The organism is Pseudoalteromonas sp. SWXJZ94C, assembly GCF_015864385.1.
Classification (GTDB): domain Bacteria; phylum Pseudomonadota; class Gammaproteobacteria; order Enterobacterales; family Alteromonadaceae; genus Pseudoalteromonas.
This window is the reverse complement of the sequence record NZ_JADYXF010000009.1, coordinates 1-56,846: the sequence shown is the minus strand read 5'-3', so window position 1 is coordinate 56,846 and position 56,846 is coordinate 1. Positions and strand designations below refer to the sequence as shown.

The window sequence follows — 56,846 nt, the reverse complement described above, 5'->3', positions numbered from 1 at the left end:
TTTGCTAATGAAAAAGTAATGACTCAATACTTAGGTGCGTTGTTATGTGACGATGAGCCCGAAGATAACCTTGAACCGGTTGCTAAATTACTCGAACAAGTGCCGGAGGCCGCTCAGCAAGAGCGAGTTAATTTAAAGCCTAAAGAGCAGGCAGAAAAAGTTGTTCAACAAGATTTAAAAATAACTGAAGTAGAGCCTTTAATTACTGAAAGTGATGATGTAGTTGCCGATACCGTTGTTGATGTTATTGACGATACTGCAATGCACTTATCTGAAGAGCCTGAGCAATTACTTAAAACACAAAACCAAGAAGATTATTTTGAAGATGAATTTCAAGCGTTATTTTTTGAAGTTGCAGGGCTAACGCTTGCTGTACCTTTAAAAGCACTTGGCGGGATTCATCATTTAGGTGAGGTAAATCATTTGTTTGGGAAGCCTAAGTGGTTTAAAGGCGTTATGCTTAACAGAGATGAAAAGCTAAACGTGGTTGATACTGCACGGTGGGTTATGCCTGAAAAGTATAATGAAGAGCTCGAAGCATCACTTAACTATCAATATTTAATTACTTTAGGTGACAGTCAATGGGGACTTCAAGCCGAAAAGTTGATAAATAACATTACATTAAGAAAAGAAGATGTAAAATGGCGTACAAACAAAAGTAAGCGCCCATGGCTTGCTGGCGTAATTAAAGAAAAAATGTGTGCTTTAATAGATGTAGATAATTTAAATGTATTATTGGAGAAAGGCTTAGATAGTCGTCAATAATAATGATCATTACGGGGTAACAGCATGAATCAAGAAAAATTACTGTCAGCGAACAAAAATGCAGATAACGATGAAATATTACAATGGGTTACGTTTAAGCTAGAAGAAGAAACTTATGGCGTAAACGTAATGCAAGTACAAGAAATATTACGTTACACCGAAATTGCGGCTGTGCCGGGCGCGCCGTCTTACGTGATTGGCATTATTAACTTACGTGGCAACGTAGTAACCGTTATTGATACACGTGCGCGTTTTGGTTTAGATGCTACTGACGCTACTGATAATTCTCGTATTCTAATAATTGAGGCTGAAGAGCAAGTTATTGGTATTTTAGCAGACAGTGTATCTGAAGTTGTTTATTTACGTAGTTCGGAAATAGACAGTGCACCAAACGTTGGTACTGAAGAAAGTGCTAAGTTTATTCAAGGTGTTTGTAATCGCGAGAATGAGTTGCTTATTTTAGTCGATTTAAACAAGTTACTCAGCGATGATGAATGGGATGAGTTAAGCGATTTATAAGCTTAATTATTAAAAATTATGCTGTTACTTAGTATCGCAATAGCAGCGTTAGCTGTCGGGTTTATATCGCTGGCGCTAATTGTTGCATTAAAAAACAAACAAGCTAATGAGCTTGCCTCTGTCATGCAGCAACTTAAAGACACTTCAGAGCAAACACATATTTTGAGAAGTGAGATTTCAGAGTTACGCACAGGCCTTTTAAGTATAGGCAAACGCGTACTTGAAGTTGAACAACAAAACCAAGACCTAGTTCAACAACAAGCGGCTCAAAAGTACGATGACCCTGACGCTAAAATTTATTCTCGAGCTGTAAAAATGGTAGGGTTAGGCGCTGATTTAGATGAAGTGATTCGTGAGTGTGAATTACCTAGAGCAGAAGCCGAATTACTGTTTTCATTACATAAACAAAAAGGCGCTTAGCGCCTTTTTAGTTATAAATTTATAACTAAACTCATGCTTTAATATTTAACTTTCCTTGGAAGTCCTTCCAACCAGGTGGAAATTGACCTCTTAATACATACGAAAACGCAATAAGTTCTGCAATTACATAATAAAGTTCTTTTGGAATTTCTTCCCCTAACTCTAAATGCGATAACGTTTTAGCAAGCGCTGCATCTTCGTGGATCATAATGCCTTTTTTCTTGGCCGCAGCTATTATTTCGTCAGCTAATTCACCAAAACCTTTCACACTTACAGTGGGGGTGTTACCTGCTTCATATAAAAGTCCAATGGCTGATTTATTTGTTGATATATCACTCATAGCTAAACCTTAATATTAATAATTGCGTGTGATTTATAAAATGCCTGATTGCCTGCATCGCCTCGTTTTAAATTAAGCTCGCCAACTTGTAAGCCATGTTTAGCTAGTTTTGATCTTAAGTTATCTAGGTGAGGGTGAGCAATTGCACTTACCTCTTGGCTTGATGCTAATAGCTGACAATCAAGTGCTTTATCCATTAATTCAGCAGTGATTTGGAGTTGACCTAGTTCAGCATAATCGAAGTTTAACCTTACAAACCACACATTTTTATCTTCTAATTTATCTACACTTTGCTTTTTATATTGCCCTAAAGTTATTTCTGTTTGGGCTGCTTCTGGTGGCAATTTCATTGGTAGTAAAAATTGTACTAAAGGATTTGAATCAGGCTGTTGATTAGGTGTTGTAATTTGGATTTGAGTTAATGTGCTTTTAACTTGAATTAGTTCGCCTGCAAGTGCTTGAATTTGAGGTTGTTGTAACTGTTCAAGTAGCTTTGCTGTTGTATTTCCTGTTTTAAATGTGGGCATTAAGACTTGAAGTAATGCATCTACACCAGTGTGATTATTTAAGCTAATAGGGGAGATCGATTGATTAATAATTGGTGCAGCTAAAATACTTACAGCAATCTGCTCTAAGCCTTTAGTAAAACTACTTTGTAAGGTGTCATTAGTCAGTTGTGAGGGCTGTATTGCAGCAAGTATTTCACGCTGCATGGTAGTAGGGTGTGTATTACTACTTGATACCATACGATTAAATGCCTGATTAATGAGGCGCGTTAAATCGGGTGTATCCTTTACTGCTTTATTTGTTATGTCGGTTATTTGACTACTCAAAAGTGACTTGTTATTAATGATCGTTTGGGTAGACGTTACTGCACTAAATTGCTTTAACAGAGGTGAAAGTAACTTTTCTTCTATTGGTAGTGGTATTTGATTGCGAGAAATATTTTCAGGTACTGTTTGCCATGCATTAGCACTAGCCTTTATAAGTTGAGTTAGCTGTACCAAAGGAGGGAGTTGAGTTAAGTCTTTAGAAAAGCCATTTAATAAGTTAGATGGTTTACTTTCAGTGTCGGTAATTATCGTATTTATATTTTGAGTAATATTTACTTTTTGATTAATTGCTTGTTGTTTTAACTCTGTTGCAAAAGGCTTATTTTCAAAATACTTAACAGCATCATTAATTCTGGTTTTAAAATCACTAAAGCTATTTTGAATCCACGACTTTATTGGGCTATCAGACGTAAGCAGTGGGCTTGCTTTGATAGTGGACGCAGAAAAAGGTATTTCAGGGGCACTGCTTTTTTGAGCTAAAAGTAACTCGTTAAACGGTTTAGAAAATGAGTTATTAAGCGTCACTTTTATATTATCAGTATCGGTTTTAATTAATAGCTTATCTGCCTGATTCACTAAGTTTACTTTAATAGGTGTATTAGGTAGTTCAGTAACCTGTTGATTAGTAATCGGCGTTGTAAACGAACCTGACTTTTGTGCATGAGTTAAAATAGCCAGTTTAGGGGTTGCTTGTAGTTGTGCGTTTGGTAATAAAGCCACAAGCAATTTAGTAAGTTTAGTTTGACTAAGTGGTTGTGTATGAACCGTATCAGCAAAACGATTGATTACATTAAGCTGTGTGCCTTTGTTAGTAGTGCTAACAACTACTTTTAAAGGCTGCTCGGTTACAAGCAGTTGGGCTACCTCTTTGTTTATCGCAATACTGGCGTTGAGTTTATCAATGACTAATTTTGGGGTAGGGGACATAACCACTTGTACATCCATTGGTTTACTTTGTACCTCAGTACCCGTGTTAACATAATTTAGTAAACGCTGTAATTGAGCCGGCTTGTTTAAAGTAATAGTTGTACTGTTTGGCGTAATATTGAGTTGTTTGCCATCTGGGTTGAGCTGTATGTTAGCGCTGGCTATTTTTTGTAAGTTTTGAGGGGCGTTTGTAGTGCCAAGCCTTAATGTTTGCCAATGCTTATCAATAAATACATCAAGCGTAACTGAGTCTTTCGAAAATTGAATGTTTTTAGCCGCAAGCACCTCATTAGGTAATTGCGATAACTCATTGGTTTGAGGGTTAGTCGATTGATTGATAACCAATGAATTAGATAATGTTATTTGCGTTGGCGTATTCATTATTTTAAATCAAGTTTTCTCTATTTTAAGTGAATCGATTTTAAAGCAATATTCGTATTACCCTATCATTATGGTAGACTAACGCCTAATTTTTGGCAGAGAGAATCGTCATCTTGTTACACATTAAGTCCGTCACCTGCATCAAGCAAGATCGTTGTTTGTTTGCGGATCTTAATTTTAGCCTTAATAGCGGTCAAATCATGCAATTAGCGGGTCCTAATGGGGCTGGTAAAACATCGCTGTTGCGTATTATCGCTGGCTTTTCTGTGCCTGATGAAGGGGCTGTTTTATTTCAAGAGCAACCCATATCTAAGTACTATGAAGAGTATGCCAGAGAGCTGCTTTTTATAGGTCATAAAACAGGTGTAAATACTCAGCTAAGCGCAGTTGAGAATGTTCGCCATTGGTTACACATAAATGGCTACATAAACGAGCCTGATTTATACCCTATTTTAGCTCAAATTGGTCTTGTTGGACTTGAAGATGTACCCGTTAGAATGTTGTCTGCTGGACAACAACGACGTGTAGCTTTGGTAAGGCTTTGGTTAAGTGATGCTAAATTATGGGTACTTGATGAGCCATTTACTGCGCTTGATAAAAGCGGTGTTGCCTTTTTACAGCAGCGATTTACCGAGCATTTATTAAACGGTGGAGCTATTTTGTTAACGACCCACCAAGATTTAACGACCCACTTTAGTAACTTACAAACGGTTACATTGGAGTATCGCCACTAATGACTCGTCAACACTCTTATTGGTTGCTATTTAGTGCGGTATTTACCAAAGATGTAAAGCTTGCGTTTCGTCAGCGCGCCGAAATTGTAAACCCTATTTTATTCTTCTTAATTGTAATTTCATTATTTCCGTTAGCAATTGGACCTGAGCCCGGTCTACTGGCGAGAATGGCGCCGGGAATTATTTGGGTTGCCGCATTACTCTCTACCATGTTGGGTTTAGATAAGCTGTTCAGAGATGACTTTAACGATGGCTCATTAGAGCAGTTAATTGCGTCGTCTTACCCGTTATCGTTAACTGTACTCGCTAAAGTGGCTGCTCACTGGGTAGTAACAGGTTTACCGCTTGTATTAATGACTCCGTTATTTGCGTTGTTATTAAACCTAGAAAGTACGGCACTAACAGCGACCGTTTTAACATTATTATTAGGCACACCACTATTGAGCTTTATTGGCGCAATTGGTGCTGGGCTTACTGTGGGGCTACAAAAAGGGGGTATTTTGATGAGTTTACTCGTACTGCCTTTGTATATTCCTGTTTTGATTTTTGCAACGTCGGCTATCGATACCAGTACAATGTCGCTGGATTATAGTGGGCAGCTTGCCATCCTTGGTGCAATGTTACTTCTTGCTATTATTAGCGCACCAATTGCCATATCGTCAGCTTTAAAAGTGAGTGTAAGTTAATGTGGAAGTGGTTACATCCCTATGCTAAAGCAGAGCGTGCATACCAGTTATGCAATACGTTACTGCCTTATTTTGCCGTAGTTACCGTAGTTAGTATGATTGTTGGATGGGTATGGGGGCTTGGTTTTGCACCTGCTGATTACCAACAAAAAGACAGCTACCGTATCATTTTTATTCATGTTCCTTCCGCCATTTTATCTATGGGCGCTTACTCCTCAATGGCAATTGCCGCCATTGTTGCACTTGTATGGCAACTGCGAAATGCCGAACTTGCCGTTATTGCTATTGCGCCTGTTGGTGCATGTATTACGGCTATAGCGCTAATTACTGGCGCTGCTTGGGGTAAACCTATGTGGGGTGCTTGGTGGGTATGGGATGCGCGTTTAACGTCTGAACTTATTTTACTATTTTTATATCTTGGCGTGCTTTCGCTTTACCATGCATTTGAAGATAAGAAGTCAGCAGGGCGTGCGGCTTCTATTTTAGCGATTGTGGGCGTAATCAACTTACCTATTATTCATTACTCAGTTGAGTGGTGGAATACGCTACACCAAGGTGCAAGCATTACAAAACTAGACACCAAAGCAATAGACCCAAGTATGTTTTGGCCTCTTATGGTTAATATTTTAGCCTTTGCTGCTTTTGTAGGAACAGTGACTTTAATTCGTCTTAAAAATGAAATTTTGCAACGCGAAAAGCACCGACCGTGGGTGCGTTTGTTGTTAAATAAGGGGTAATTATGCAGTTCGACTCTTTTTCTGATTTTATTGCAATGGGAGGCTACGGGTTTTATATCTGGCTTTCTTTTGGTACATGCGCACTTATTTTACTCGGTATTTTAGTAAGTTCTTTAAGAGATACTAAACGTATTATGGCTTCAGTAGAGCAACAAATAATACGTGAAGCGCGAATTAAAAAAGCTAAACAGGAACAAGTATCATGAATCCAAGACGTAAAAAGCGCCTATTGGTAATTATTGCCGTACTGTTTGGTATTGGTGGTTCAATTGGTTTAGTGCTTTATGCACTCCAAGAAAATATTAACCTTTTTTATACGCCAAGCGAGCTTATTGATGGCAAAGGTCCAAATAAAGAAAAACCATTTATTGGGCAAAAGCTACGTATTGGCGGCATGGTTGTACCAGGCACCGTTAAGCGTAATGAACAAAGCTTACAAGTAAGCTTTAAGCTAATTGATACAGGTCCATTAGTGACCGTGCGTTATCAAGGTATATTGCCAGATTTATTTCGTGAGGGGCAGGGTATTGTAGCGCAAGGCGTATTAATAGAACCTAATGTAATTGAAGCCTTTGAAGTCCTTGCAAAGCATGACGAAGAATATATGCCAGCAGAAGTTGCCGAGGCAGTTAAAGGTATTAAGCACGAAAAACCAAAATACAACTTAGATAGTGGTAATTAGCTATGATCCCAGAAATTGGTTATTTTTCTTTAACGCTTGCCATGGTGCTAAGCGTTTTACTGTGTATTTTTCCTCTTTGGGGAGCGCATACCGGTAATCTTCGATTAATGCGTGCGGCTCCATCTTTAGCAATAGGGCAATTTGCTTTTGTATTAATCTCTTTTGCAGCACTTATTTATGCCAGTGTAACGGATGATTTTACCGTGTCGTACGTGGCGTATCACTCAAGTAGTACGTTGCCTTGGTATTATAAAATCACCTCTACGTGGGGCGGTCATGAGGGAGCCATTTTATTATGGTTAGTAATGCAAGCCGGTTGGACTGCAGTTGTAGCTGCGCGTTCTAAATCATTGCCTTGGGTGTTACGTGCTCGCGTGTTAGGTGTGCTTGGCTTTTTAGGTGTGGGTTTTATGATGTACACCTTGCTACTTTCAAGCCCGTTTGAGCGCCTACTTCCTTATTTTCCGGTAGAAGGGCGTGATTTAAATCCGTTACTTCAAGATCCGGGTATGATTATTCACCCGCCATTACTGTACATGGGTTATGTAGGGCTATCAGTTGCTTTCTCTTTTGCTATTGCTGCGTTGTTAACCGGCAAGCTTGATAACACATGGGCTAAATGGTCACGTCCGTGGACAATGACTGCATGGGGCTTTTTAACTCTTGGAATAACAATAGGTAGTTGGTGGGCGTATTCAGAGCTTGGCTGGGGCGGCTGGTGGTTTTGGGATCCAGTAGAAAACGCATCATTAATGCCATGGCTTGTGGCAACCGCATTACTGCACTCATTAAGCGTAACTGAAAAGCGCGGTGTATTTAAATCGTGGACTGTATTATTAGCGATAGCAGCGTTTTCGTTAAGCTTATTAGGCACCTTTATTGTGCGCTCAGGTATTATTGTATCGGTGCATGCTTTTGCTACAGACCCTGATCGTGGCTTATTTATACTCGCCTTTTTAGGTATTGTTGTTGGTGGTGGTTTGACGTTATACGCGCTGCGCGTATCGCAAGTACATAGTGAAGGTCGATACAAATTTGTATCACGCGAAGTGGCATTATGGCTCAATAATATATTTTTAGTGGTTGCTACATTAATTGTATTACTTGGTACGTTATTACCTATGGTTCATAAAGAAATGGGCTTGGGCAGTATTTCTATTGGCGAACCGTTTTTTAATAAGATGTTTGCAATAATTTTAGTCCCGTTTGCTATTTTGATGGGAATAGGACCATTTTTACGCTGGAAGCAAAATAAGTGGGCTTTTTTACAAAACAAAATATTAATGGGCGTATTAGCCAGTGTTGTTATTACCTGTGCTTGGTTGTTTTCAAGTTACGACTTAGTAAAACCACTTACGCTATTAGCTACAACGCTTGCAGTTTGGATTGCAATATCAACAGGGATTGATATTTACACTAAATCAGCTGTACACGGCACCTTAAAAGAAGGTTTAAAACGCTTAGGTGTAAGTTACTGGGCTATGGTGCTTGGGCATATTGGTATTTCGTTTGTTATTGCGGGTGTAACGCTTACATCGGCGTATTCAGTTGAGCGTGACGTATCGATGAAGCAAGGCGACACAGTTCAGCTTAACGAGTATGAATACCGCTTTGATGGTGTTAAAACTATTCGCGGACCAAACTACAGTGGTCATGCTGGTGTTGTATCGGTACTTAAAAACAATGAGCTAGTAACACGCTTACACGCCGAAAAACGTAAGTATGATATCGGTATGCAATTTATGACCGAGGCGGCAATAGATGCAGGCTTTACACGTGATTTATACTTAGCGTTAGGTGAACAGTTGAGTCAAGGTGCGTGGTCACTTCGCATTTATCATAAACCGTTTGTTCGTTGGATGTGGATTGGCGGTGTGCTTATTTCCCTCGCTGGATTTATGATTTTATTTGATAAACGCTACCGTACATCAGCTAAAACAGATCGTAAAGCTGCGTCGGAGAGTGTTTTATGAACCGTAAAATTTTAGCTATTGCGCCGCTTTTAGTGTTTGCTTTTGTATGTGTATTTTTATACCAAGGCCTTTTTGCTAATCCTCGTGAAATTCAAACGGGGCGGTTAGGCCAAGAAATGCCAGCATTTAATCTACCCGATTTAATGCAAGACAATAAACAGTGGACTAACGAGTCGTTAAAAGGTGAGGTTTACTTACTAAATGTGTGGGGTACTTGGTGCCCAACATGTTTAGTTGAGCTTGGCTATTTAACTAAGTTGCGTGAGCAAGGCGTTAAAATTATTGGGCTTTATTACGTACAAGGTTACGACGCTGACTTTGATGGTCCATTTAATATGCAATCACTTCGCACAGAAGTGACCGATATGCTGCAACGTGCAGGTGACCCATATCAATTTAATATATTAGATTTACACCGTACTTTGTCGTTGGATTTAGGTGTTTCGGGTGCGCCTGAAACATTTTTAGTCGATAAAAACGGCACTATTTTGTTGCATCACACGGGTGATATAAACCCGCGAGTATGGCGAGCTAAATTTGCGCCAATTATGCAGGAGCTTAAATAATGAAGTGGTTACTACTTACTCTTAGTCTTTTTGTAAGCATAGGTGCATTTGCAGAACAAGATCGCTATCAATTTGATAATAACGAACAAGCAATACTGTTTGAAGAGCTAACTAAAGAGTTGCGTTGCCCTAAGTGTCAAAATCAAAACATTGCTGACTCCGACGCTGTTGTTGCCAAAGATTTACGCGATAAAGTACTCGTATTGGTTAAAGAGGGTAAGAGCAAAGACGAAGTGATTGACTACATGATTGACCGCTTTGGCTATTTTGTTCATTACGATCCACCGGTTACACCTGCAACTTTAGTACTTTGGGTGTTGCCTGTGCTAATTGTAATAGTCGGCTTTGGCTTTATTGTTATTCGCCAGCGAAAAGCATCAGTAAAGCAAACGTGGAGCAGCGACGACGAGATGCTGCTAGCCAAGTTAATTGAACAAAATAAACGTCAGGAGCAAAGTTAAATGATTTTAATGTGGGCATGTTTTGCTTTACTCACACTTGTTGCTCTTGGTTTTGTTATGTTGCCTTTTTTAAAAAAAGAGCACGTTAAAACAATCACTCATAATGCCAATGCGGAGCTAATTAGTATTTATGAGCAGCGTTTAGTTGATTTACAAACTGATTTAGATAATCAGCGTATTGATACCGTAAATCATGCAGAATCAATTATTGAATTAAAACGCCGTTTATTGAACGAGCTATCACCAGAAAAGTCACTTAATAGCAAAGGTAATAACCGTATTTTTGCTTTGACAGGTGGCGCGTTTGTTCTTGCTTTAACTGGTGTTTTTTATGGCTTAACGGGTAGTCAACAGCAAATTTCAGCTTGGCATGATGCCATGGATAATTTAGCTGATTATGGCGAGCGTGCTGTAATGCAAAAAGGCGAGCCGCTTAGCCAAAATGAACTGCAGGCTTTTGCACTGGCGCTTCGTACAAAACTTAGCCGCTCAGGCGATGATGAAGTTGCTTGGATGCTACTGGGTCGAGTTGCTATGTCGCTTAATGAATTTGACATGGCGCAGCAGTCATTTGATAAAGCACTGCGTATGAACCCTGATAATATGCAGGTACTTATTAGTTATAGCCAAGTTTTATTACTAGAAGGCAGCGAAGCTAATATGACCCGTGCGGCAGGTATGCTTTCAAAAGTATTAAAAGTTGAGCCTACCAATTTAGATGCAATTTCGTTATTAGCACTAATTGCTTATGAACGTAAAGATTGGCCTCAAGCCAAAGCTGCATTTGAAGTTTTACTTGCGAGTATGGAAAAAAGTGATTCTCGTTATAGCATGATCTCCGAGCGTATTACTGATATTGAGCAGCAAATGCAAACGGAAGGCTCTGTTATGCCAGTTACAAATAATACGGGTGCTATTGCAGTTACAGTCGACATTGCAAAAGAGCTTATTGATAAACAACCAAAAGACGGTATTTTGTTTATATTTGCAAAAGCAGCAAGTGGTTCACCAATGCCGTTGGCTGCAGTTAAGTTAGCTAAATATTCATTTCCCATTACTGTCGAATTAAGTGATAGTAGTGCAATGGTTGCAGGGCTTAACTTATCTAGTGCAGAAAATATTGTTATATCGGCGCGTATTTCTATAGATGATTCTGTTATGCCAAGTTCTGGTGAGCTAGAAGGTCATTCAAAATCATTAAAACGTGAAAGTGTAAGTGACTACAAACTTCAAATTGATACATTAATACCTTAAGGACTTTATATGTTAAAACATAGTTTTACTTTTTTATGCTTATTGGTGCTAGCCGGTTGTGCTCAAGTACCTCAAAGCAAAGTAGACGAAAGGGATCCACTGCAAAGTATTAATCGTCCGTTATACGACTTTAATATGGATGTATTGGATGCATATATACTACGTCCAGCCGCAGTCGGTTATATAACAGTAACTCCAGCACCTGTTCGACGAAGTGTTGTACATTTTACCGATAATATTACTGCTCCAGTAGATATGATAAATGCGGGTTTACAAGGTAAAGCAGGTAATGCAAGTGTTAGCCTTGCCCGCTTTTTAGTTAACTCTACTGTTGGTATTTTTGGTCTTTTTGATGTTGCAAGTTCATTAGGTCTTGAAGTTGTAGATGAAGACTTTGGACAAACGTTAGGTGTATGGGGCGTGGGGGACGGCGCTTATTTGATGCTCCCAGCCATGGGACCAAGTACAGCACGTAACTTAACCGGCGATGTAGTTGATGGATTTGTACTGCCTGATATAGCGCTTACTACACCACAAACTATTTTAGTATTTGTTTTAAAAGCGGTAGAAGCTCGTGCATCATTAATACCTCAAGAAGGGCTATTAAATGATTCACTTGACCCATATTTATTTGTAAAAGATATCTACTTTCAGCGTCAAATATACGAGCTGTATGATGGTAACCCGCCAATTAAAGAAGAGCCTGCAGATTTTGATGAAGACTTTTTAGAAAGTTTATAATTAAATTTAGCAAAAAAAAATGCCAGCAACTGCTGGCATTTTTCATTTTTAGTCGTTTATTCTCTAACCATTAACTGCATTTGCTCATTAACCCAGCCTAGAGCTTCATGATAAGCATCAGGTACTTTATCCCCTAGGTTAAGCTCTTTGGTTATTTCGTTTGCAGCAGACCAGTTTGCTTGTTCGTAGTATTTAACTAAATTTAAATATTTAGCGAGTAAGCCTTCATCTTTAAGTAGTGCCATTTTTATTTCGCTAGAGAGCGGTAGCTTTTTCATTACGCTTTCCATGCTTTCATCTAAAATAGCATCCATTAGCGACATCATGCCGGTTAAAAACGCCATGCCAGTATCTTTAAATTTACCATGCGATATAGCGAGTAATTCACCAAAACGAGCACGAGTAAGTGATAATCTGATGAGCTCTACTGGCTTATCTGCAGATACTTGTGCTGCAAATAACAAAGAGAGTAATTTTTTAATTTCATTCTCACCAAGTACAATAAGCGCTTGCTTAATAGTACTAATTTCAGCACGTCGAGCAAATGCAGCTGAGTTTGAGTAACGCAATAGTTTGTATGATAAATTTACATCGCGCTCGAATACATCTGTGATCTTTTTCAGATCTATTTCAACGCTTGAAGTTTCATAAAGTAATTCAGCTAATGCCATTTCTGATGGCGGTAATGCCTTACTTTGCACCATTTCTGGCTTTGAAAAGAAAAAACCTTGGAAATAATCAAAACCGAGATCTAATGCCAAGCTATACATTTCATACGTTTCTACTTTTTCAGCAAGTAATTTAATATGCGGATGCGCTTTTAAATCATTAATAACACTTTTAATAGTATCGGTGTCACATGCTAAAAAATCGATTTTAATAATATCTACGAACGGGTAAAAGTGACGCCAAACTGGCTGATGAATGTAATCATCTAAAGCTATCGTATAACCTTTATCTTTTAAGTCTTTAACAATAGCTAACAGACGCTTACCTGGTTGAATTGTTTCAAGTATTTCAACAACAATGGTGTCTTTACCCAACAAAGTTGGGTAACCCTTTAGTAGGGTCTCTAAAGTGAAGTTTATATACGCAGGTTTATTATCTGTTAAATCTTCTAGTCCAAAATTAAACTGGCTACCTTCAATTAAACGCGTTGTTGCTTCGTCTCCGTCTATATCGGGGAACACGTTATCTACGCCATCACGAAACAAAAGTTCATAACCAATTAGTTCTTTATCGCGATTTAAAATTGGTTGGCGTGCGGCATAAAAATACATAAACAATTCCGTATGGTTAAAATCAGTAACAATTGTAATAATATATTGGAAAACATTCAAAATAGCATTATGTATATTGATACTTTCAATAAATAATCATTACAAATTAAAGGGTTTATTTATTTTTTTAGTTTTTCTTACCATTTTGTTCTAAAAACATTCAAGATGGGTGTTTTTGAATCAAGAAAAAGTAACAAGTTGGAGATTTCCATATTAAGCATGATATAGTCTTCGAGAATGGTTTTTATCCTAATAGTGTCTTTATTATAATATTTTAAGAGTCAATATTCGGATCAAGAGCCTGTTATTAATAATTATGCGGAGGCTAATTTGGAAACAGGAATGATTATTTCACTGGCGTTATACTTTGTAGTGATGCTTGGTATAGGACTATATGCATATAAGCAATCTACAAGTGACGTCTCAGGTTATATGTTAGGTGGGCGAAACTTATCACCAAGTGTAGCAGCTCTTTCAGCTGGTGCATCAGACATGAGTGGTTGGATTCTAATGGGCTTGCCAGGTGCAATGTTTGTTACCGGTTTTAGTAGTGTATGGATAGCAATTGGTTTAGTGATTGGTGCTTGGTTAAATTATCTATTAGTTGCACCTAGATTACGTGTCTATACTGAAAAAGCGAATGACTCTATAACAATCCCAGATTATTTCTCAAATCGCTTCAATGATAAGTCAAACTTATTACGTGTTGTATCTGCTGTTGTGATTATAGTTTTCTTTACTCTTTATACGTCATCAGGTGTTGTAGCCGGCGGAAAATTGTTTGAAAGCTCATTTGGTCTAAGTTATGAACTGGGTTTATACATTACAACAGGTGTAGTTGTTTTATATACTTTGTTTGGTGGTTTTTTAGCGGTTAGCTTAACTGACTTCGTGCAAGGTTGTATTATGTTTATTGCACTAATTCTAGTGCCTACCGTTGCATACTCTTTGCTTGAGCAACCCCTGGAATCTACTCTACATAGTGTAAATCCAGATATGCTCAACTGGATTGGAGCAGGCTCTGCATTAGGTATTATTTCTGCAATGGCATGGGGCTTAGGTTATTTTGGGCAACCACATATCATTGTTCGTTTTATGTCGGTACGTAGTGTTAAGGATATGCCTAAAGCTCGCCGTATTGGTATGACATGGATGATTGTTGCTGCACTTGGTGCTGTTGGTACTGGTATATTTGGTGCTGCTTATACTTATGAAAACAATATTGTAGTTGAAGATCCTGAAACGATTTTCTTAATTCTTTCTGAATTATTGTTTCACCCACTTATTGCTGGCTTTTTATTAGCTGCAATTTTGGCTGCTATTATGAGTACTATCTCATCGCAATTGCTAGTAAGTTCAAGTTCATTGACTGAAGATCTATATAAAACATTTTTACGTAAAGATGCTAGCGACTTTGAATTAGTTACTGTTGGTCGAATTAGCGTTGCATTTGTTGCCCTGTTTGCAATTTATTTAGCGTACGATAGAAATAGCTCTATCTTAGACCTAGTAAGTAATGCATGGGCAGGCTTTGGTGCTGCATTCGGTCCATTGGTGCTGTTTAGCCTTTATTGGAAACGTATGAATTTTGCTGGCGCCTTATCTGGTATGTTAGTAGGTGCGTTTACAGTACTTATTTGGATTTATGGTCCGTTTACTATTAACGGTGAAAGCTTAAGTAGCTTTATGTATGAAATAGTACCAGGCTTTATTTTATCAAGTATTGCAATTGTAGCCGTTAGTTTAGCGACAAAAGCACCTGAGGAAAATATTACCACTTTATTTGATGAAGTAGAAAAAGAGCTTTAAGTAGCGCGTTATGACTTTTCTTTTTGATGAGTTATAAGCAATAAAAAAGGGAGCAACTTAGTTGCTCCCTTTTTTATTAATATTTTAATACACGGTTTAGCTTACTTTTTTCTCATCGTTATCTTGGGCAGCTGAAACGTTGTCTGCTTTTTTATTTTTAGCTGGGGCTTTGGTAACAACCGGATCTTTGCCACCTTTCAATATAGTCATAAAGTCTTCTTTACTCTTAGCTATTTCTAAAGCAAGTGACTCTATTTGTTGCTCGCTTAATGGCACATCTACTTTTTCTAACATTAGCTCAAGTGACTCAGCAATATCGAGCATTTTGTCATAGGCATCAGCTTCTTTTTTAGTAGTAAACGTCATGCGCTCGACTCCGTTTCGTTCTACAACATATTTAACAACAACAGCCATTATTTCTCCTGCAAGCTTGCGTGGCAATGTGGTTTATGAAAACCATTAGATTACTGTTTTTATGTACAGTAATGGTTTGTGGTGTAATTTGCAAGTCTCTCTTATTAATTTTTAGGTGTCTTAAATTTGACAAAAAACACTAACTTTACTTTAGTTAAGCAATCACTTGCTGTACCCGCTGCATTTTTACCATTTCGGAAATTAGTGATAATGCGTTTAGGTACACTTTAAGTGATGAGTTTGTAGCTCCTTATTTATTGAATGTCTCCTGAGCAAAATAATGAACGTTCGATAAGAACAATAAGGAAACCACAATGAAGATTTTTAAAAGCTTATTATTTGTTAGTTTGTTATGTTTATTTCCTGCAACAGTCACGTTTGCACAGTCATCAGAAGTTCTCCAAGAAATGCCTCAATTTGAACCTGTAAGTATTAATAACGCAGATTTAAATATGCTGGCTAAGCTTCCAGGTATCGGTAAAAAAAAGGCGCAAGCAATTATTGATTACAGAGAAGAAAATGGTGAATTTACCAATGTAGGTGATTTAGCTCAAGTGAAGGGGGTTGGTAAAAAACTAATGACTAAGCTTGAAGGAAAAATAAAATTGTAGATGAGTAGGGGCGCTAAGCGCCCTGTTCAAATTGTTTTAATGCTTCAGCCAGGTTTTTTTTAGCAAAGTTAATTTCAATTGGTGTTGTTAATAGTGGATAACATAACCCACCCAGTATTAAAAATGGGATAACTATCCAGCCTTTAAATAAGGTAAATATTAGAAATAGCGGACTTAATAATACAAGCTTTATTATACGTAATAACACGCGCTCGGTAGGAGATATCATGCTTAGTGACAGCGCAATAACGGCTTGTCTTTCGCGTATTTTTAAATGCTTTAGCTCATCTAGTTGGCTAGAAAAAAAAGTAAACATATCAAATCGACTTCTTCGTAATTAAACGGTTAATAATGAGTAGGGCTAATACAACTGAAAATAAAGCAAATATAATCTCCATCCATGCAGGCATGCTTAAACCTACAAACTGCCAATCAATATTCGCACAATCACCCGTCGCTTGAAAAAAGCTAGGGATCCATTCGTGTAATGGCATAAAAGAAGGAAAGTTTGGTTCAAATTCACAACTGAACGCAAAAGGATCTGTTGTTGTTTGCATATCAATATGTTCTCGTGAGATTAAGTACCCCCAACCACTTGATATTCCCCATACTAAATAAGCGATCACTCTTGCTATTTTACTCTGTGGTTTAGCTGAGCCAATAACACCTGCACCAAGTAAACCAAGTACAGCTGTACGTTGATAGATACACATAATGCATGGAGCAAGCCCCATTTTATATTGAAAAAAGAGTGCCGTTACTTCAAGCAAAAATACGATAGCAGTAAATAAAAGCCAAGGAGTACGTTGCGTAGGTAGTTGTGCAAGCCAGTTCATAAAAAATCCGCAGTCAAATAAGAGGTTAGATTATGACTTAGGATAAAGTAAGCCACAAGGGAAACGAAAAAAAAGCGACTTTAGTCGTTTTTTAAGTAGGAATAATGATTATTAATCATTATCTCAGAAGTGACAGAGTGATACTTTAAATAGCACTTATATATATAAATCGGGCTTGTTAAATAAACCCAGCTTGAGTGAAGTGAAAGGAAAAAGGTCAATGGTAACAATGTACCCAATGTGAATGTGTCTATCGGATATAATTTAAAGGTGTGATTTAATTTAAATTATTAATTCATTGTAAATAGTGGTTCATTTGCTTTAACTAATATACCTTACTTTAACTTGTTAGTTATGCATCGTCTGGTACAATCAGTCAGTTATTCGTGTAAACAATGAGTTGTAGATTAATTCGAGTGGGAATTGAATGAGAATTTTTAAAGCGAAAAGCCCAGCAGGATTTGCTGAAGAATATATAGTTGAATCTATTTGGAACGGCGATTTTCCACCAGGTTCAATTCTACCGGCAGAACGGGAACTCTCGGAGTTAATTGGTGTAACAAGAACAACTTTACGTGAAGTATTACAACGTTTAGCGCGTGATGGCTGGCTGACTATTCAACACGGTAAACCAACTAAAGTTAATAACTTTTGGGAAACGTCAGGCTTAAATATTCTTGAAACGTTAGCACGTCTTGATGAAGATAAAATGCCAGAGCTGACAGATCAGTTATTATCAGCAAGAACAAATATCAGTGCTATTTATACTCGTGCTGCAATTAAGTTGAATCCAGAGCGTGTAATTGAAATTTTATCGCAAAGCCATGAGCTAGAAGATACCGCTCAAGCGTTTTCTGATTACGACTATAAAGTACATCATGAACTAGCTGTTGCCGGTAATAACCGTATATATGTATTAATTTTAAATGGTTTTAGAGGCTTTTATTCTAAAATCGGATGCCATTATTTCTCAGATGCAGGTACTCGCGAACTTGCACGTCAGTTTTATAAAGATTTAACCGTATTAGCTGAAAATAAAGAGCACGATGGTGCTATTTCTATGATGCGTAAATATGGTCATCAAACCGGTGAAATCTGGCAGAAAATTAGAGGTGACATGCCCTCTGATATTATGGATTAAACCTATATTTAAAAGCCTGCGAATGCAGGTTTTTTTATAACCTAAATTCGTTATTTATAAGCGTTCGGTATTTTCGATTAGTCACATCGCTAAATACGATTGTCCTTTTCTAGTTAATAACTCTAGAATGCCAATTAATTATATGTCGGTGCTATTGGTTTTCAACTTTTAGCGCCCATATAACTATCAGCATTGCGAAAGCAATTGATATCAAACTCAAAATATTTGGAGAATAAAATGGGTGTATTAGTAGGCCGCCAGGCACCAGACTTTACCGCTGCAGCTGTTCTTGGTAACGGTGAAATTGTAGATAGCTATAACCTTCATGAAACAATTAAAGGTAAAAAAGCAGTTATCTTCTTTTACCCACTAGATTTCACGTTTGTATGTCCTTCTGAACTTATTGCATTTGATAAGCGTTTTGAAGATTTTAAAAAGCGTGGCGTAGAAGTAATTGGTGTTTCTATCGATTCACAATTCTCACATAACGCATGGCGTAATACTGCTATAGCAGATGGCGGTATTGGTAAAGTTCAATACGCACTAGTTGCAGATGTTAAACACGAAATTTGTAAAGCATACGACGTTGAACACCCTGAAGCTGGTGTTGCATTTCGTGGTTCTTTCTTAATTGACGAAGAAGGTAACGTACGTCACCAAGTAGTGAACGATTTACCACTTGGTCGTAACATTGATGAAATGCTACGTATGGTTGATGCACTAGCGTTCCACACTGAGAACGGTGAAGTTTGTCCTGCTGGTTGGACTGAAGGTAAAAAAGGTATGGATGCAAGCCCAGAAGGCGTTGCTAAATTCTTATCTGAAAACGAAGGCGACCTATAATTTAGGTTCTTTGTTTAAATAAAAACCGCCAATTGGCGGTTTTTTATATTTAATTTAAAATGTAAATCTTACTTTTGTATACAGGTAACGTCCACGAGGGTTATGTACACCAGACACATAACCGTATAAATCGCTATCACCATCACCAATTGCAAATGGTGGCTCTTCATCAAATAAGTTATTAACACCTAACGATAATTTAATAGATTCAGTAATTCGATAAGACGTTTGTAAATCGACTAGTGTTTGTGAGTCAACCATACGCGATGTATTACTATCAAAATCTAAAGTACCGTCAAAGTTGATATCAGGTGTGTCTTCAAATTCACCTACATAACTAATGTTTAAGTTTGTATTAAACTCACCAACTTCCCAGTTGGTAGAGAAAATAAAGCGATGTTCAGGGTAGCCATATTCGCCAGTGTAATCACGACCATCTTTTTCAAACTTGTCTTGATAAGCCCATTCTAAATTAAACTTAAGTAAACCTAAGTCATCAAGAGAGTGATTATAGTTTGCAGAAATATCAACGCCGGAGACTTCCTGCGACGATAAGTTTTTAAATGTGCTGTGTACTTTTTGTATTGTGCCTAGGCTTAAACCACCTGTTGTTGGTAGACGAACGCAAACTGTACTATTTTGATTGCCGCATTCTGCAGCATAAATAGGACCAAACTCTTCTTGATCAATTTTATTATCTTGAGTAATACTCCACACATCAACACTTACACCGAATTCGGCTGCTGGTGCCCAGATAACCCCTACATTCCATGATTCAGATTCTTCTGCTTTTAAGTCAGGATTACCTGAAAACTCAATATTGTAATCAAGGGCTTGGCAATCTAATCCTGTTTGTTCACAGCGCTCTGTATCCACAAAAAATTGACTTTTTTGTGATGGACCTAAACCTATTTGTGCTAATGACGGTGCTCTAAAGCCTTGAGCCCACGAACCACGTACAGTAATTTCTTCAGTGGGTGCCCAGCGCAGAGCTACTTTTGGATTAGTTGTAGTACCAAAGTCACTGTAATCATCGTAACGACCCGCTAATTGTAGTTCAAGGTTATCAGCAAGTGGAATCGAAAACTCAACATAGGCAGCATACTGCTCACGATCAGCAGAGGCTGATACAGACTCAGTGCCAAAAATTAAGCCTCGTTGAAATTGATCATCAGGAATATCGCTTACATCTTCTTCTCGGTATTCAATACCTGCCGCCATCATGATCACATCATCACCAAAACTAAATGCTTCGCCGGTAATGTTTGCATCAAATGATGTCATGTGTGATTCGCCGCGTCGCACTAAACTGGTTGTTATTCTATCGATAACGGCCGCATCGTTATAAGTGCCGCCAAACGGGTTGTAATTTCCAGCATCAATTTCTTGTTGTAAAAAGTCAGTGCGTACCCAACCTTGGGTTCTATCGCCAGTTTGCAGAGATTTACTTCGACCTTTTTGTACCGCTGTTTCCCAGCTCCAATCGTTAATTTCGCCTTTTAAACCAGCAACAAAACGAAGGGTATCCGATTCAATATCCCATTGTCGTGCACCGGCATCTACAGTACGGTAACGACCAATTTGAATATCTTCACCATATGGATTATTAGGATGGCTTGCAGGTACTGTTAATCCCGCATCTTCATCAAGGGGGGTGGGTGCACCTGCCGCTATAGAACTATTATGCTGTACTGCTATTTCTAAAAAACCAGTTATACCAGCATCAAAACGATATTCAAATTGTGAAATTGCACCTACACGCTCCGACGCAGGAGCAATGTAGCCATAAGAGCCGTAATCAAATAAACAACTCCCCCCTGAAGTTGCATTTTCAGCAGGGCATGAAGGGTCAATTGTTTTTACGCCATCGACATAAAAGTATCCAGGGAAACCACGAGAAGAGCGGAAATCTTCACCGCCATAAGGTTCTTGGTTTGCAGTGCCTAAACGACCCATTTCATCAGAAGAAAGAGAGGTGTTTTTAAAGTAATCAATAATAACTGATGCACTACTTTTTTCGCTTGTAGTACCCCAAACAAGGCTAGCTGTTGTTTCTTCATAATTGGGACCATCTGTACCGCCGTAGCCTAAATTAATCTCAACACCATCAATATCTTTCTTTAAAATAACGTTAACTACACCCGCTACAGCATCTGAGCCATAAATAGCTGATGCGCCATCTTTTAGTATATCAATTCTCTCAATAGCAGATATTGGAATGCTGTTTATATCTACAAATGAATTAGTAATACCTTCAGCAAAGGCACTAATTGATACACGACGACCATTAATTAGTACAAGTGTAGCGTCGGCTCCTAAGCCACGTAAACTAACGGCAGCAGATCCATTTGCTGTTGAGTCTTGGTTATTACCACGGGTAGAAAAAGTACCATTACCTGCAACAGGCATTCTTTCAAGAAGTTGCTGTAAATTGTCGTAACCCATGTTTTCAATATCAACTCGACCTATAGATTGCACCGGAGAGGGACCTTCTATATCTGATCGCTTGATGCGTGAACCTGTTACTTCAATGCGTTCTACTTTCTTTACTTCATCTGCAGCATATGAAGTTGTTGTAAAGCCAGCTGATAGTGCGAGTGTTGCACCCACAATAATACTGGGTGTAAATACGGTTGATTGCTTCATCCTTAAATCCTTGTTGATATGTTATTAATATTGTTTTTTAAAACAGGTACATTAATATCATGTAACTTAAGTGTTATCAATTGCGCTTTTTTGTGATTTTAGTATGGGTTTTGGAATGGTTTTGTTGATATTTTAATCTGAAAAAATTATTTGATACGAATAAGCTTAACGTTTTTGGGAGTTGTATCTAATTATATTTGCTCGAGAGTTGAGTTAAATAGATAGTAATTAGGTTTTAATATTTTTTGTAATAATTTATTTTACTTGCGATAAATTGAATCGAGTAAATAAAAACGCCTAACAGAGTTAGGCGTTGAGGTTATACTTTGTGTTTCATTAAGCGTTCTTTTTCGCGAGACCAATCTTTATTTTTCCCGTCGTCGCGCTTGTCATGCAGCTTTTTACCTTTTGCTAAATAAAACTCCAGTTTTACCCAGCATTTTTTCCAGTACATCGCAGTGGCTATTAATGAATAACCATCACGTTCGGTAGCACCGAGTAAGCGGTCTAGCTCACGTCTGCTTAATAATAGTTTGCGATAACGCATTGGATCGCAAATAACATGGGTAGATGCACTATTAAGAGGCTGAATTTGCGCGCCAAGTAAAAATGCTTCGCCATTTTTAAGGTGAATATAAGTTTCGGTGATGTTTACTTTACCAGCTCGGATACTTTTTACTTCCCAGCCTTGTAGTTCCACACCTGCTTCAAACTTATCGTGTAAAAAATACTCATGTCGCGCTTTTTTGTTTAGCGCGATGGTATTACTGTTCGATTTTGATGAATTTTTCTTAGCCATAGTGCCCTATAATATACGTAATGTGAGATGTTTTACATCGATTTTTTTAATAATGCTTTTAAAAAGTTAAGGTTTAATTTAAGCAGTATGAAAATTTGGGGAAACGCACAAAGCTTGCTAAAATTCGCCCACACAGTTGGGAGTGAGTATGCCACAAATAGAAAAAAGTGCGCTGGTTATGTACAGCACTAAAGAAATGTTTGATCTAGTTAATGACGTAGAAGCTTATTCGCAGTTTTTACCAAATTGCTCAAACTCAAAAATTGTTTCACAACACGATAATAACATGACCGCGAGTTTAGAAATATCCAAGGCGGGTATAAAAAAGTGGTTTACCACCGAAAACACCTTTATTAATGAGGATACAGTGCTGCTGCGCCTTGTTGATGGTCCGTTTAAAATGTTAAAAGGTCGCTGGCATTTCCAAGAACTTGATGCCAAAGCATGTAAAGTACAGCTAGAACTAGAGTTTGAGTTTTCGAGTAAACTAGTTGAGCTTGCTTTTGGTAAAATTTTTAATGATGTAGCAAAAAATATGGTAAGTGCGTTTACTAAGCGTGCTAAGCAAGTTTATGGAGATCGAGTATGATTAATGTTGAAGTCGTATTTGCTTTACCAACTACAGCAACCACTTTATCTATTGAAGTATTAGAAGGTACAACAGTAGAGCAGGCGGTGATTCAATCAGGAATTATCGAAAAGTGCCCAGAAATAGATGCTCAAGCATTAACTTTAGGTGTATGGAATAGAACAGTAAAGCCAACTCTAGAGCTTAAAAATGGCGACAGAATTGAGATTTATCGGCCGTTAATTGCAGACCCTAAAGATGCCCGTAGAAAACGTGCTGAAAAAGCAAAAGATGAAGGTCGAGCAAATAAAATAACGGGTGGAAGACCAATAGAGCGGTAATTATTTACTGATGAATACTAAAAAGGTGAGCATTGCTCACCTTTTTGTTAACGCTAAATAGAGTATTATTGCTCTAGAGGCGTGTTAAAGTTTTCTGGTTGATCGTAGTCACCTGAAATCGATACTAATTTTTCGTTTTCGAATTTAATAACTAATGATTTATGCTGCTCGTTGCTACGACCTTTATTAAAGCTGTAAACATAACGCCATGTGTTGTTATCAAAGGCATCTTCGGCAACAGGTCTACCTAATACATAAATAACTTGCTCTCGAGTCATACTAACGCGAAGTTTTTCAACATCTGATTGCTCTAAAAAGTTACCTTGAGGAATGTTGATTCTGTATACCCAGCTAGAACAACCTGCTGCGGTGCTTAATGTTAGCGCAACGATAAGCCAAAGAGAAAAAGTTTTTAACGACTGCATTGTTAGTTGTGATCCTTATTTTTTATAATCTGCATGATACCGATTAGTCACTGAAGGTAAAACCCTTTTAGCAATTGTTTTTTGTTAAGGGCGTTAAGGTAATGTTTTGACCATTAATAATGAAAAAAGTTTACATCACATTGAAGAGAATAACTTAAAAAGTACGTCTACTTGGTACTTATATATTGTACAAACACGATTTGGCCATTGGTATACAGGTATTACAACAAACGTAGAAAAGCGATTTTCCACACATCAAGCAGGTAAAGGCGCTAAAAACCTTAAAGGAAAAGGGCCATTATTACTTATTCACCAGCAAGAGGTGGGGAATAAAAGTGAAGCGAGTAAGCTAGAGTACCGATTAAAAAAATTATCAAAAGCGAAAAAAGAAGCGTACGTTGCTTCATTTAAAAATATTTAAATTTAATGGATTAGCTAACTGATTTGTTAAATTATAAATCAATAACCAGTTAAACCTCTGAGCAAAGTTACTTTTAAATATTATGTAATTTTGCCCAGAGAAGTATGCGGTTTTATAGCGGTTTAACGACCTTTTTCAAAAGTTGCAACCAAAGTGTCAAGAGTTTGAGCGCTGTTAGCTAAATCGCTGATGGCTTGTTCAGTATTTATTTGCTCACTCATTGCTTTATCACTAATTTCACTTATTTGCTCAATGCTACGCCCTACATCAGCAACTACATTACTTTGTTGCTCTGTTGCTGTTGCAATTAGGGTTGCCATATCATTTATTTGATTTGCGGTCTCTGTAATTGCATCAAGTAATTCAACAGAGCTTTGCATTGCACCTACACTTTCCTGTGCTTTATTTTTAGATTGGCTAATATCATTAACTACATCGTCAGAAATTTTTGTGAGTTCTTCAATCATCGATTGAATTTCGGTTGTTGATTGTGAAGTGCGATTTGCCAATGCACGTACTTCATCAGCTACAACAGCAAAGCCACGACCATGCTCGCCTGCGCGAGCAGATTCAATTGCCGCATTTAAAGCGAGTAAATTGGTCTGCTCCGAAATACCTCTTATGGAATCTACAATACTTGCTATATCCACAGTCTTTTTAGATAGGAGAGTTACTTGCTCTGTTATGCCATCTATATCACTGGCAAGAGCCGAAATAGTAGCCTGACTTTGCAGAACTTGTTTGTGGCTCTGAATCGTGTTTTCACGGCTACTATCTGTTAATTTTGCTGTGTTTGCGGCGCTTTGTGCAATTTCTTGAACAGTTGCACCCATTTCATTTATAGCAGCAGCAACCGAAATAGTTTGCTCTTTTTGACTGTCAATTGCTTGTGAGTTTCGTTTAGATTGCTCAAATACATGATCAGAACTTTTTCTAATATCGTGGCTTTCGCTGGCAACTTGAGTAATTGCGGTTTCTATTTTATTAATAAACTGGTTAAAACCATTACTTAGGTTATTAAGCTCTGGTTGGCTTGATTCTGGTAGGCGGTACGCTAAATTAGCGTCACCAGAGCCCAAGCGTGAAAACAGTTCTGCCATTTTAGTTAATGGAGAAGAAAGAGAGCGTGCTAGTAAGTAACTAATTAAACTGGCAACTAAAGCAATAATTAACGTAAAGGTTAGTATCTGCCATTGTAGGGTGTTTACGCTCGCAAATACCTCGTTTTTTGGCACCTGAGCAACAACGTACAAGTCGGTATTTTTAATAGGTGTTGCAGCAACAAGCGTAGGCTGACCATTAAAATTTATTTCTTCTAGCGCAAAACCATTACTGTTTAATAGCTTACTGTGGATATTATGAGCATATAAATCATCAATATTTGTTTTAGCTACTTTGCTTGCGTCTTTATGGAGTTGAATTAACCCACTCTTATCTGCGATAAATACAAAGCCTGTTTGCTCAATTTTAAATTGTTGTAATAAACTTTGCATATCAGTAATGCTTTTAGCAAGACCCGCTAATCCAGTGCCGTTAGGTTGCTGGTGATTAATAAACATTTTTACATCGTTAGCCGACTCTTGGTAAATACTAATAGAGTAAGGTTGTTTTGATTGTTTAAAAGCAAAAAACCAACCATCCGCTGCATCGTTTTTTAATACGCGTAAAAAGCCATCTTGATTCCAATATTGAGCTGTATTTCTGTTTGCCCAAGATGCTGTCGCTAAATCGTATTGATCAACCAGATTATTTAATTCTTTGAGTAACAAAGTATCGTTTTTATTATCAGACTGTGCCCACTGTAAAATAAACTCGTTTGATGATAGTTGCTCTGCAGCTCCAATGAGTACATTTATATCGCCACCAATATGATTACTTATTGTTTGCAACTTACTGGGTAGCTCAGATTCAATCATACGTTGTTCAATAATATCTTCTGAACTGTATAAAGAGGTCAAGCCAATAAGTGCAGCAACACAAATAGCGATGCCACTGCCTAAAGCCGTGATTTTTTGAGTAATAGAAAGCTTTTGTAACGTCATGATAATAATTTATTTTACAACTAAGTAGAGAAACATATTAGCACATTATTTATTTGGGAACTAAATATTGGTCGAGCAGAATAGGTAAAGATATACCTTGATTGGTTAAAGTTTTATTAACAGACATAAAAAAGCTCACATGCAAAAAGCATATGAGCTTGGTTTCTAACAAGCGAAACTTTTATTGTTTAGGGTTAAACAATTTTTTTCATTGCTGACATGTAACCACGTAACTTAGCACCTACTTTTTCAACAGGGTGTTCACGCAGAGCAGCATTGATTTGAATTAATGTTTGGTTATCAACTTGGTTGCTGTGCTCGCCAAGACCTTTACCAATAATGTCTGTATCAACGTTTTTCATAAAGTCAGCAAGTAATGGTAAACATGCATGGTTATATAAATAACAGCCGTATTCAGCAGTATCAGAAATAGTACGGTTCATTTCAAAAAGCTTTTTACGCGCAATAGTATTGGCGATTAATGGCGTTTCGTGTAATGACTCGTAGTAAGCTGACTCTTCGATAATGCCTGCTGCTGTCATGGTTTCAAATGCAAGTTCAACACCTGCTTTAACCATTGCTACCATTAAAATACCGTTATCAAAAAATTCTTGTTCTGAGATTTCTACATCGCCAGCAGGGGTCTTTTCAAAGTTAGTTTCTGCTGTTTCTGCGCGCCATTTAAGTAAGTTTACGTCATCGTTATTCCAGTCTTCCATCATAGTGCGTGAGAAAGTGCCGTCGATGATGTCATCTTGATGCTTATTATAAAGCGGACGCATAATTAGTTTTAGCTCTTCACTTAGTTCAAACGCTTTTACTTTTGCAGGGTTTGAAAGGCGGTCAAGCATGTTAGTAACGCCGCCGTACTTAAGTGCTTCGGTAATTACTTCCCAACCGTATTGAATTAGTTTTGATGCGTAACCAGCATCAATGCCTTTTTCTATCATTTTATCAAAACATAAAATAGAGCCAGTTTGTAACATGCCACATAAAATGGTTTGTTCGCCCATCAGGTCAGACTTAACCTCAGCAATAAATGATGATTTAAGTACACCTGCGCGATGTCCGCCCGTACCCGCTGCATACGCTTTAGCTTGTGCTAAACCAAGACCTTGAGGGTCATTTTCTGGGTGAACCGCGATCAGAGTTGGCACACCAAAACCGCGTTTGTATTCTTCACGTACTTCAGAACCAGGACACTTAGGTGCAACCATGATGACAGTAATGTCTTCACGTACTTGCATGCCTTCTTCAACAATATTAAAGCCATGAGAGTAGGCAAGGGTAGAGTCTTTTTTCATAAGCGGCATAATCGCACTTACTACAGCGGTATGTTGTTTATCTGGCGTTAAATTAAGTACTACGTCAGCGGTAGGAATTAATTCTTCATAAGTACCAACAGTAAAGCCGTTTTCAGACGCATTTAAAAATGATTGGCGACGCTCAGAAATAGCTGATGCGCGTAATGTGTAAGAAACATCTAAGCCAGAGTCACGTAAGTTTAAGCCTTGGTTTAAACCTTGTGCGCCACAGCCTACAATAACTAGTTTTTTACCTTTAAGTGCGTCAACGCCATCAGCAAATTCGCCTGCGTCCATAAATTCACATTGCGCTAATTGCGCTAATTGCTCGCGTAAAGGTAAGGTATTGAAATAATTCGCCATTGTTAGTGTCCTATAAAGTCATGTTTGTTAGATGCGCAATGTTTATTGCGCTTACAAACACCATATGTAAAATCGTTGCTTGCGTAAAATGATATATTTGAATTAAAGTGTTTCATAATATGAAATACTGGGTTTGGCATGGATCATAAACATTTAAACTACTTTTTAGCACTGGCTAAAACACTTCACTTTGGGCGTGCAAGCGAGCTTTGTCATATAAGCGCGCCTACTTTGAGCCGTAATATAAAGTACTTAGAGGAGGAGGTAGGTGTTGCGTTGTTTATCCGCGATAACCGCAGTGTTAAATTAACGCGTGAGGGTGAGTCGTTTATTGATTACGCCACAGCAACGCTCGCTAATTGGCAGCGCTTTAAAGCGAATGTAAAAGATCCACAGCAACATATTTACGGCAAAGTAAGTATTTATTGCTCGGTTACTGCGTCTTATAGTTTTTTACATCAAATATTAGAGCAACTTCGCGCACAGCATCAGTACATAGAAATAACATTAAATACAGGCGACCCTGCACTTGCTATAAATCGTGTATTAGATGGGCACGAGCTAATGGCTATTGCTGCTAAGCCAAGTAAATTACCTTCACAAATTGCCTTTGTAGATATAGGGCACTCTCCGCTTTTATTAATTGGACCAAAAATTCAATGTCCGATCACAGAAAAATTAACACAAAATAGTGATGACATTAATTGGTCTGATTTAGAATTTATAGTGCCAGAACAAGGTTTTTCTCGCCAAAGGTTAGAGCATTGGTGGCGCAAAAATAATATTCACGGAAAAATCTATGCACAAGTTGCTGGGCACGAAGCAATGGTATCTATGGTGAGCTTAGGATTAGGTGTCGCAATGGTCCCTAAAATAGTGCTAGATAACAGCCCACTGCAAGATAAAGTACAAATACTAACACCAAAAATGCAAGCGCCTGATGGGTTTGATATTGGTTTGGCAGTATTGAGGAAAGAATTAAATGACCCTGCAATCAGTGCCTTGTGGAATATTGCGCAAACTTTAGATGCCAAGGCAATTTAAAGTTTTATAAATTAAATTAATTCGAAAAATAGTATGAATAGTTGTTGCGTATATTTTTACGATTACTTAACATCAGGAGTCAAATAATAAAAATAATAATGTTTAAGATTTAATTATGAATCATGTTGTATCACTAGCACACTCTGCTCAGTGTTTAAAAAAAGCAGTTCCTATGATGGTAAAATACCGAATGCCGGTTACTCCTATCAACTACGCTATTTGGTATTGTTATATTCAAGGTAATAAGCCGTCTTTAAATGCCGAACTAGATCAAATAATTTCTCAGCAGCAAACGTGCACTCAAAATAAAGCACAAGAAATATTTGATAAGCATTTAAACAAAGAAGATTTGACCCTTTTTCAAGAAGCATCTAAAAAATTCCACGCGACGATTGAAGAAGTACAAAAAGACATAAGCATCACACTCAATCACTCTAAAAGCTTTACTACTACATTAATTGACTCGCAAAATGAGTTAAATACGCTTACTGAAGTTAATTCATTCAATGAAGTGCTTGGGTGTGTTGAGCGTTTAACTGATGAATCTATTGCGATGCAAGATTATGTGCGTGAATTTCAAACTAAGCTTGCATTAGCTTATAACGAAATTAAAGATCTTAAAGAGGCGCTTAACCTATCCAAAGAAGCCGCTGAAACAGACCCGCTAACAGGGTTTTATAATAGAGGTAAGTTTGACGCCGACATAACCAATTTTTGTAACGAATATTCCCTGCGTACTCAAGGAACTTCGCTTGCTGTGTTAATTATGTTTGATATTGATCATTTTAAGCGCTTTAACGATGACTTTGGTCATCAAAAAGGGGATGAAGTATTAAAGTTAGTAGCAGAAAAAGTTATACAGCATACTAAAAACACCATAAATATGGCAAAGGCTTATCGTTATGGCGGGGAAGAGTTTTGTATAACGGCTTACTTTGACACTATTAACGATATTATGGCGTTTGCCAATCGTATTCGTTTAGATATAGCCAAACTGGCGGTGCGTAAAAAACATGATACAAATGCTAAGCGGGCTATTTCTGCTAGTTTTGGGTTATCTATTTTACGTCCATTTACTAATAGTGCGGTGTTAATTGAACGAGCAGATAGAGCACTTTATATTGCAAAAACACATGGTCGAAATCGTATAGAAATAGCACCTGATATTTAATGATGATTAGATAAAATAAAAAAGTTAATAATTATGTATATAAATTGTGAATGATTGTAACTAGGTAGAGCTAGTTTAAAATGACTTTGCTACTATAAATGACTGAATATTTGACACCTTGACTGACACTGATGCGGTTTAATTTTTTAATAATAACAACTTTACTCTATCTCGCTTTAGTCGCTTGCTTTACTGCTAATGGGCAGCAAAACGACAATGTAACAGATGAGTTTGAAGAGCAGCAAATCGCTACAGAACAATGGTATTTAAGTTTGAGTGCTGGAGTTGGCGTTATTACGAATCCGTTGCACGGTGGTGATAACATCCCTTTGGTGTTAATTCCGCAAGTTGCTTTTTACGCACAACAATGGTTTTTTGATAATGGTCGAGTTGGTTATTCATTTATACAAACCCCCAAGCACCAACTTAATCTTGTTAGTGAGCTAAATACAGAATCTCGTTTTTTTATAGATTGGCATCCTAAAAATATTTTTGCTCTACAGGGAAATGCACTTAGCAGCCAACTTGTTCAAGACGGTGACTCTTCTCCCGCTAAAACCCTCAATATAAATGACATTAAAAAACGCCATACGGCACTCGATACCGGTATTGCTTATCACTATGTGAGTGGACCTAATGTATTTTCTATTCAAGCATTACACGATGTTACTAATGTTTATAATGGGTTACGTGCCGGATTGCAGTGGCAGTATCATGCTCAAATAGATAAGCTTAAATTAAAATCTACCATGGGTATTAATTATAAATCGGCGGAACTAAATAACTATTATTATGGACTAAATGCCGATGAAACTCAGTTTGGTAAAATAGACGTTGGTAGTAGCTGGCAGCCTTATGCTAAAATCGACGCCCGTTGGCCACTGAGTAAGGTCAACTCTCTTCGTTTTCATGTAGCATATTACGACTATTCAGCTATGGATGGCAGTCCGCTCTTTGAACGTACTTATTCAATGACTGCCTTTATAGGATTAGATCATACTTTTTAATATGAAGTATTTAATGTTTATTGTGCTTACTGGGTTGCTATTTAGTGGCTCTAGTATGGCAAAAATCACGGCTTTTAACGTCTCTCCTAAAGTATGTGTGGTTTCTGAAGAACGCGATTTTTGCGAGCTTGATTTGCAATTTAATTGGCAGCTAGATAAGGCTATAGACGTATGCTTATATCAACAAGATGAGAAAATACATTGTTGGCAACAGCAACATTCAGGGCAATTTAATTATAAAGCGCGTGTTCAGGTAGAGACCATATACTCCTTAATCAATCCTCATACGGGTGTTTCATTATCAAAAACACAGGTTGAAGTACAAAGCGCCCATGCTAAAAAAAATAGGCGTAGGCTTCGCTCTCCGTGGAGCTTTTTTTAAATTAGGAGCAACCAATGCCAAAAATTTTACTTGTTGAAGATGATCTCGGTTTACAACAACTAACAAAAGATTATCTTGAACAGAATGGCTTAGAAGTCGCTGTGTTAGACCGCGGTGACGAAGTGTTTAATTACCTTGAAAATAATGCAGCCGATTTAATTATTTTAGACGTAATGCTACCAGGTAAAGATGGGTTTAGCGTATGTCGTCAGGTTCGTGATAAATATACTTTGCCAATTTTAATGTTAACAGCGAAAGGGGAAGACTTTGACCAAGTACTTGGTTTAGAGTTAGGCGCTGATGACTATGTTATAAAGCCAGCAGAACCTCGTGTATTACTAGCCAGAATTAATGCTTTACTGCGTCGCGGTCAAGCAATTACTAAAACGAGTGAAGAGTTACAATTTGGCGACTTAATGATTGATAAAACAAGTCGTATAGTAAAATTAAATGAGACTGAAATAGTACTGACATCTCATGAGTTTGAGTTACTTTGGTTATTGGCTTCAAACGCGGGTGAAGTGCTGAGCAGAGAACATGTACACCAACACATGATAGGGCGTCAGTATGACGGTCTTGACCGTACAGTTGATGTGCGAGTGTCTCGAATTCGTAAGAAGTTAGGTGATAACAGCGATAAACCATATCGTATTAAAACTGTGTGGGGACAAGGTTATTTATTTGTTTCTGATGCGTGGGATTTATAGTTAGTGTTTTGGATTAGTCGGCTTTAATGGGAAAACTGTTTGCAAGTTTGTATGTTTACTTCATTGTTTCTTTATTTGTAGTAAGTGGTGTAATTGAACAGTTGTGGCCATATGAAGAGTCACAGCAACAGGTACTATTAGATGACGAATTTGGGCAGTCGCTCTGGTTGCTCTCTCAAACTTCCTCTGGATTACAAAAGCTAAAAAGTAATTTTGAAAGTCACATCATCGAGCGACATGACTTGATGTTGCCACCACAGCAGCAAGCGCAACTAATCGATAATCACTACCTTTATTTATACGATAAACAACAACGTATTGTTTGGTATGTAGAGCTGAACCAGAAGGACTTATTACAAGTAGGTCCTTTTGGTGTGCCTGCTCCTGTATCGTCTTCTGTTTGGCCCTATTTATTATTACTCATTATTGTTGGTATACCGGTTGGGCTTTGGAGTTTTTTACTTTGGCGTGATTTTGCTAAGTTACGCAAAGCATGTGAAGCCGTTGAGGGTCTGCAAGATTTTCAATTAAACGATACTTCTAAATCTTTCTTTTTGCCTGTTACAGATACATTAAAGGTAATGCAGCAACGCATTACTTTTTTGCTAACGGCACAGCAAGAACTCACATCTTCAGTTTCTCATGAGTTTAGAACGCCACTGGCGCGATTAAAATTTGCAATTGTTATGCTACAAGATCAGCTTTTAGATGACAAAAGCGAGAAGTATTTGGCTAATATGCAAACCGATATTAGTGAACTGGAATCGTTAGTTTCAGAAATGCTTGAGTACGCAAGATTAGATTCTCAACAACCAAGTTTACAATCTACTAGTTGTGACTTGGTGGGGTTAGTAAGAACGAGTATTGAAAAGTTAACTTTTGATACACGAATAAATCTTGGTAATAACTTACCAGATAAGCTTACTCATAAATGCGATAGCCACTTTATGGCGCGTGTATTTCAAAACTTAATTGGTAATGCTCTCAAATATGCAACGACTCAAGTAAAAGTAACATTACTCGCTGAGAAACAATGGATTTTATTTATTGTTGAAGACGATGGTGCGGGTATCGCTCAAATAGATAGAGAAAGTATATTTAAGCCTTTCACAAGGCTTGATAAGAGCAGAGATAAAAAAACAGGTGGATTTGGACTAGGTCTTGCCATCGTGTGTAAAATCGTATCGTGGCATCAAGGCGAGTGCAAAGTTGAAGATTCTGAGCTTGGTGGTGCTAAATTTATTATCAGTTTACCTATAAAAAAATAACCCTAAATATATAGACATAAAAAAAGCGCTGTAAGGCGCTTTTACGGTTAAACCAAAATCAACAAGTAGCAAAGTAATAGACCGTGCACCTTCAAAAAAGTTTCCACTCTTTTTATTTTCTTTCTAATAATGGCATTAGCATTTGTTCAAGCCCATTGAGTTTTACCTCATACATCATTGCTAATTGACTACCGAGTTTTGTATCAGGAAAGCCTTGTTGTTTAAACCAGACTAAATAAGGCTCTGGCAACATTAATAGAGGGCGTCCGGCATATTTACCAAAAGGCATTTTTGTATTTATAGCTATTTTAAGTTGTTTTGGATCCATTGGCTTATGTAAGTCTGCTTTTAATAGGTAAGTGTAAGGTATTTTGGAGGGATAAAATAGGCTGTGACGGGCAAGAAACAGCCTATTGTGTGAGGGAGTAGGCCCTCTTATTCATGAATTTATGTTGATAAATATAAACTTAGCTGAACATTAATTAGCTGGAGTCTAATTAAGTTATTTTTAGCATATGGGTTCTTATTTAACCAACGAAGGTAGTCTACCTGTTTTTTTAGCTAGGGTTAATTAGCTTTGTGAAGAAATGTAAATATAATTAGTTTTTTTTGTTTTTATAATAAAAAAGCCTTAGCTTTTTGCTAAGGCTTTAAAATCATATTATGGAAAAAGCTTTTGTTTTACGTGCTCTGCAAAGCCGCTACCTGCTTCTAGGTAAAAGTTATAGGTAGAATGCACACCCATCTCTTCTAGTTCTTTTTGTTGATCTGGGTAGTTTGCAATAGCGGTAACCTGTCCGCTATAACCAGAGGCTTGTAGTTGCTCTAAGGCAAATATATTTTGCATATGCTTTGGCATTGCAAGCATAACCATTTCTACGTGAGAGTGGTTTACACGTTGCCAAAAGTCAGGATCGGTGGCATCTGCAATTAATACTTTTCTACCTCTGCTTATGTGCTTATCGACAACTTCTGGTTCTATATCGATACCCGCGACCAAGTTAGGGTGGGTGGTATTAATTGTTTCGTAAGCACCTGTACCGATTCGTCCCATTCCAAAAATAACTATTTTTGTATCATTTAGATTCACTGGTAACTCTTCGGCTAAGCGAGTTTTACTCTCAAACTTAAGTAACCAGCGCTCTACCTTTACATACAACTCGTTAGAACGTTTATTCAACGGTGAAGCAATAACAAAGGTGATTGAAACAGCTATAGCCATAACTGCAAGCCATTCTGAGGTGATCATGTCTGTGCTTGCAGCAACGGCACAAACAATTAAACCAAATTCACTATAGTTAGCTAGGCTAAACGCGGTAAGGAGTGATGTACGAGCTCGTAACTTAAATAGATTCGTAAATACATAGTAAAGTAATGTTTTAATCGGCATTAATAAAACGAGTAGTAAAGCTATAAATAGTGAATTAGCGGTTAGCTCTGCATTTAAACCAATACTTAAGAAAAATCCGACCAGTAATATATCTTTTAGGTTAAGTAATGACTTAGAAAGCTCGCCTGCTTTTTTGTGAGGTGCAAACATCATCCCAATAATAAGCGCACCCAAGTCGCCTTTTAGACCTGCAAATTCAAAGGCGTTGTAGCCTAAAACAAGGGCAAAGAAAAAACCAAATAACGGCAGTAGTTCACCATGTTTTGAGCGGTTTAATACCCAATACATAAGAGGGCGCAGTAAAATAAGCCCAATAACAAGACCCAAAGCCCAAATATTTGGAACCTTACCGGTGCTAATTGCTAAAAACATAACAGCAAAAATATCTTGCATTACCAAAATACCAATAGCGATTTTACCATGAAGGCTTGCCATTTCGCCGCGTTCTTCAAGTACTTTTACAGCAAATACGGTGCTCGAAAAGCTAAGCGCAAAACCAATAAGCAGCGAACTTTGCCAGCTTAAATCAACAAAAAGTGGTAGGGCAAATACACCAAGAAGTAGCATAAAGCCGCTAAATAAAGCACTACTCAAAATAATATGAAGCGTGGCTGGAGCCCAAACTTGCGGTTTTATCAAGCTGTTTACTTTGAGTTTTAAACCAATACTAAATAATAAAAGAGTGACGCCTAGGGCCGCTATTGTATTGAGTAACTCTGTGCTTTTATAGCCTGCTAAGTTAAGTGCGAATCCTGCTAGCAAAAAGCCAATAAGAGGAGGTAGTTTTAATTGATAAACGCCAAAACCACAAACAAACGCGGTAGCAAAATAGATTAGTTCCATAATTCTTAATATCACTTCATTTGGTGCTGCAGTGTAGCGAAAAATTGATATCAATGAAAATAAATATAAACGTGTTAGTGAGCCTATTTAATCAATTAGTTGCTTTGTTACGTATGAAAAATAAACATTTAACAGGTATTTAATCGTAAATAACATGTAAATAACATTTTTTCACTGACAACCGCTTTTAAATATGGTTAAGATGCTATAACGAAGAAGTTTAAGTAAGAGCACATGATAGAGCCGCTCTGCTTAAGGAGAAATATATGTTTAAAAAGATTTTAGCATCGGTTGGTATTGGTGCCGCTAAAGTAGATACTATTTTAGAAACTGAGCACTTACAACCTGGCCAGCTTTTCAATGCACAAATAGTTATTACCGCAGGTGATGTTAGCCAAGAAATAGCGGGTTTAGATTTGCTATTAATGACCCGCGTAAAAGTAGCTGGTGATGATGGCGATTACTTTACTAATCATGTGATTGATCAGTGGCGCATTACTGATATTGGTACTATTGAACCTGATGATGTTAAAAGCATTCCTTTTGAAGCTCGACTTCACTCTGAAACACCAATAACAGAAATTAACGCTGGATATAATCAATCTTATGTCTGGTTAGAAACAGGTCTTGATATTGATTTAGCGCTGGATCCTACCGATAAAGATCATTTACATATTTATCCTAATGAAGCCGTTAAAACTTGTATGCAAGCAATGGAAAAATTGGGTTTTAGTTTAACTAAAGCAGATGTTGAGGAAGGTCATTTACGCGCATCTACGTTCCAATCTGTCTCTGGGTGTTATCAAGAGCTTGAATATAAACCTAACAGCAGAAGCTTATTTGGTATTCAAGAAATTGAGTTGTCGTTTGTACCTGAAGCACACAAAACCCATGTTTTAATTGAACTAGACCGTGCATTTAAAGGCGATGGTTATATTGATTTAACAATAGAGCATGATCATGTGAATCTTTCACAGTTGTGTGACCAATTAGAGCGTTTATTTACTTAACTCTATCTATTAGTTAGTTATTAAAACAACCCAGCTTAGGCTGGGTTTTTTATCTATGGAATTTAATATGCAGTTTAAATGTGAGAAATTTGACGATCTCGATGCGTATACTCTTTTTACTATTATGCGTGGTCGTGTTGATGTGTTTGTTGTAGAGCAGGCGTGTCCGTATCCTGAACTTGATGATCATGATATTGCGCCAGCTACTCAACATATATATGCAATTGATGATAACCAATTGCTAAGCTATGCACGTTGCTATAAAAAAAACGCGCAGTTTAGTGCGATAGGGCGAGTGTTAGTAGGCGAAAAAGTTAGAGGTAAAGGTTATGCAACTAAGCTTGTTACGGCTGCTATAAGCTGTTGTAAAGCACAGTGGTCTGAGTGTGATATTTATATTGGTGCACAAATTTATTTGCTTGATTTTTACCGTTCATTTGGTTTTGAAAGTGTAGGAAAAGAGTATCTTGAGGATGGTATTCCTCATCAAGATATGATTTTGAAAGTGGTGAAGTAACCAGAGATTAAATTAAGTGGATTTAATTTAAGTGCCTATTAAACAAGCCCACAAATGTGGGCTTGTTTTGTTTTTATAATGTTTAGCTTAATAGCGAATGTAAAAACACCATGCCAATTGCCAGTGGGCAAATAAACTTAGTGTACCAAGGCCATACTTTCCAAAATAAGGTGTTATGTACTTCAGGATTACCTTGTTGAATCGCTTTAAGTAATGAGCCTCTATACCAGATCCAACCAACGAATATACAACACATTAAGCCAAGCAATGGCTGAGCTACTTTAGTTGTAAGCGTGATAACCAGACCAAATAATGCACCTAAGTTACATACTATTATTACGCTAACGACAGCTATTAAGGCACCAATTAACCAAGTGGCTTGTACGCGTTTCATTGCAAAGCGCTCTACTGTGTAAGATACAGGGGCTTCAAGCATTGAAATAGACGAAGTTAATGCAGCAATACTCATGAGCGCAAAAAAGGCAAAACCTACAAATACTCCCACACTACCCATGCCATCAAATAGCGCCGGTAATACTTGAAATACTAATGTGTCTTCAGAGAGAAGCTTGCCTGTTGTTGGTGAGAATATTTCTACGCCTTGTGCTTGGGCAACATACATAGCAGGGATAATAAGTAAACCCGCCACAAAGGCAATAAACACGTCAATAAGTGTGACATAAGCACCTAACGAAACAAGGTTTTCTTTTTTGCTAATATATGAGCCGTATATGATCATTACGCTAGTACCAAGTGATAGCGAGAAAAAAGCTTGTCCTAATGCGCTTACTAATAATTCAGCATCAAAAATAGATGAAAAATCAGGAACGAGATAAGCTTTTAAACCTTCCATTGCTCCATCTTGTGTCATTACGTAGGCAATTAATAAGAATAAAATACCGAGTAATGCAGGCATTAATCGCTTTGACCATTTTTCTATGCCGTTTTCTACACCACGACTAATAATGGCTACCGTTAATACAATAAAGATAATGGTGAATATAATATTTCGTGAGAGTGACTGCTCACTTAGCCAAGTTGATGCTGACTCTGCACCCACTAGTGTTGTGACGGGTTCAACAGTCGCGCTAAGCATCCAACCGGCAACAATGGCATAAAAACTTAATATAAAGCCAGCACATAAAATACCACCAAAACCCACAATAAACGCAAAGTGCTTTTGCCAAGGTTTGTTAGATATTTTTTGAAGCGAAGAAACGGCATTTGCTTGACCATGACGACCAATCATAAGTTCAGCCATTAAAGCTGGGTAAGCTAAAAAGAAGGCTAACACTAAATAGGCAACTAAAAACGCAGCACCACCATTACTCGCTGTTTGTGTTGGGAATCCCCAAATATTGCCCAAACCAACGGCAGAACCCGCGGCGGCCATAATAAAACCAAAACGAGAACTAAACTCGCCTCTAACTGCGCTCATATTATTGTACTTCTCTATTTTTTGACGGCGCTGACAATCTACTGGAAATGTAAAAAAATAAAAAGTGCTTATTTGCTGATCTAACACAATTTAATACGGCAGTAGTGTGGTATGGGCGCTGTTTTTAGTAAATGTTATCGTATAGTTAAAGTTAACAGGTTGTTTTTGTTTTTAAAATGTTAATTACAGTGTGTAACTAATGCTTTACGCTTTGTGATGTTGATCAATTGTAAGGGTAAAACAAGCCCCGCCTAATTGGTTACTTTTACTTACTTTTACGCTGCCATGATGCCAGTCGGCAACTTTTTCGACAATTGCTAGACCAAGCCCGTAGCTTTTATCTGCACGGTTACGATGGTTTTCTTCTCTAAAAAATGGACTAAATACATTATTAAAGTTTTCTTTAGCGATACCTGGTCCATCATCTTCAACAGTTATAATAAGTTGCTGTTCGTAAACTTTAGCGCTTAAGTAAATGTGTTGATCAGCAAAATCACATGCATTGGTTAATAAATTAGTAATTGCACGAGCAAGCCAGTGAAGGTCTGCATTAATAAGATCACTTGAGCTATTGAGTTGTACGTTGAGCATTTGTGATTCAAGTTTAGGAGCAAGCTGTACTAAAATATCGTCAAGATAGTGCTTTATATTAGTTGAAGAGTAAGTCAGTTTATTCGCGTTTTGTTCAAGTGTTGCAAAAGCTAAATAACTTTTTAGCATTGATTCCATATGGTCTAAATCGTTTTCCATACGGGCTAAGTATTGCTTTATTTTTTGTTCATCGTGGCTGTCAATTGCGGCATCTAATCCAAAGCGGAGACAAGCTATAGGTGTTCGGATATCGTGAGATAAGCTCGAAGCCATTAGCTTGTTTTCGGCGACTAGTTTTTCTATTTGGCTTGCCATTCTATTAAATGTGAGCTCTACGTCTTTGATATAAGTAAAATGCGACACTTTAATACGAGCTTGTACATTGCCCGATGCAAACTTTTTTGCGGCTTCGTTTAGCACTGTTAAACGCTTAGCTAAAGGCGCAATAATAAAGCCCATAAATACACACAAACCTGCATAAAATAGCAGAGTTAAAAATATATCATTGCGCTGCTCTGTGTCTGTGCGTTTATCGAGTCGCATTGAAATATGAAAAGGATTTAACGTTTGATTGCTATACAGCATATAAAAACCTTGTTGATCTTCTAAAATCAATCCGCCAAGTGAATGCATTTGTAATAGTAAAGAAGGGGGAAGGGCGAGTGATTCATTAAGCTTATAATCAATTAGTAAATCAAATTCATTAGCAAGTTGTTTTACATAAGCACTGCGCTCAGAAGTTGGGATATTAGCTAACTGTTTGCTAAAGCCCGTGATCATCTTACTTTGCACGCTAAACTCATCTTGTGGGGTGTGTGCTTGTTGGCTAAATGCGTCAATAAGCCAACCAAGTACCACAATAGATAAAAGCGCGCTGCCTAAGAGCGATATATAAAACTTTTTCATTTAAATAAATACCACCTAGTTACCAAGCAGTAGACACTAATAAATAGCCACGGCCCCATATAGTTTTTATTTTTTCTGGGTTTTGTGGATCATCATTGAATTTTTTACGCAAAGCCGAAATAAGTACATCAACACTTCTATCAAGACCGTCGTATTCTCTGCCTTTAGTTGCTTTAAATACAGCGTCACGAGAAACAACTTGCCCAGCGTTGCTTGCTAAATAGTGAAGTAGTAAGTACTCAGCGCTAGAAATATTTACGTCTTGCTCGTTGAGTTTTACATTTCTAGATTCAGTGTTAATACTTAACGAACCTACATTTATGACGCTTTCGTTTGCAAGAGATTTATTTGGTTCGTTATTTTGACGCAGTGCAGCTTTAATTCGGGCTAAAAGTGCGCGCGGACGAACAGGTTTCATTATGTAGTCGCTTGCGCCAACTTCTAAACCTATTACTTCATCCATTTCTTCGTCGCGTGCTGTAAGCATTATAATAGGTGAATTATAAAAACTGCGAAGCTCTCTACATACGCTAATACCGTCTTGTCCAGGAAGCATAATATCAAGCAGTACAATGTTTGGATTAAGAGTTTTTACTTGGCTCACAACTTCGTCGCCTCTGTGGCAAACATGAGTAGTGTAACCTTGCTCTGTTAAATACTCTGCAACCCATTGAGCAAGTGATACATCATCTTCTACAAGTAAAATAGTGCCGTAGTTATCCATAAATTATCCTTAATGCGTTGGTTAAAATAATCGCCAGCGACGTTTTTTTTGTCTGTTTTGATATACCCATTGAAGCTTTACCTCTGCAGTACTAATTATTTTAGATGTATTGCTATCAAAGAGTTCAAACGAGATGCTTTGCTGTGAGTCAAAAGCATAATTAAAAGTTCCTTTTTGCTGCTTAAGCCAACATTGCATAATGTATTTTGATGTAGCATCGCGCAGACAATAATTACCAATGATTGGCTGGCTCCAAGTGAGTACCACATCAGCATAGCAATCTCGACCTTCGCGAAGCGCTACACAGGTATCGGGAACTGCAATTAAAGTATCTAGCTCATCATCAGTCTCTGCGTATAGCGCAGTAGGGAAAAATAATAGCAAACATATCCACTTAAAATACATAACGTAGGCCTACCTTGGCTTTATGTTGGTACCCTTGTGAAATAATAGGGCTATCGTCAATTTCTTTTGAAAACCAGGTAGAAAGTAAGCCTGCTAAAAATACCCAATCTTGGCTTATAGGGTATTCAGCATGAAATTCAAAAATAACGCTAGTACTAGAATTGGTTTGATAAACAGGGCGTATTGGGGTTGCTTCACTTTGCTCTATACCAAAGTAATAATTTGTAAAGTCAGCAGAATAGGCGCTTACGCCAACACCAGATCTAAACTCCCAGTTTCGCCATGGTAAAATATGGCTAAAAAAGGTATTAACGACCCAACCATTGTGTGTGCCAGAAACGTCATGGAGGTATTCAAATGAGACTTGTGAGTTTTCAAATCGACGAGTTAGCCTTAAGCCTACATCAAAATCATAATTGCGAGACTTAATACCGCTTAATTCATCTATTACGCCATTATTATAAAAGCCAAGACCCTTCTCATCAAAGCCTGCTTGGGTGTTAGTGCCTAATACATCTAAACCCCAATCAAATTTATCAATTAAGCTGTAGCCTACAACAAGACCACCACTTAGTTGGTTATGATCAAAGTCGAGATAAAAATTCTCATAAGAAACAGCAACACTTAAATCAAGTTCTAATCCATCGTCGTAAGAGTCAATACCAACTAAATAAGAGTCTTCAATAAAATAGCTGGCACCTGCGCTCCAATCCCATGCAAAGCCTTGGGTAGGCTCTAATGTGTTATCGGCGTAATAGCGATTACTAGCCATACTTGAAGTGCTAAAAATACTTGCAAAAAACAAGCTTGTGCTAAATAAAGTATGGATAAGTAAAGAGTGTTTCATCCCTAAAGTGCCTAATTATTATTTGTTATAAAGCGTAGTATATTGTTAAACCGTTTTTTTTATCTGTAAAAAAGTGTAGTAAACGCAAGGCTTACTGCACTTTAATTTTATCGATTAATATACTACTTAGGTAAAATTGCATCATAGGTGTTAATGCACTTACTTCTGTACGATTACACGGGCCACTAAGCTTAGTAAGGCTTGATAGCTTTGAAAGTACTTTATACTCAGGAATTTGAACTTCTTTGCCTAATCTAGCTAAGCGAGCTTGTTCTGTATTTTGTTGGTGAACAAAAGAAGCAACTTCTAATTCGTTTGTCACTTTTTGCTCTTCATTAAAGCTATAAATTAATGGTTCGCGGTGAAAACTTGCACTGTCTATTGAAGATTTTGCAAACCACACAACATCACCAGACTTTTTGTGAGTAAGACGCATGCTTACTTCAGCAAAAATAGCTGCGCATTGTTGAGTTGGGTATTGCTGAGCAATATTAGTGTAAAGTGAAAATGGTTGTTCAGGTTGATTAAGTGAATATTGAATATCATCTTTAAAGGTTAAATCAAGCTGTTGAATTGAAAGTGTATAGTCACTATCGTTTTTGGTAGTTACTTTTAATTGTTTTTCGCTTAATGCTTGGCTTATTTGCGCTAACAAGGTGTCGGTTACACTTGCTTTACCCGTAATGATTTTAACTGTTTGGTTTCTTGATACTTTATGAGCAGGTAACTGAACAGACTTTACTTTTGGTGATGCATGTTCAGTTTTATACTCAAGTTTATATGTTTGACTTTTTAATGTCGGCTTTAACGGCATAGCTAAAGGTTCTGCAGGTTGTTGTTGCGTGACGGCACAACCAGCTGACAGTAAAATAAAAAGTGACACAACTAAAAAACGCATAAGTACTAAACATCCACTAAAAAACAATAATTATGCCATTGTACGTTAGTCCAAACAAAACTTCATGATATTATGCCAATAGATGTAGTTAAAAAGATAAAATTATAAAGAATGAAGTATTCCACCCCTTTATTGTATTGCCTATCTGCTTTTTGTTTATTGCTCAGCCCTGTAGCTTTTGCAAAGAAACTAGATACAAATTGGAATGATTTTGTAAGTAAATATGGTCGCTATGCTGAAAAAATGCTTAAAAGCAAAGGAATTCCAGGTGCCGCTTTATCAATAGTTAGTATTCAAAATGATGACTATATTAATACTATGGGACATACCAAAGCGCGTAATGGGCAAAAAATAAATGCACATACTCGTTTTAGGTTAGCGTCTGTTTCCAAAACTTTCGCAGGCTCGCTTTCAGCTAAATTAGCAACGGATGGTTTGCTTCGGTTAGATAGCCCTGTTAGTGAATATATACCCAGTTTTAAAAATACGGTTTATAAAGATAATTTAAAGGTATTTCATATTCTAAGTCACTCAAGTGGCTTAGTCCCCAACGCATACGATAACTTAATTGAATCGCAAATGAGTTACCCCGATATAGTTGAAAAGCTTGTTACCGTTAAGCCTATTTGCGAGCCAGGGCAATGTTATGGCTATCAAAATGTAATGTTTAGTTTAATCGACGATATTATTTTAAAAAGCACAAATAAAAGTTATTCGCAGTGGCTAAATGAAGCTATTTTTACTCCTTTAAAAATGACTGATGCAAGTTTAGGTTATGAGGCTATGGTAAAAAATAAAAATTTTGCCTTACCACATGTGCGTGGTAAAAAGCGTTGGTATAGCGCTGAGCTTAAAAAAAATTACTATAAAGTTGGTGCAGCAGCCGGCGTTAACGCCAGTGCTAGCGATATGGTAATTTGGCTTAAAGCACAATTAGGTCAATACCCTGATGTTTTATCCCTTAATGCTTTAGCAACTCAAACACGTCGTTATACTCACACCAAAAAAGAACGTTATAGGCGTGTATGGAAAAAACACCTCAATGAAGCTTTTTATGGATTGGGTTGGAGAGTGTACAACTATGCAGATGAAACTCTTTATTATCACAGTGGTTGGGTACAAGGGTACCGTAGTGATTTAGTTGTTTTTCCGCACTTAAATGTCGGTTTTAGCTTAATTGTAAACGCAGAAACAGGGGTTATAAATGAACTAACAACTGAATTTATTAACCGTTTATTAGAGTACAAACGAGGTCAAAAAATATGAACGTTAAAAATAAAATAACGACGCTGTTTTTAGTGTTTTTTACATTGTTTAGTTGTAAGTTTGCGTTTGCGTCTCCGGATGAAATTTACTTATTTCGTCACAGCGAAAAGCAATCAGGTAAAAACCCATCATTAACAGAGCAAGGTAAAATTAGAGCAAACAACTTAGTTTTGTTGTTTAAAAAATATAAAAATGTACATGTATTTAGTAGTAACTATAACCGTACATTACAAACAGCTCAGCCACTTGCAAAGCACTTTAATACAAGCGTTAATATATACAACGCAAGCGAGTTAACAGCACTTAAAAGTAAGTTATTTACATTAGATGGTGTGGTGGTTGTAATAGGGCATAGTAATACAACGCCAGTATTTGCGGAGTTACTTTCAAGTGAAAAAGTTTCGTTAATGGCAGAGACAGACTTCACACGTTACTTTTTATTAAAAAGCAATTTAGATAAAAGTAGCAACCAATATAGTGTTAGCGAGTTAACTATGGATTTTTAACGTGCGAGTAAGTTAAATTTATAATAATCAAAAAAACTTTCTATAAACGACAAAAAACCAGCATTAAGCTGGTTTTTTCATTCAACGTGCTGAATCTTTAAAAAAGAAGGATTAGCTACGTGGTAATCTAATTTTTTTCTCTACACTTTGACGATAAATCACGATAGTGTGACCAATCGATTGTAGTTTAGTAGCACCAGTTTCACGTACTATTGCATCAAAAATTAGCGCTTTAGTTTCACGATCGTCAGTAGGAACTTTTACTTTAATCAATTCGTGAATTTCTAATGCACTTTGAATTTCCATTACTACGCCTTCGGTTAAACCGTTAGAACCTAGTAAAACTACGGGCTTAAGACTATGTGCTTGACCCTTTAAGAACTGCTTTTGTTTGTTTGATAATGTCATGTTTATACAAATTTTGCTGAATATGGCTTGAATTAAGGGTATTCTACCGCCATCTAAAGAATATTACTAATTAGTTGCGTGTTAATTTATGACAAATAAAAAACAGTCAGCCAGTTCACAGCGATGGCTGAAAGAACATTTTGATGATAAATATGTTCAAGAAGCGCAAAAAAAAGGCTGGCGTTCTAGAGCGGTTTTTAAATTAGATGAAATCCAGAACAGAGACAAATTACTTCGTCCAGCGATGACTGTTGTTGACCTAGGCGCTGCGCCTGGTAGTTGGTCACAATACCTAGCTGAAAAAGTAGGTGATAAAGGTCAAGTTATTGCGTGCGATATACTTCCTATGGATTCATTAGCGGGTGTTGACTTTTTGCAAGGTGACTTTCGTGAAGAAGCTGTATTAAGTGCCTTATTAAAACGTATTGATGGTAAAAATGTTGATGTGGTATTGTCTGACATGGCACCAAATATGAGTGGTAACAACTCAGTTGACCAAGCTGGTAGTATGTATCTAGTTGAGCTTGCATTAGATATGTGTAATCAAGTATTGAAGAAAAATGGTGCATTTGTTGTTAAAGTATTCCAAGGGGAAGGCTTTGATCAATTCCTGCAAGATGTACGTAATAGTTTTAAAATAGTAAAAATACGCAAACCTGATGCCTCACGTGCCCGTTCTCGGGAAGTATATATAGTAGCGAGCGGATACAAACTATAGTACAGTTACTTGGCGTTTAGTTGAATTTACATTAATTGGATACAAGAGGTTAACCCCTTGAGCGATATGGCGAAAAATTTAATACTATGGCTGGTAATTGCAGTTGTGCTGATGTCAGTCTTTCAGAGCTTTAATGGTGGCGATCAAGTTGATCGTCAAACGAGTTACAGTCAATTTGTTAAAGATGCCCGAAATGGCTCTATACAAGAAGTTGCAATAGAAAGTACGAGTGGAACAATTACTGGTACTAAAACGAGTGGCGAACGTTTTCAAACGATTATGCCTATTTACGATAAAGATATTTTAAATGATTTACTTAAAAGTGATGTAAATGTGAAAGGGGTTAAACCCGAGGAACAATCATTTTTAGCAAATATATTTATTTCTTGGTTCCCAATGATACTGCTTATTGGTGTATGGATATTCTTCATGCGTCAAATGCAAGGCGGTGGTGGTAAAGGTGCGATGTCGTTCGGTAAGAGCAAAGCGCGCTTGATGAGCGAAGATCAAATTAAAACAACGTTTGCTGATGTAGCCGGTTGTGATGAAGCGAAAGAAGATGTTACTGAATTAGTAGATTTCTTACGTGACCCATCAAAATTCCAAAAGTTAGGCGGTAGCATTCCTAAAGGCGTATTAATGGTAGGTCCTCCAGGTACGGGTAAAACCTTACTTGCAAAGGCTGTTGCTGGTGAAGCAAAAGTGCCATTCTTTACAATTTCAGGCTCAGACTTTGTTGAAATGTTTGTTGGTGTTGGTGCATCACGTGTACGTGATATGTTCGAACAAGCTAAAAAAGCATCACCTTGTATTATCTTTATAGATGAGATTGATGCTGTAGGTCGTAAACGTGGCGCAGGAATGGGCGGCGGTAACGACGAGCGCGAACAAACACTTAACCAAATGCTAGTAGAAATGGATGGTTTTGGTGGTAACGAGGGTATTATCGTTATTGCAGCAACAAACCGTCCTGATGTATTGGACCCAGCATTACTTCGTCCAGGTCGTTTTGACCGCCAAGTAGAAGTTGGTTTACCAGATATTCGTGGTCGTGAACAGATTCTTAAAGTACATATGCGCAAAGTACCTTTAGGCGATAACGTAGAAGCTGCTTTAATTGCTCGTGGTACTCCTGGATTTTCAGGTGCTGATTTAGCTAACTTGGTAAACGAAGCAGCCCTTTATGCTGCTCGTGGAAATAAACGAGTTGTTAGCATGGCTGAGTTCGATGCCGCTAAAGATAAAATTATGATGGGCGCTGAGCGCAAAACCATGGTAATGAGCGAGCAAGAAAAAGCAATGACAGCTTATCATGAAGCTGGTCACGCGATTGTAGGTCGCATGGTGCCAGAGCATGATCCAGTGTATAAAGTGTCTATCATTCCACGTGGTCGTGCACTAGGTGTAACGATGTACTTGCCTGAGCAAGACCGTGTAAGTCATTCTAAAGAGCTTCTAGAGTCAATGATTTCTAGCCTTTATGGTGGTCGTATTGCTGAAGCACTTATTTATGGCGCAGATAAAGTAACAACGGGTGCAAGTAATGATATTGAACGAGCAACAGATATAGCTCGTAAAATGGTTACGCATTGGGGTTTAAGTGAAAAACTTGGTCCATTACTTTATGCTGAAGATCAAAATGAAATGTATATGGGTGGCGGTGGAAGTCGCGCATCAAGCATGTCAGATGATACAGCTAAAGTGATAGATGCTGAGATTCGTTTATTCTCAGACCGTAACTACCAAAGAGCAGAAGATATATTAAAAGAAAACATTGATATTCTTCACTCGATGAAAGACGCACTGATGAAATACGAAACAATCGATGCTAAACAAATTGATGATTTAATGGCACGTCAACCAGTTCGCGAACCTCGCGATGCGCATGACCGTCATGAACAAAAATCAGAAAAAGTAGATGTTAGTAAAGATAAGGTTGTTGATGATAGCGAAAGTCAAAAACCTACAGATTTATCAAAAAAAGATGATACAAATCTTGATGATAAAGATGAATAATCGTTAAAGTAGTAAATTAAAAGCCCCGAACTTCGGGGCTTTTTTTGTATGGATTTAATTTAATATCCTAATTATTCGTTAGGGTTTTGCTTAATTGCTATAAGAATACAAAGGTTAGCAATGAATGACTTACTAAACCTCCCTCACGGGCGCACTCTAAATTTAACTAACCCTGTGATAATGGGTATATTAAATGTGACACCAGATTCATTTTCTGATGGTGGAGAGTGCTTAAATATCAATATAGCGCTTGAACGTGCAATGCAATTACTTAATGATGGTGCACTGATTTTGGATATTGGTGGAGAGTCGACTAGACCCGGTGCTCCCGATGTAAGTCTTGAAGATGAACTGGCACGTGTTATTCCTGTTATAAAAGCAATACGCAATAAAAGTGATTGCGTAATATCTGTTGATACAAGTAAAGCAGAGGTAATGAGGCAGGCTATTACAGCTGGGGCTGATATTGTAAATGACGTTAGAGCTTTACAAGAACCCGGTGCATTAGAGGTTGTAGCGCAGTTTGAAAATGTAGCTGTTTGTTTGATGCACATGCAAGGGCAACCACGTAGCATGCAATCTTCACCGCATTATGATGATCTATTAGCTAATATTAGTGGTTTTTTTAATAAGCGCATAATTGCCTGTAAAACAGCAGGGATTAAGCTAGAACAGCTTATTTTAGACCCAGGTTTTGGATTTGGAAAAACACTTAGCCATAATTATAAAATTTTAGCTAAGTTTGATGATTTTAATAAGTTTGGTTTACCATTGCTTGCAGGCTTATCTCGTAAATCGATGATAGGAAACTTATTAAATAGAGAAACAAATGAACGGTTAGCGGGTAGTTTAGCTGGCGCATTAATCGCAGCACAAAATGGCGCTAAAATAATTCGAGTACACGATGTTAAAGAAACAGCTGATGTACTTGGAGTATTACGAGCCTGTGAACAAGGGGTTTTATAATGAAAGAAAGAAAATATTTTGGTACCGATGGTGTTCGTGGGTTAGTTGGAACCGCACCAATTACACCTGAGTTTGCTATGAAACTAGGCTGGGCAGCAGGACGTGTTTTATCTAAAAATGGAACTAAAAAAGTTATCATTGGCAAAGATACACGTATTTCTGGTTATATGCTTGAAACCGCAATTGAATCTGGTTTCATTGCCGCTGGAATTGATGTTGTATTACTTGGGCCAATGCCAACTCCGGCAATTGCCTATTTAGCGCAAACTTTTCGCGCTGAAGCTGGTGTTGTTATCAGTGCTTCACATAATCCATATTATGATAACGGTATTAAGTTTTTTAATGGCAACGGCTTAAAGCTTGATGATGCAGTTGAGTTACAAATAGAAGCCATGCTAGATGAGCCAATGACATGTGTTGCCTCAGATAAATTAGGTAAAGCGAGCCGATTACCTAGCGCTGATGGACGTTACATTGAATTTTGTAAAAGTCAGTTTCCTCAAGGCTTATCGCTAGAGGGTTTAAAGATTGTTGTTGATTGCGCTAATGGCGCAACTTATCACATAGCTCCTTCTGTTATGCGAGAGCTAGGTGCAGACGTTATTACTTTTGCATGTGAGCCAAATGGTGTAAACATTAATCACGAATGCGGTGCTACTCATGTAGACACTTTAAAACGTAAAGTACTTGAATTTAAAGCTGATGTAGGTATTGCCTATGACGGTGATGGTGACCGCGTGATGATGGTTGACCATAATGGCCGTGTTTTTGATGGTGATGATTTAGTTTATATTATTGCCTGCCAAGCCGCTCAAGATGATAACTTAGGCGGTGGTGTAGTTGGCACCGTTATGTCGAATATGGGTTTAGAAAACGCCTTGAAAGCGAAGGGAATTGAGTTTGCTCGCAGCAAAGTAGGTGACCGATATGTTATGGAACTACTGCAACAAAAAGGCTGGAAAATCGGTGGAGAGAGCTCTGGACATGTTCTCAACCTTGATTTAATAAGTACCGGTGATGGTATTATTTCGAGCTTACAAGTATTGGCTGCTATGGTTGCACAAAATCGCACGCTTCAAGATTTAGGTGCTGGTTTTACCAAGTATCCAATGAAAATGATAAATGTGCGTTATACCCCAGGAACAGATCCAACTAAAGCAAAAGAAGTGCTTGCTGCTGTTGCTCAAGTTGAAGAATGTTTAGGCGATAAAGGGCGTGTTTTACTTCGTAAATCAGGCACTGAACCTGTTGTTCGTGTTATGGTTGAAGCAGAGCAAGAAAAAATAGTAATAGATAGCGCTCAAAAAATTGCGGATGTTGTCGAATCTATGAGCAAACAAACTGATTGATAACAATAACCTCTTGTAACTTTGGGTGAGAAAAGTTAATATCTCGCCCGTTTTCTAATGTGGAGTGGAAAAATGGCAATACGCAAAGCGATGGTCGCAGGCAACTGGAAAATGAACGGTTCTTTAGAACTTGTTAAACAAATGTCTGAAGCTATTAACAGTGTTAAATCTCAAGAGATAAACATTGTTTTATTTCCTCCGTTCCCATTAATATCGGCACTTATTGCTAGTGGTGTATCTACAGGGGCACAAACTGTTTCTGAAAATAAACCAGGTGCTTTTACTGGCGAAGTTGATGCTCAACTTATTAAAGATTTAGGCGCAGAGTATGTTTTAGTAGGACATTCTGAGCGCAGAAGTATTTATAACGAAAGTAATAATACTGTAGCCGAAAAGTTTGCACGAGCTCAACAAGTTGGCTTAACACCTATTTTATGTGTAGGCGAAAGCGAAACTGAGCAAGAGAATGGTCAAACTGAGCAAGTAGTTGCTGCGCAAATTGATGCAGTAATTGAGAAATTAGGTATAGCAGCACTAAAAGATTCTGTGATAGCATACGAGCCCGTTTGGGCCATTGGCACAGGTAAAACTGCATCGCCGGAACAGGCACAAAACGTTCACAAATTTATCCGTGACAAAATTGCTGGATTAGATAGCGGTTTAGCACAAGGGCTTTCCATCTTATATGGTGGTAGCGTAAATGAAAAAAATAGCGAATTATTATTTGCACAAACAGATATAGACGGCGGCCTAATTGGTGGTGCTAGTTTAAAAGCAGATTCATTTACTGCAATCTGCAAAAGTGCAAAAGGAACCGTATAAGATGTACGAAATTTTATTAGTAGTTTATTTAGTAGTGGCTTTAGCTTTAGTTGGCATGGTTTTAATCCAGCAAGGTAAAGGCGCAGATATGGGTTCTTCATTTGGCGCTGGTGCTTCTGGTACCGTTTTTGGGTCGTCAGGTGCTGGTAACTTCATGACAAAAACAACCACAAGCTTAGCAACTGTATTTTTTGTTTTAAGTATTGTGCTAGGTAACCTAACTGCAGGTCAAATTAAACAGACTGATGAGTGGGAAAACCTACAAGACGCACCAGCAGCTGAAACAGTTGTTCCTGTTGAAGAAGATGTTCCAGTAACATCAACTAAAGAGCAAAGCTCTGACGTGCCAAACTAATTTAGTTAAAACTAATAGTTAAACGATTTATATTCCTCAAATAAATCATTAAAGTTTAGCGATAAAGATAATACAAATGCGGATGTGGTGGAATTGGTAGACACGCCACCTTGAGGGGGTGGTGCTTTAGGGCATGGGGGTTCAAGTCCCCCCATCCGCACCAAATTTAGAAACCAGTAACAGTGATGTTACTGGTTTTTTTGTATCTGAAAAATATACTGAATGTTTTTTGTTCATTACTAGCTTGTTTTAGAGGACTGTTCTATTTTTTAGAAAAAAAAGTATAAAAAAACTAGAAATATTACAAATTTAGCTCACACTTATAAGTATTAAGCCGATAAGAATATAGACAACAAAATAAGGTAACACAGTATGGCTTCAGGCTTCTCTTTTCAAAACCTAAGCATAACGAAAAAAATACATGCAATAACATGCATTGCGGTAGTGGCCTTTATAGTGATCGTACTAATAAACTATTTGGCAATGAATGATAATAAGGTCTCTCTCGATGAAATGGGTAACTCATCGTACAAAGTAGTTAAATTAACTTCAGCAAATGTAGGGCTATTAGAAAAGCTTGATGAGCTTTATACTCAAGCTGTGACTTTTGGTGAACAAGATCTAATTGTTAAAGCGGATGAGGTATACCAAACTATAGAGTCCAATATTAATCTTATTACTCAATTGAGCAACTCTTACATTAATAATGATATTGTAAAAGAGTTATCAGATTACCAAAAAATATCCTCTAGTATTGCCAGCGGTATGGTTAACGGTACTGCTGATTATAGTAAAATACAACAACAAGCACAGCTAAAAACAAGTTTGTATGGGTCTGTTTTAGAAAGTTTTAAAGGGGCTCAGCAAAAAGCTGATAATCGTTTTTTCGAACTTGTAGCTAATACTAAAGCTCGTTCAGACGAAGCCTTAACTTTAATGTTAGTTGTATCTATTGTTTCGCTAATATTATTGTTATTCATGGCTATTTGGATTGCTAAAAATATAGGTTCATCTGCTAGTGACGCAGCTAATAATTTGAGTTTATTAGCAAGTGGGAATGGGTCTTTAAGCACACAATTAGCGGTTAATTCAGAAGATGAGATTGGTCAAGTTTCTATTAATTTTAATGCGTTTATAGCTTTATTAAGAGAGACTGTATTAGAAGTTATTGCAGTTTGTGAACCTTTAATGGAAAACTCTACTCGGCTAGTTCAAGGCATGGAACAAGCAGAGCGTGCAACTACAAAGCAAACTACTGATGCTGAAATTGTTAAACAATCTATGGAGGAAATGAAGCAGAGTGTTGGTGATATATCACAGTCTGCAGCTAACGCTTCTAATGCAGCTGAAACAGCAGAGAAAGAAGTGGAGCAGAGCCGTACACAAGTACAAATGTCTGTTACAGCATCTCGTACCCTTAGCGACGAAATTAATCAAGCTGCTACTACAATTAATAAACTTGCAGATGATACAAAAAATGTATCTCAGATTTTGAATGTTATTACGTCTATTGCAGATCAAACTAACTTGTTGGCGCTTAATGCAGCTATAGAAGCCGCTCGTGCTGGTGAACACGGACGGGGTTTTGCAGTAGTTGCTGATGAAGTTCGTGAATTAGCTTCTCGCACAGCACATTCTACTAATGAAATTCGTGAATTATTAGGGGCATTAACTACCGCAGCCAATGAGTCTGTGACAGCGATGACTTCTGCACGAGATATGGCAACAGATAATGCGACTGCAGCAGAAAAAACGGGTATTTCGATTGAAAAAATAGCCGAACAAATGCTAGAAATTAATGGAATGAATTCGCAAATAGCTGCTGCGACAGAAGAGCAAACATCGGTTGCAGCTATGGTTGTTGAGAATGTCTCAAATATGCATGTATCGTTTGAAGATACTATGGATTCATTACTTGCTGTGCGCGATGTAGCCAAAAATCTACATTACTTATCTGATAATTTACTGGATGCGACAGCTAAATTTAGAATTGAGTAATTTTAATTATTGACACAAAAAACCATCGACGAGTTAATGCTGAACAGTTAAAAAATATTTAATGATCCATTGACCGATCTTTTGGTTAGTTTATAAAGGCTTCTGAATTTATTCAGGAGCTTTTTATTTTGCAACTCACTACTGCACTTTCTCTAGCCAATGGTTACGCGCCCAATTCAGAAGGCTTAGGTCAACTGAGCTATTTTTATATCCTGAATCTATCAAACAATGCGCAGAAACCGCAGGTGTTGTAACGATAAGGAAAAGAAGGTTTCCTGTTGAGATGGCTGTTTGGATAGTCATTTGTATGTCGTTTTATCGTGAAGACCCACTGTGGAGTATCGTCAGTAAATTAGGGCTCGCTTTACTAGGTAAAAAAGAACTCGTTGCACCCTGTGCGATTGTACAGGCTAGACAGCGGTTTGGGGCTAATGCCATTAAACAGGTTTTTGAGCAAAGTCAGCAAATGTGAATGTTGATACGAGCCATCCCACACGGTGCGGGTTATCACTATCGGGCGTTGATGGTGTCATTTGGCGCACACCAGATACCGCTGAAAATCAACACGCATTCTCCGCGTGAAAAATCAGTATGGTGACACGGCTTTCCCTCAAGTTCGCATGGTGTGTTTGATGGAGTTAACTAGCCATTTATTAATGGGGAGCGCCTTTGATAGTTGTCACACTAGTGAAATGGTGTTGGCTGAAGACTTAATTGAGGCAACATCCGATAACTCACTGACGTTATTTGATAGAGACTTCTATTCTCTAGGCTTACTCAATCGTTGGCAACATGCTGGGGGGGAATAGGCATTGGCTTCAACCGATGAGAAAAGGCATGCAATATGAAATTGTTCGCTCTTTAGGTCGTCAAGACAAACTCATCAAGCTAAAAGCAACAGCACAAGCGATAAATAGAACAAACCTTACTGAATAGTCACTTCACGCTACGTAGCAAGAAACCTGAAACGATAGCACAAGAATTATGGGGCGTAGTTGAGCTATAACTTGCTTCGATACCAGATGGTGGAAATGGCGCAGAAAAAGCCTAGAATATATGCAAAACACCTGAGTCTTTCGACGTGTGCTATTAGTATTATTAACCTGATTCATCCAATGTTTATAGAAAATGCAGGACGTATACCTAAATCAATAGAGTAATTACAAGCTCGAGTTAAACATTACATATTGCCGATAAAACGGGAACGGGCGTATCCGAGGTGTGTGAAACCAAAACCCAGCAAATACCTCAATAAAAAACGCCAGTCAGCTGTTAACTGACTGGCATTAACCAAATGGTTTTTATATTAACTTTTACGTTTAAAAAGTAGCAATTACTTTTACTTTATCGCTCACTTTAGAACTATCAACGTAGCCAATTGCGTTACCATTAGCAGCAACAAAATCGATAACAGCTTGGTCTGATGTAAGCTTTTCAGGCGGAGTACCTTTACCTGTAAATATTAGCTTTGACCAATATGCATTTAACTGACTACTAGACTTACCAACAACTTTGTCGTTAAATTCATCTGCTACAGGCGTACCGTCTTGATTTACAGGGTTAACTTTATCGCCATTACTAAATGACTTACTTTTTCCCAAATAAATCTTTTTTATTGTGTCAGCATCTACAGAGCTAGCATTGCTTGGGTTAACAATCACTGCAACGTCTGCAAATACACTCATTGAGCACAATGAAAGTGCAGTAACTAAAATTAATTTTTTCATCATAAGCTCCAATTAAAAGACAAGATCTACACCAACAGCCACTATATCAGTTTCTGTATTAGTAATATCATCATCAAAACGACTGAAGTCTATTTTAAATGCAGCAGATGGGTGAAAGTCGTAACGTGCGCCAATAGTGTAAACATTACTTTGTGCACGAATTCCTTCTAAGGCGCCATTTACCGCAGCATTTAAGCTAGGTATAGATTCAATGGTATCAAATCGTGATGAGTCATGTTCATCATCATTATCTTCATATGTAAAATGAACAATAACACTGTCGATACGGTAACCAACAGATGCGTAATACTGAGACTGCTTAGCTAAAATACTGTCTTCTACTTCAAATTCAGTGTATTCGGCATCAAACAAGAAATTATCATAATCGACGGAGAAACCTACACCAATAAACGTTGTTTTATCTTCATCAGTAACAAGATCATTAGCTGTTTTTGTTAAGCCATTGTCATTTAATGCGCCAACAAGTTGAATTAAACCGCTATCGTCTGACGAGATACTTGTATCGGCTACAATGTATGCTGCACGAGCGCTAAACCAATCGTAAGATAAGCTCCAGTTTACACCACCAAAATTAGTTAACTCTGCTGGTAAATCATTTCCGAATACATCAATATCCCCATCAAAAGCACCATAGAACCCTTGTAAAGTAGAGTCCCAATCTCCTAATTGAGAGCTATAAACTAAGCTAAGACCCTCATATGTTGAAAATGGAATGCCATATACTGATTTTGGCGGGCGAACCCAGCGATATGCGTAGCCTACATCTAAAAAGTCAGAATATTTGTAAAATGGTACACGCATTTTACCTGCGCTTAACTGTAGCTCATCACTGAACTCGTAAGTAACATAAGCCCATTCAAATTCAGCGTCAAAATCGTTTTCACCTCGAGCTACAATTTGTGCTGTTGCAGTTAGTTTGTCATGTAAATCTGCCGATAATTGTAATGCAAAAACGCTTTCGTTTTTAAATGAAATATCATCATCATAATCGTATAAAGTCCGGTCACTATCCAGACTTTTACCGCCTACAATTGATGCAAAACCATTGATTTTTACTTCAGCACTAGCATAACTAGATGCTAAAACTGCACATATTGCTACTGCTACAGATAGCTTTTTCATATGTTGTTCCTATTTTTTATTTAGATATTGATTTCAAGTGCAGTATAGGTTCATTTTTCTTATTTATCTAATAAATAGAAAAGTTTATCTTTTAAATATTATTTAATATTATTTAATATTATTTAATATTATTTAATATTATTTAATATTATTTAACATTATAGTGGGGGATAGATACATACAATGATATTAATTAACGATATTAGATTTTTTGTTCAAAAACAATAATGTAAATATAGTTCATTTTTTATTATCATTCTAAATTATTGATTGTTAAGTTAAAAATGTTTCCTGTGTGTTTTTTATAACCTAGATTCAAATTGTAAGTGCATAACTTGTTTTGGCTAGATTAAATGGTCAGTTGCTCATAAGCTAACTGCTTTTTCTCCGGCAAGAGATTTTACAATGAGACATTACAAACAACTGACCTATGCGCAAAGATGCCAGATCGCCGTTCTAAAGAAAAGCGGTTTTACGCAACAAACTATTGCTGAGCTAACTAATTTATCGCAATCTACGATTTCAAGAGAGCTTTCTAGAAATACAGGTAAGCGAGGTTACA

Annotated in this window: 60 protein-coding genes, 1 tRNA gene and 1 pseudogene (1 of these 62 running past the window's edge); 40 read left to right on the top strand and 22 right to left on the bottom strand. The window is 37.5% G+C overall.

Translation table 11 applies throughout. From position 1 onward, the window contains the following. The 3 genes in view from I6F65_RS05650 to I6F65_RS05640 are tightly spaced (at most 24 nt apart) and all read left to right on the top strand, a layout consistent with a single transcriptional unit that may run on beyond the window. Positions 1–765 carry the 3' portion of a chemotaxis protein CheW gene (locus I6F65_RS05650; protein ID WP_197111918.1) on the top strand. Its footprint begins 15 nt before the window's first position, so 765 of the gene's 780 nt are visible here — the last part of the coding sequence; its start codon lies off the left edge, out of view; its stop codon occupies positions 763–765. 24 nt (positions 766–789) lie between these two features. Then, a complete protein-coding gene (locus I6F65_RS05645; protein ID WP_024610539.1) occupies positions 790–1,284 on the top strand; it encodes a chemotaxis protein CheW in 495 nt (164 codons plus the stop codon). Between the two features lie 18 nt (positions 1,285–1,302). Then, positions 1,303–1,704: a DUF2802 domain-containing protein gene (locus I6F65_RS05640; RefSeq protein WP_024610538.1), complete on the top strand. Its 402-nt coding sequence runs from the start codon at positions 1,303–1,305 to the stop codon at positions 1,702–1,704. 31 nt (positions 1,705–1,735) lie between these two features. Here the strand turns inward: I6F65_RS05640 and I6F65_RS05635 are convergent, their stop codons facing one another. Further along, positions 1,736–2,044 carry an EscU/YscU/HrcU family type III secretion system export apparatus switch protein gene (locus I6F65_RS05635; protein ID WP_197111916.1) on the bottom strand — a complete coding sequence of 103 codons (309 nt, stop codon included), beginning with the start codon at positions 2,042–2,044 and terminating at the stop codon, positions 1,736–1,738. Positions 2,045–2,046: 2 nt separating this feature from the next. Next, positions 2,047–4,185 carry a flagellar hook-length control protein FliK gene (locus tag I6F65_RS05630; protein WP_197111914.1) on the bottom strand — a complete coding sequence of 713 codons (2,139 nt, stop codon included), beginning with the start codon at positions 4,183–4,185 and terminating at the stop codon, positions 2,047–2,049. A 113-nt stretch (positions 4,186–4,298) separates the two neighbouring features. Between I6F65_RS05630 and ccmA the strand changes: the two genes are divergently transcribed. Genes ccmA through I6F65_RS05580 form a run of 10 tightly spaced genes read left to right on the top strand, consistent with a single transcriptional unit; the run spans position 4,299 to position 12,019 of the window. Then, positions 4,299–4,919, top strand: a complete 621-nt coding sequence (ccmA, locus tag I6F65_RS05625) for a cytochrome c biogenesis heme-transporting ATPase CcmA (protein ID WP_166108962.1) — start codon at positions 4,299–4,301, stop codon at positions 4,917–4,919. After that, entirely contained in the window at positions 4,919–5,605 is a 687-nt protein-coding gene (gene ccmB / locus I6F65_RS05620) for a heme exporter protein CcmB (protein ID WP_024610534.1), read from the top strand. Before ccmA ends, ccmB begins: the two co-directional genes overlap by 1 nt. Next, entirely contained in the window at positions 5,605–6,342 is a 738-nt protein-coding gene (locus I6F65_RS05615; protein WP_024610533.1) for a heme ABC transporter permease, read from the top strand. The genes ccmB and I6F65_RS05615 overlap by 1 nt, the downstream gene beginning before the upstream one ends. Positions 6,343–6,344: 2 nt before the next feature. Then, positions 6,345–6,548, top strand: a complete 204-nt coding sequence (ccmD, locus tag I6F65_RS05610) for a heme exporter protein CcmD (RefSeq protein WP_007377927.1) — start codon at positions 6,345–6,347, stop codon at positions 6,546–6,548. Further along, positions 6,545–7,024 (top strand): cytochrome c maturation protein CcmE, encoded by a 480-nt coding sequence (gene ccmE / locus I6F65_RS05605; RefSeq protein WP_024610532.1) that lies wholly within the window; start codon positions 6,545–6,547, stop codon positions 7,022–7,024. The genes ccmD and ccmE overlap by 4 nt, the downstream gene beginning before the upstream one ends. A gap of 2 nt (positions 7,025–7,026) precedes the next feature. Next, a complete protein-coding gene (locus I6F65_RS05600; RefSeq protein ID WP_197111911.1) occupies positions 7,027–8,997 on the top strand; it encodes a heme lyase CcmF/NrfE family subunit in 1,971 nt (656 codons plus the stop codon). Continuing rightward, positions 8,994–9,563, top strand: a complete 570-nt coding sequence (locus I6F65_RS05595) for a redoxin family protein (protein ID WP_024610530.1) — start codon at positions 8,994–8,996, stop codon at positions 9,561–9,563. The genes I6F65_RS05600 and I6F65_RS05595 overlap by 4 nt, the downstream gene beginning before the upstream one ends. Next, positions 9,563–10,024, top strand: coding sequence for a cytochrome c-type biogenesis protein (locus tag I6F65_RS05590; RefSeq protein WP_197111909.1), 462 nt, complete (start codon positions 9,563–9,565; stop codon positions 10,022–10,024). Before I6F65_RS05595 ends, I6F65_RS05590 begins: the two co-directional genes overlap by 1 nt. Next, positions 10,025–11,278 carry a c-type cytochrome biogenesis protein CcmI gene (ccmI, locus tag I6F65_RS05585; protein ID WP_166108964.1) on the top strand — a complete coding sequence of 418 codons (1,254 nt, stop codon included), beginning with the start codon at positions 10,025–10,027 and terminating at the stop codon, positions 11,276–11,278. A 9-nt stretch (positions 11,279–11,287) separates the two neighbouring features. Further along, positions 11,288–12,019 (top strand): VacJ family lipoprotein, encoded by a 732-nt coding sequence (locus tag I6F65_RS05580; protein WP_166108965.1) that lies wholly within the window; start codon positions 11,288–11,290, stop codon positions 12,017–12,019. 56 nt (positions 12,020–12,075) lie between these two features. On the opposite strand, the gene I6F65_RS05575 is transcribed toward I6F65_RS05580, so the two are convergent. Beyond that, a complete protein-coding gene (locus tag I6F65_RS05575) occupies positions 12,076–13,299 on the bottom strand; it encodes an EAL and HDOD domain-containing protein (RefSeq protein WP_024612001.1) in 1,224 nt (407 codons plus the stop codon). 330 nt (positions 13,300–13,629) lie between these two features. On the opposite strand from I6F65_RS05575, the gene putP reads away from it, so the two are divergent. After that, positions 13,630–15,108 carry a sodium/proline symporter PutP gene (gene putP / locus I6F65_RS05570; RefSeq protein ID WP_024612002.1) on the top strand — a complete coding sequence of 493 codons (1,479 nt, stop codon included), beginning with the start codon at positions 13,630–13,632 and terminating at the stop codon, positions 15,106–15,108. Between the two features lie 96 nt (positions 15,109–15,204). Here putP and I6F65_RS05565 read toward each other — a convergent pair whose 3' ends face one another. Continuing rightward, positions 15,205–15,522: a YebG family protein gene (locus tag I6F65_RS05565; RefSeq protein ID WP_024612003.1), complete on the bottom strand. Its 318-nt coding sequence runs from the start codon at positions 15,520–15,522 to the stop codon at positions 15,205–15,207. A 314-nt stretch (positions 15,523–15,836) separates the two neighbouring features. Between I6F65_RS05565 and I6F65_RS05560 the strand changes: the two genes are divergently transcribed. After that, positions 15,837–16,133 (top strand): ComEA family DNA-binding protein, encoded by a 297-nt coding sequence (locus I6F65_RS05560; RefSeq protein WP_024612004.1) that lies wholly within the window; start codon positions 15,837–15,839, stop codon positions 16,131–16,133. 13 nt (positions 16,134–16,146) lie between these two features. Here the strand turns inward: I6F65_RS05560 and I6F65_RS05555 are convergent, their stop codons facing one another. Both I6F65_RS05555 and dsbB read right to left on the bottom strand, forming a co-directional pair. Continuing rightward, complete coding sequence (locus I6F65_RS05555) at positions 16,147–16,449, bottom strand: DUF6170 family protein (RefSeq protein WP_024612005.1); 303 nt, start codon at positions 16,447–16,449, stop codon at positions 16,147–16,149. A gap of 1 nt (position 16,450) precedes the next feature. After that, on the bottom strand, positions 16,451–16,969 hold the full coding sequence (gene dsbB / locus I6F65_RS05550; RefSeq protein ID WP_024612006.1) for a disulfide bond formation protein DsbB: 519 nt from the start codon (positions 16,967–16,969) through the stop codon (positions 16,451–16,453). A 427-nt stretch (positions 16,970–17,396) separates the two neighbouring features. Between dsbB and fadR the strand changes: the two genes are divergently transcribed. Both fadR and I6F65_RS05540 read left to right on the top strand, forming a co-directional pair. Next, positions 17,397–18,110, top strand: a complete 714-nt coding sequence (gene fadR / locus I6F65_RS05545; RefSeq protein WP_024612007.1) for a fatty acid metabolism transcriptional regulator FadR — start codon at positions 17,397–17,399, stop codon at positions 18,108–18,110. Between the two features lie 237 nt (positions 18,111–18,347). Then, positions 18,348–18,953: a peroxiredoxin gene (locus I6F65_RS05540; protein WP_166108969.1), complete on the top strand. Its 606-nt coding sequence runs from the start codon at positions 18,348–18,350 to the stop codon at positions 18,951–18,953. A gap of 54 nt (positions 18,954–19,007) precedes the next feature. Here the strand turns inward: I6F65_RS05540 and I6F65_RS05535 are convergent, their stop codons facing one another. After that, positions 19,008–21,599, bottom strand: a complete 2,592-nt coding sequence (locus I6F65_RS05535) for a TonB-dependent receptor (protein WP_197111907.1) — start codon at positions 21,597–21,599, stop codon at positions 19,008–19,010. A gap of 319 nt (positions 21,600–21,918) precedes the next feature. Then, positions 21,919–22,398 (bottom strand): SsrA-binding protein SmpB, encoded by a 480-nt coding sequence (gene smpB, locus I6F65_RS05530; protein ID WP_024612010.1) that lies wholly within the window; start codon positions 22,396–22,398, stop codon positions 21,919–21,921. A gap of 148 nt (positions 22,399–22,546) precedes the next feature. On the opposite strand from smpB, the gene I6F65_RS05525 reads away from it, so the two are divergent. Further along, complete coding sequence (locus I6F65_RS05525) at positions 22,547–22,987, top strand: type II toxin-antitoxin system RatA family toxin (RefSeq protein WP_166108971.1); 441 nt, start codon at positions 22,547–22,549, stop codon at positions 22,985–22,987. Then, on the top strand, positions 22,984–23,307 hold the full coding sequence (locus I6F65_RS05520) for an RnfH family protein (RefSeq protein ID WP_024612012.1): 324 nt from the start codon (positions 22,984–22,986) through the stop codon (positions 23,305–23,307). The genes I6F65_RS05525 and I6F65_RS05520 overlap by 4 nt, the downstream gene beginning before the upstream one ends. A gap of 65 nt (positions 23,308–23,372) precedes the next feature. On the opposite strand, the gene I6F65_RS05515 is transcribed toward I6F65_RS05520, so the two are convergent. After that, on the bottom strand, positions 23,373–23,732 hold the full coding sequence (locus I6F65_RS05515) for an outer membrane protein assembly factor BamE (RefSeq protein WP_024612013.1): 360 nt from the start codon (positions 23,730–23,732) through the stop codon (positions 23,373–23,375). A 106-nt stretch (positions 23,733–23,838) separates the two neighbouring features. Between I6F65_RS05515 and I6F65_RS05510 the strand changes: the two genes are divergently transcribed. Beyond that, the gene (locus I6F65_RS05510; protein ID WP_166108972.1) at positions 23,839–24,153 is read left to right on the top strand and encodes a GIY-YIG nuclease family protein; all 315 of its coding nucleotides are present in this window, start codon (positions 23,839–23,841) and stop codon (positions 24,151–24,153) included. Between the two features lie 122 nt (positions 24,154–24,275). On the opposite strand, the gene I6F65_RS05505 is transcribed toward I6F65_RS05510, so the two are convergent. After that, on the bottom strand, positions 24,276–26,195 hold the full coding sequence (locus I6F65_RS05505; protein WP_166108973.1) for a methyl-accepting chemotaxis protein: 1,920 nt from the start codon (positions 26,193–26,195) through the stop codon (positions 24,276–24,278). A gap of 194 nt (positions 26,196–26,389) precedes the next feature. After that, positions 26,390–27,862: a ketol-acid reductoisomerase gene (gene ilvC / locus I6F65_RS05500; RefSeq protein WP_166108974.1), complete on the bottom strand. Its 1,473-nt coding sequence runs from the start codon at positions 27,860–27,862 to the stop codon at positions 26,390–26,392. A gap of 138 nt (positions 27,863–28,000) precedes the next feature. Here ilvC and ilvY point away from each other — a divergent pair, with 138 nt between their 5' ends. The 6 genes from ilvY to I6F65_RS05470 all read left to right on the top strand — a co-directional run bounded on the left by ilvY (position 28,001) and on the right by I6F65_RS05470 (position 33,441). Further along, positions 28,001–28,906, top strand: a complete 906-nt coding sequence (ilvY, locus tag I6F65_RS05495) for an HTH-type transcriptional activator IlvY (RefSeq protein WP_197111904.1) — start codon at positions 28,001–28,003, stop codon at positions 28,904–28,906. Positions 28,907–29,021: 115 nt separating this feature from the next. Then, positions 29,022–30,077 (top strand): GGDEF domain-containing protein, encoded by a 1,056-nt coding sequence (locus tag I6F65_RS05490; protein ID WP_197111902.1) that lies wholly within the window; start codon positions 29,022–29,024, stop codon positions 30,075–30,077. A 131-nt stretch (positions 30,078–30,208) separates the two neighbouring features. After that, entirely contained in the window at positions 30,209–31,084 is an 876-nt protein-coding gene (locus I6F65_RS05485) for a MipA/OmpV family protein (RefSeq protein ID WP_197111900.1), read from the top strand. Between the two features lies 1 nt (position 31,085). Next, a complete protein-coding gene (locus I6F65_RS05480) occupies positions 31,086–31,466 on the top strand; it encodes a DUF3019 domain-containing protein (protein WP_197111898.1) in 381 nt (126 codons plus the stop codon). 14 nt (positions 31,467–31,480) lie between these two features. Further along, positions 31,481–32,173: a response regulator gene (locus tag I6F65_RS05475; RefSeq protein ID WP_166108977.1), complete on the top strand. Its 693-nt coding sequence runs from the start codon at positions 31,481–31,483 to the stop codon at positions 32,171–32,173. 26 nt (positions 32,174–32,199) lie between these two features. Further along, complete coding sequence (locus I6F65_RS05470; protein ID WP_166108978.1) at positions 32,200–33,441, top strand: ATP-binding protein; 1,242 nt, start codon at positions 32,200–32,202, stop codon at positions 33,439–33,441. A gap of 112 nt (positions 33,442–33,553) precedes the next feature. Here the strand turns inward: I6F65_RS05470 and I6F65_RS05465 are convergent, their stop codons facing one another. Together I6F65_RS05465 and I6F65_RS05460 are read right to left on the bottom strand one after the other, a co-directional pair. Beyond that, positions 33,554–33,769, bottom strand: coding sequence for a DUF3820 family protein (locus I6F65_RS05465; protein ID WP_024612023.1), 216 nt, complete (start codon positions 33,767–33,769; stop codon positions 33,554–33,556). 333 nt (positions 33,770–34,102) lie between these two features. Next, positions 34,103–35,674 (bottom strand): cation:proton antiporter family protein, encoded by a 1,572-nt coding sequence (locus tag I6F65_RS05460; protein WP_166108979.1) that lies wholly within the window; start codon positions 35,672–35,674, stop codon positions 34,103–34,105. A 266-nt stretch (positions 35,675–35,940) separates the two neighbouring features. On the opposite strand from I6F65_RS05460, the gene I6F65_RS05455 reads away from it, so the two are divergent. Continuing rightward, the gene (locus tag I6F65_RS05455; protein WP_197111896.1) at positions 35,941–36,684 is read left to right on the top strand and encodes a sporulation protein; all 744 of its coding nucleotides are present in this window, start codon (positions 35,941–35,943) and stop codon (positions 36,682–36,684) included. 67 nt (positions 36,685–36,751) lie between these two features. After that, a complete protein-coding gene (locus I6F65_RS05450) occupies positions 36,752–37,201 on the top strand; it encodes a GNAT family N-acetyltransferase (RefSeq protein ID WP_166108981.1) in 450 nt (149 codons plus the stop codon). An 82-nt stretch (positions 37,202–37,283) separates the two neighbouring features. On the opposite strand, the gene I6F65_RS05445 is transcribed toward I6F65_RS05450, so the two are convergent. The 6 genes from I6F65_RS05445 to I6F65_RS05420 all read right to left on the bottom strand — a co-directional run bounded on the left by I6F65_RS05445 (position 37,284) and on the right by I6F65_RS05420 (position 43,010). Beyond that, complete coding sequence (locus I6F65_RS05445; RefSeq protein ID WP_166108982.1) at positions 37,284–38,639, bottom strand: sodium-dependent transporter; 1,356 nt, start codon at positions 38,637–38,639, stop codon at positions 37,284–37,286. A gap of 204 nt (positions 38,640–38,843) precedes the next feature. Continuing rightward, positions 38,844–40,136 carry a HAMP domain-containing sensor histidine kinase gene (locus I6F65_RS05440; RefSeq protein ID WP_197111894.1) on the bottom strand — a complete coding sequence of 431 codons (1,293 nt, stop codon included), beginning with the start codon at positions 40,134–40,136 and terminating at the stop codon, positions 38,844–38,846. A 19-nt stretch (positions 40,137–40,155) separates the two neighbouring features. Then, on the bottom strand, positions 40,156–40,860 hold the full coding sequence (locus I6F65_RS05435) for a response regulator transcription factor (protein WP_024612029.1): 705 nt from the start codon (positions 40,858–40,860) through the stop codon (positions 40,156–40,158). 21 nt (positions 40,861–40,881) lie between these two features. Next, positions 40,882–41,265: a DUF3019 domain-containing protein gene (locus tag I6F65_RS05430; protein WP_197111892.1), complete on the bottom strand. Its 384-nt coding sequence runs from the start codon at positions 41,263–41,265 to the stop codon at positions 40,882–40,884. Beyond that, positions 41,255–42,112, bottom strand: a complete 858-nt coding sequence (locus tag I6F65_RS05425) for a MipA/OmpV family protein (protein WP_197111890.1) — start codon at positions 42,110–42,112, stop codon at positions 41,255–41,257. Before I6F65_RS05425 ends, I6F65_RS05430 begins: the two co-directional genes overlap by 11 nt. Positions 42,113–42,203: 91 nt before the next feature. Beyond that, positions 42,204–43,010 carry a hypothetical protein gene (locus I6F65_RS05420; RefSeq protein ID WP_197111888.1) on the bottom strand — a complete coding sequence of 269 codons (807 nt, stop codon included), beginning with the start codon at positions 43,008–43,010 and terminating at the stop codon, positions 42,204–42,206. Positions 43,011–43,121: 111 nt separating this feature from the next. Here I6F65_RS05420 and I6F65_RS05415 point away from each other — a divergent pair, with 111 nt between their 5' ends. Next, entirely contained in the window at positions 43,122–44,276 is a 1,155-nt protein-coding gene (locus tag I6F65_RS05415) for a serine hydrolase (protein WP_197111886.1), read from the top strand. Next, positions 44,273–44,782 (top strand): histidine phosphatase family protein, encoded by a 510-nt coding sequence (locus I6F65_RS05410; RefSeq protein ID WP_166108987.1) that lies wholly within the window; start codon positions 44,273–44,275, stop codon positions 44,780–44,782. The genes I6F65_RS05415 and I6F65_RS05410 overlap by 4 nt, the downstream gene beginning before the upstream one ends. 111 nt (positions 44,783–44,893) lie before the next feature. Here I6F65_RS05410 and yhbY read toward each other — a convergent pair whose 3' ends face one another. Beyond that, positions 44,894–45,190 carry a ribosome assembly RNA-binding protein YhbY gene (gene yhbY, locus I6F65_RS05405; protein WP_024609591.1) on the bottom strand — a complete coding sequence of 99 codons (297 nt, stop codon included), beginning with the start codon at positions 45,188–45,190 and terminating at the stop codon, positions 44,894–44,896. A gap of 88 nt (positions 45,191–45,278) precedes the next feature. Here yhbY and rlmE point away from each other — a divergent pair, with 88 nt between their 5' ends. The 9 genes and pseudogenes from rlmE to I6F65_RS05360 all read left to right on the top strand — a co-directional run bounded on the left by rlmE (position 45,279) and on the right by I6F65_RS05360 (position 54,694). Beyond that, positions 45,279–45,908, top strand: a complete 630-nt coding sequence (gene rlmE, locus I6F65_RS05400; RefSeq protein ID WP_024609590.1) for a 23S rRNA (uridine(2552)-2'-O)-methyltransferase RlmE — start codon at positions 45,279–45,281, stop codon at positions 45,906–45,908. Positions 45,909–45,974: 66 nt separating this feature from the next. Next, on the top strand, positions 45,975–47,924 hold the full coding sequence (gene ftsH / locus I6F65_RS05395; RefSeq protein ID WP_231613119.1) for an ATP-dependent zinc metalloprotease FtsH: 1,950 nt from the start codon (positions 45,975–45,977) through the stop codon (positions 47,922–47,924). 120 nt (positions 47,925–48,044) lie between these two features. Next, a complete protein-coding gene (gene folP, locus I6F65_RS05390) occupies positions 48,045–48,890 on the top strand; it encodes a dihydropteroate synthase (protein WP_166108988.1) in 846 nt (281 codons plus the stop codon). After that, positions 48,890–50,239 carry a phosphoglucosamine mutase gene (gene glmM / locus I6F65_RS05385; protein WP_166108989.1) on the top strand — a complete coding sequence of 450 codons (1,350 nt, stop codon included), beginning with the start codon at positions 48,890–48,892 and terminating at the stop codon, positions 50,237–50,239. The genes folP and glmM overlap by 1 nt, the downstream gene beginning before the upstream one ends. A 72-nt stretch (positions 50,240–50,311) precedes the next feature. Beyond that, positions 50,312–51,061 (top strand): triose-phosphate isomerase, encoded by a 750-nt coding sequence (tpiA, locus tag I6F65_RS05380; protein ID WP_197111882.1) that lies wholly within the window; start codon positions 50,312–50,314, stop codon positions 51,059–51,061. Position 51,062: 1 nt separating this feature from the next. Continuing rightward, a complete protein-coding gene (secG, locus tag I6F65_RS05375) occupies positions 51,063–51,416 on the top strand; it encodes a preprotein translocase subunit SecG (RefSeq protein WP_197111880.1) in 354 nt (117 codons plus the stop codon). 78 nt (positions 51,417–51,494) lie between these two features. After that, positions 51,495–51,579, top strand: a tRNA-Leu gene (locus I6F65_RS05370). A gap of 209 nt (positions 51,580–51,788) precedes the next feature. Next, the gene (locus I6F65_RS05365; protein WP_197111878.1) at positions 51,789–53,414 is read left to right on the top strand and encodes a methyl-accepting chemotaxis protein; all 1,626 of its coding nucleotides are present in this window, start codon (positions 51,789–51,791) and stop codon (positions 53,412–53,414) included. 128 nt (positions 53,415–53,542) lie between these two features. Then, a pseudogene (locus I6F65_RS05360) lies at positions 53,543–54,694 on the top strand (IS4 family transposase). 39 nt (positions 54,695–54,733) lie between these two features. Here the strand turns inward: I6F65_RS05360 and I6F65_RS05355 are convergent. After that, positions 54,734–55,141, bottom strand: coding sequence for a phosphate ABC transporter substrate-binding protein (locus I6F65_RS05355; protein ID WP_024609410.1), 408 nt, complete (start codon positions 55,139–55,141; stop codon positions 54,734–54,736). A 12-nt stretch (positions 55,142–55,153) separates the two neighbouring features. Next, positions 55,154–56,284: a porin gene (locus I6F65_RS05350; RefSeq protein WP_197111876.1), complete on the bottom strand. Its 1,131-nt coding sequence runs from the start codon at positions 56,282–56,284 to the stop codon at positions 55,154–55,156. Between the two features lie 405 nt (positions 56,285–56,689). Here I6F65_RS05350 and I6F65_RS05345 point away from each other — a divergent pair. Next, a partial coding sequence (locus I6F65_RS05345; RefSeq protein WP_197111874.1) for a helix-turn-helix domain-containing protein occupies positions 56,690–56,846 on the top strand: 157 nt, incomplete at its 3' end.

Coding starts and splice junctions, on each gene's coding strand:
- I6F65_RS05535 (WP_197111907.1), bottom strand. CDS start 21,599: ATGAAGCAATCAACCGTATTTACACCCAGTATTATTGTGGGTGCAACA.
- I6F65_RS05600 (WP_197111911.1), top strand. CDS start 7,027: ATGATCCCAGAAATTGGTTATTTTTCTTTAACGCTTGCCATGGTGCTA.
- ccmE (WP_024610532.1), top strand. CDS start 6,545: ATGAATCCAAGACGTAAAAAGCGCCTATTGGTAATTATTGCCGTACTG.
- I6F65_RS05485 (WP_197111900.1), top strand. CDS start 30,209: ATGCGGTTTAATTTTTTAATAATAACAACTTTACTCTATCTCGCTTTA.
- I6F65_RS05575 (WP_024612001.1), bottom strand. CDS start 13,299: ATGTATTTTTATGCCGCACGCCAACCAATTTTAAATCGCGATAAAGAA.
- I6F65_RS05445 (WP_166108982.1), bottom strand. CDS start 38,639: ATGAGCGCAGTTAGAGGCGAGTTTAGTTCTCGTTTTGGTTTTATTATG.
- ccmD (WP_007377927.1), top strand. CDS start 6,345: ATGCAGTTCGACTCTTTTTCTGATTTTATTGCAATGGGAGGCTACGGG.
- I6F65_RS05470 (WP_166108978.1), top strand. CDS start 32,200: ATGGGAAAACTGTTTGCAAGTTTGTATGTTTACTTCATTGTTTCTTTA.
- ilvC (WP_166108974.1), bottom strand. CDS start 27,862: ATGGCGAATTATTTCAATACCTTACCTTTACGCGAGCAATTAGCGCAA.
- folP (WP_166108988.1), top strand. CDS start 48,045: ATGAATGACTTACTAAACCTCCCTCACGGGCGCACTCTAAATTTAACT.
- I6F65_RS05355 (WP_024609410.1), bottom strand. CDS start 55,141: ATGAAAAAATTAATTTTAGTTACTGCACTTTCATTGTGCTCAATGAGT.
- I6F65_RS05415 (WP_197111886.1), top strand. CDS start 43,122: ATGAAGTATTCCACCCCTTTATTGTATTGCCTATCTGCTTTTTGTTTA.
- I6F65_RS05590 (WP_197111909.1), top strand. CDS start 9,563: ATGAAGTGGTTACTACTTACTCTTAGTCTTTTTGTAAGCATAGGTGCA.
- ccmI (WP_166108964.1), top strand. CDS start 10,025: ATGATTTTAATGTGGGCATGTTTTGCTTTACTCACACTTGTTGCTCTT.
- I6F65_RS05480 (WP_197111898.1), top strand. CDS start 31,086: ATGAAGTATTTAATGTTTATTGTGCTTACTGGGTTGCTATTTAGTGGC.
- I6F65_RS05565 (WP_024612003.1), bottom strand. CDS start 15,522: ATGGCTGTTGTTGTTAAATATGTTGTAGAACGAAACGGAGTCGAGCGC.
- I6F65_RS05525 (WP_166108971.1), top strand. CDS start 22,547: ATGCCACAAATAGAAAAAAGTGCGCTGGTTATGTACAGCACTAAAGAA.
- I6F65_RS05520 (WP_024612012.1), top strand. CDS start 22,984: ATGATTAATGTTGAAGTCGTATTTGCTTTACCAACTACAGCAACCACT.
- rlmE (WP_024609590.1), top strand. CDS start 45,279: ATGACAAATAAAAAACAGTCAGCCAGTTCACAGCGATGGCTGAAAGAA.
- I6F65_RS05425 (WP_197111890.1), bottom strand. CDS start 42,112: ATGAAACACTCTTTACTTATCCATACTTTATTTAGCACAAGCTTGTTT.
- tpiA (WP_197111882.1), top strand. CDS start 50,312: ATGGCAATACGCAAAGCGATGGTCGCAGGCAACTGGAAAATGAACGGT.
- I6F65_RS05595 (WP_024610530.1), top strand. CDS start 8,994: ATGAACCGTAAAATTTTAGCTATTGCGCCGCTTTTAGTGTTTGCTTTT.
- I6F65_RS05350 (WP_197111876.1), bottom strand. CDS start 56,284: ATGAAAAAGCTATCTGTAGCAGTAGCAATATGTGCAGTTTTAGCATCT.
- ilvY (WP_197111904.1), top strand. CDS start 28,001: ATGGATCATAAACATTTAAACTACTTTTTAGCACTGGCTAAAACACTT.
- I6F65_RS05515 (WP_024612013.1), bottom strand. CDS start 23,732: ATGCAGTCGTTAAAAACTTTTTCTCTTTGGCTTATCGTTGCGCTAACA.
- I6F65_RS05560 (WP_024612004.1), top strand. CDS start 15,837: ATGAAGATTTTTAAAAGCTTATTATTTGTTAGTTTGTTATGTTTATTT.
- I6F65_RS05630 (WP_197111914.1), bottom strand. CDS start 4,185: ATGAATACGCCAACGCAAATAACATTATCTAATTCATTGGTTATCAAT.
- I6F65_RS05420 (WP_197111888.1), bottom strand. CDS start 43,010: ATGCGTTTTTTAGTTGTGTCACTTTTTATTTTACTGTCAGCTGGTTGT.
- smpB (WP_024612010.1), bottom strand. CDS start 22,398: ATGGCTAAGAAAAATTCATCAAAATCGAACAGTAATACCATCGCGCTA.
- secG (WP_197111880.1), top strand. CDS start 51,063: ATGTACGAAATTTTATTAGTAGTTTATTTAGTAGTGGCTTTAGCTTTA.
- I6F65_RS05555 (WP_024612005.1), bottom strand. CDS start 16,449: ATGTTTACTTTTTTTTCTAGCCAACTAGATGAGCTAAAGCATTTAAAA.
- I6F65_RS05410 (WP_166108987.1), top strand. CDS start 44,273: ATGAACGTTAAAAATAAAATAACGACGCTGTTTTTAGTGTTTTTTACA.
- yhbY (WP_024609591.1), bottom strand. CDS start 45,190: ATGACATTATCAAACAAACAAAAGCAGTTCTTAAAGGGTCAAGCACAT.
- I6F65_RS05365 (WP_197111878.1), top strand. CDS start 51,789: ATGGCTTCAGGCTTCTCTTTTCAAAACCTAAGCATAACGAAAAAAATA.
- I6F65_RS05540 (WP_166108969.1), top strand. CDS start 18,348: ATGGGTGTATTAGTAGGCCGCCAGGCACCAGACTTTACCGCTGCAGCT.
- ccmB (WP_024610534.1), top strand. CDS start 4,919: ATGACTCGTCAACACTCTTATTGGTTGCTATTTAGTGCGGTATTTACC.
- fadR (WP_024612007.1), top strand. CDS start 17,397: ATGAGAATTTTTAAAGCGAAAAGCCCAGCAGGATTTGCTGAAGAATAT.
- ftsH (WP_231613119.1), top strand. CDS start 45,975: ATGGCGAAAAATTTAATACTATGGCTGGTAATTGCAGTTGTGCTGATG.
- I6F65_RS05450 (WP_166108981.1), top strand. CDS start 36,752: ATGCAGTTTAAATGTGAGAAATTTGACGATCTCGATGCGTATACTCTT.
- I6F65_RS05645 (WP_024610539.1), top strand. CDS start 790: ATGAATCAAGAAAAATTACTGTCAGCGAACAAAAATGCAGATAACGAT.
- I6F65_RS05465 (WP_024612023.1), bottom strand. CDS start 33,769: ATGGATCCAAAACAACTTAAAATAGCTATAAATACAAAAATGCCTTTT.
- I6F65_RS05435 (WP_024612029.1), bottom strand. CDS start 40,860: ATGGATAACTACGGCACTATTTTACTTGTAGAAGATGATGTATCACTT.
- I6F65_RS05640 (WP_024610538.1), top strand. CDS start 1,303: ATGCTGTTACTTAGTATCGCAATAGCAGCGTTAGCTGTCGGGTTTATA.
- I6F65_RS05580 (WP_166108965.1), top strand. CDS start 11,288: ATGTTAAAACATAGTTTTACTTTTTTATGCTTATTGGTGCTAGCCGGT.
- I6F65_RS05490 (WP_197111902.1), top strand. CDS start 29,022: ATGAATCATGTTGTATCACTAGCACACTCTGCTCAGTGTTTAAAAAAA.
- dsbB (WP_024612006.1), bottom strand. CDS start 16,969: ATGAACTGGCTTGCACAACTACCTACGCAACGTACTCCTTGGCTTTTA.
- I6F65_RS05475 (WP_166108977.1), top strand. CDS start 31,481: ATGCCAAAAATTTTACTTGTTGAAGATGATCTCGGTTTACAACAACTA.
- I6F65_RS05505 (WP_166108973.1), bottom strand. CDS start 26,195: ATGACGTTACAAAAGCTTTCTATTACTCAAAAAATCACGGCTTTAGGC.
- I6F65_RS05430 (WP_197111892.1), bottom strand. CDS start 41,265: ATGTATTTTAAGTGGATATGTTTGCTATTATTTTTCCCTACTGCGCTA.
- I6F65_RS05635 (WP_197111916.1), bottom strand. CDS start 2,044: ATGAGTGATATATCAACAAATAAATCAGCCATTGGACTTTTATATGAA.
- I6F65_RS05455 (WP_197111896.1), top strand. CDS start 35,941: ATGTTTAAAAAGATTTTAGCATCGGTTGGTATTGGTGCCGCTAAAGTA.
- glmM (WP_166108989.1), top strand. CDS start 48,890: ATGAAAGAAAGAAAATATTTTGGTACCGATGGTGTTCGTGGGTTAGTT.
- I6F65_RS05460 (WP_166108979.1), bottom strand. CDS start 35,674: ATGGAACTAATCTATTTTGCTACCGCGTTTGTTTGTGGTTTTGGCGTT.
- I6F65_RS05615 (WP_024610533.1), top strand. CDS start 5,605: ATGTGGAAGTGGTTACATCCCTATGCTAAAGCAGAGCGTGCATACCAG.
- I6F65_RS05440 (WP_197111894.1), bottom strand. CDS start 40,136: ATGAAAAAGTTTTATATATCGCTCTTAGGCAGCGCGCTTTTATCTATT.